Source organism: Paraburkholderia sp. Ac-20336 (assembly GCF_017105025.1).
Taxonomy (GTDB): Bacteria; Pseudomonadota; Gammaproteobacteria; order Burkholderiales; family Burkholderiaceae; genus Paraburkholderia.
On the sequence record NZ_JAAGPS010000052.1, the window covers coordinates 1 to 46,279 of the forward strand.

At 64.6% G+C, this 46,279-nt stretch carries 41 protein-coding genes and 1 pseudogene; 24 read left to right on the top strand and 18 right to left on the bottom strand.

Going from position 1 to position 46,279, the window contains the following annotated elements; translation table 11 throughout:
* The 3 genes and pseudogenes from GXB81_RS16430 to GXB81_RS16440 form a co-directional block, all read right to left on the bottom strand.
* Positions 1-1,560 (bottom strand): xanthine dehydrogenase family protein molybdopterin-binding subunit (locus GXB81_RS16430; RefSeq protein WP_205989781.1); only part of this gene is annotated, 1,560 nt, incomplete at its 3' end.
* Positions 1,557-2,558: a xanthine dehydrogenase family protein subunit M gene (locus tag GXB81_RS16435; RefSeq protein WP_205989782.1), complete on the bottom strand. Its 1,002-nt coding sequence runs from the start codon at positions 2,556-2,558 to the stop codon at positions 1,557-1,559. The genes GXB81_RS16430 and GXB81_RS16435, both read right to left, overlap by 4 nt.
* 11 nt (positions 2,559-2,569) lie before the next feature.
* Positions 2,570-3,217 (bottom strand): annotated as a pseudogene (locus GXB81_RS16440) (2Fe-2S iron-sulfur cluster-binding protein); the annotation flags it as partial.
* 464 nt (positions 3,218-3,681) lie between these two features.
* Between GXB81_RS16440 and GXB81_RS16445 the strand changes: the two are divergent.
* Positions 3,682-5,094 carry a DUF2252 domain-containing protein gene (locus GXB81_RS16445; RefSeq protein ID WP_167283674.1) on the top strand — a complete coding sequence of 471 codons (1,413 nt, stop codon included), beginning with the start codon at positions 3,682-3,684 and terminating at the stop codon, positions 5,092-5,094.
* 188 nt (positions 5,095-5,282) lie between these two features.
* Here GXB81_RS16445 and GXB81_RS16450 read toward each other — a convergent pair whose 3' ends face one another.
* A complete protein-coding gene (locus tag GXB81_RS16450) occupies positions 5,283-6,140 on the bottom strand; it encodes a polysaccharide deacetylase family protein (protein ID WP_167039670.1) in 858 nt (285 codons plus the stop codon).
* 478 nt (positions 6,141-6,618) lie between these two features.
* Between GXB81_RS16450 and GXB81_RS16455 the strand changes: the two genes are divergently transcribed.
* From GXB81_RS16455 to GXB81_RS16485, 7 genes are all read left to right on the top strand, one after another.
* Positions 6,619-7,383: an SDR family oxidoreductase gene (locus tag GXB81_RS16455; RefSeq protein ID WP_167039672.1), complete on the top strand. Its 765-nt coding sequence runs from the start codon at positions 6,619-6,621 to the stop codon at positions 7,381-7,383.
* A 151-nt stretch (positions 7,384-7,534) separates the two neighbouring features.
* Positions 7,535-7,918 (top strand): oxidoreductase-like domain-containing protein, encoded by a 384-nt coding sequence (locus GXB81_RS16460; protein ID WP_167039674.1) that lies wholly within the window; start codon positions 7,535-7,537, stop codon positions 7,916-7,918.
* A gap of 29 nt (positions 7,919-7,947) precedes the next feature.
* The gene (locus GXB81_RS16465) at positions 7,948-8,817 is read left to right on the top strand and encodes an NAD-dependent protein deacetylase (protein ID WP_205989784.1); all 870 of its coding nucleotides are present in this window, start codon (positions 7,948-7,950) and stop codon (positions 8,815-8,817) included.
* 50 nt (positions 8,818-8,867) lie between these two features.
* Positions 8,868-9,485, top strand: coding sequence for a pyridoxamine 5'-phosphate oxidase family protein (locus tag GXB81_RS16470; RefSeq protein ID WP_167039678.1), 618 nt, complete (start codon positions 8,868-8,870; stop codon positions 9,483-9,485).
* An 83-nt stretch (positions 9,486-9,568) separates the two neighbouring features.
* The gene (locus GXB81_RS16475) at positions 9,569-10,201 is read left to right on the top strand and encodes a DUF938 domain-containing protein (RefSeq protein ID WP_167039680.1); all 633 of its coding nucleotides are present in this window, start codon (positions 9,569-9,571) and stop codon (positions 10,199-10,201) included.
* Positions 10,202-10,342: 141 nt separating this feature from the next.
* Positions 10,343-11,752, top strand: a complete 1,410-nt coding sequence (gndA, locus tag GXB81_RS16480; protein WP_167283678.1) for an NADP-dependent phosphogluconate dehydrogenase — start codon at positions 10,343-10,345, stop codon at positions 11,750-11,752.
* A gap of 289 nt (positions 11,753-12,041) precedes the next feature.
* Positions 12,042-12,377 (top strand): DUF4148 domain-containing protein, encoded by a 336-nt coding sequence (locus GXB81_RS16485; RefSeq protein ID WP_167039684.1) that lies wholly within the window; start codon positions 12,042-12,044, stop codon positions 12,375-12,377.
* A gap of 197 nt (positions 12,378-12,574) precedes the next feature.
* Here GXB81_RS16485 and GXB81_RS16490 read toward each other — a convergent pair whose 3' ends face one another.
* Entirely contained in the window at positions 12,575-12,895 is a 321-nt protein-coding gene (locus GXB81_RS16490) for a hypothetical protein (RefSeq protein WP_167039928.1), read from the bottom strand.
* Between the two features lie 405 nt (positions 12,896-13,300).
* Here GXB81_RS16490 and GXB81_RS16495 point away from each other — a divergent pair, with 405 nt between their 5' ends.
* Both GXB81_RS16495 and ltaE read left to right on the top strand, forming a co-directional pair.
* The gene (locus GXB81_RS16495; RefSeq protein ID WP_205989785.1) at positions 13,301-14,062 is read left to right on the top strand and encodes a peptidoglycan DD-metalloendopeptidase family protein; all 762 of its coding nucleotides are present in this window, start codon (positions 13,301-13,303) and stop codon (positions 14,060-14,062) included.
* A gap of 44 nt (positions 14,063-14,106) precedes the next feature.
* Positions 14,107-15,114 carry a low-specificity L-threonine aldolase gene (gene ltaE, locus GXB81_RS16500; protein WP_205989786.1) on the top strand — a complete coding sequence of 336 codons (1,008 nt, stop codon included), beginning with the start codon at positions 14,107-14,109 and terminating at the stop codon, positions 15,112-15,114.
* Positions 15,115-15,150: 36 nt separating this feature from the next.
* Here ltaE and GXB81_RS16505 read toward each other — a convergent pair whose 3' ends face one another.
* Positions 15,151-16,614, bottom strand: coding sequence for an MFS transporter (locus GXB81_RS16505; RefSeq protein ID WP_205989802.1), 1,464 nt, complete (start codon positions 16,612-16,614; stop codon positions 15,151-15,153).
* Between the two features lie 645 nt (positions 16,615-17,259).
* Here GXB81_RS16505 and GXB81_RS16510 point away from each other — a divergent pair.
* The gene (locus tag GXB81_RS16510) at positions 17,260-19,713 is read left to right on the top strand and encodes a glycogen/starch/alpha-glucan phosphorylase (protein ID WP_205989787.1); all 2,454 of its coding nucleotides are present in this window, start codon (positions 17,260-17,262) and stop codon (positions 19,711-19,713) included.
* A 208-nt stretch (positions 19,714-19,921) separates the two neighbouring features.
* Here the strand turns inward: GXB81_RS16510 and GXB81_RS16515 are convergent, their stop codons facing one another.
* On the bottom strand, positions 19,922-20,314 hold the full coding sequence (locus tag GXB81_RS16515) for a DUF6232 family protein (protein WP_167039692.1): 393 nt from the start codon (positions 20,312-20,314) through the stop codon (positions 19,922-19,924).
* A gap of 162 nt (positions 20,315-20,476) precedes the next feature.
* Here GXB81_RS16515 and gltS point away from each other — a divergent pair, with 162 nt between their 5' ends.
* The 6 genes from gltS (at position 20,477) to GXB81_RS16545 (ending at position 28,344) form a co-directional block, all read left to right on the top strand.
* Entirely contained in the window at positions 20,477-21,679 is a 1,203-nt protein-coding gene (gene gltS / locus GXB81_RS16520; RefSeq protein WP_205989788.1) for a sodium/glutamate symporter, read from the top strand.
* 135 nt (positions 21,680-21,814) lie between these two features.
* Positions 21,815-22,675, top strand: a complete 861-nt coding sequence (locus GXB81_RS16525; RefSeq protein ID WP_205989789.1) for a class I SAM-dependent methyltransferase — start codon at positions 21,815-21,817, stop codon at positions 22,673-22,675.
* 91 nt (positions 22,676-22,766) lie between these two features.
* Positions 22,767-23,228 carry a hypothetical protein gene (locus tag GXB81_RS16530; protein ID WP_167039698.1) on the top strand — a complete coding sequence of 154 codons (462 nt, stop codon included), beginning with the start codon at positions 22,767-22,769 and terminating at the stop codon, positions 23,226-23,228.
* A gap of 268 nt (positions 23,229-23,496) precedes the next feature.
* Positions 23,497-23,688 carry a hypothetical protein gene (locus GXB81_RS16535; protein ID WP_167283683.1) on the top strand — a complete coding sequence of 64 codons (192 nt, stop codon included), beginning with the start codon at positions 23,497-23,499 and terminating at the stop codon, positions 23,686-23,688.
* Between the two features lie 454 nt (positions 23,689-24,142).
* Entirely contained in the window at positions 24,143-24,901 is a 759-nt protein-coding gene (locus tag GXB81_RS16540; protein WP_167039702.1) for a response regulator transcription factor, read from the top strand.
* A 656-nt stretch (positions 24,902-25,557) separates the two neighbouring features.
* Positions 25,558-28,344, top strand: a complete 2,787-nt coding sequence (locus tag GXB81_RS16545; protein ID WP_205989790.1) for a LuxR C-terminal-related transcriptional regulator — start codon at positions 25,558-25,560, stop codon at positions 28,342-28,344.
* A gap of 13 nt (positions 28,345-28,357) precedes the next feature.
* On the opposite strand, the gene GXB81_RS16550 is transcribed toward GXB81_RS16545, so the two are convergent.
* On the bottom strand, positions 28,358-28,801 hold the full coding sequence (locus GXB81_RS16550) for a VOC family protein (protein ID WP_167283685.1): 444 nt from the start codon (positions 28,799-28,801) through the stop codon (positions 28,358-28,360).
* A 534-nt stretch (positions 28,802-29,335) separates the two neighbouring features.
* Between GXB81_RS16550 and GXB81_RS16555 the strand changes: the two genes are divergently transcribed.
* The 5 genes from GXB81_RS16555 (at position 29,336) to GXB81_RS16575 (ending at position 33,613) form a co-directional block, all read left to right on the top strand.
* Positions 29,336-29,746, top strand: coding sequence for a DUF1801 domain-containing protein (locus tag GXB81_RS16555; protein ID WP_205989791.1), 411 nt, complete (start codon positions 29,336-29,338; stop codon positions 29,744-29,746).
* A 266-nt stretch (positions 29,747-30,012) separates the two neighbouring features.
* On the top strand, positions 30,013-31,746 hold the full coding sequence (locus tag GXB81_RS16560; protein WP_205989792.1) for an IlvD/Edd family dehydratase: 1,734 nt from the start codon (positions 30,013-30,015) through the stop codon (positions 31,744-31,746).
* A 432-nt stretch (positions 31,747-32,178) separates the two neighbouring features.
* Positions 32,179-32,655: a type VI secretion system tube protein Hcp gene (locus tag GXB81_RS16565; RefSeq protein WP_205989793.1), complete on the top strand. Its 477-nt coding sequence runs from the start codon at positions 32,179-32,181 to the stop codon at positions 32,653-32,655.
* Complete coding sequence (locus tag GXB81_RS16570; protein WP_167283688.1) at positions 32,652-33,038, top strand: DUF3592 domain-containing protein; 387 nt, start codon at positions 32,652-32,654, stop codon at positions 33,036-33,038. The genes GXB81_RS16565 and GXB81_RS16570 overlap by 4 nt, the downstream gene beginning before the upstream one ends.
* Before the next feature lie 83 nt (positions 33,039-33,121).
* A complete protein-coding gene (locus GXB81_RS16575; RefSeq protein ID WP_205989794.1) occupies positions 33,122-33,613 on the top strand; it encodes a hypothetical protein in 492 nt (163 codons plus the stop codon).
* Between the two features lie 209 nt (positions 33,614-33,822).
* On the opposite strand, the gene GXB81_RS16580 is transcribed toward GXB81_RS16575, so the two are convergent.
* The 4 genes from GXB81_RS16580 to GXB81_RS16595 all read right to left on the bottom strand — a co-directional run bounded on the left by GXB81_RS16580 (position 33,823) and on the right by GXB81_RS16595 (position 38,063).
* Complete coding sequence (locus GXB81_RS16580; protein ID WP_205989795.1) at positions 33,823-34,986, bottom strand: porin; 1,164 nt, start codon at positions 34,984-34,986, stop codon at positions 33,823-33,825.
* 243 nt (positions 34,987-35,229) lie between these two features.
* Entirely contained in the window at positions 35,230-36,345 is a 1,116-nt protein-coding gene (locus GXB81_RS16585; protein WP_167039717.1) for a succinylglutamate desuccinylase/aspartoacylase family protein, read from the bottom strand.
* A gap of 359 nt (positions 36,346-36,704) precedes the next feature.
* A complete protein-coding gene (locus tag GXB81_RS16590) occupies positions 36,705-37,487 on the bottom strand; it encodes an ABC transporter substrate-binding protein (protein WP_167039719.1) in 783 nt (260 codons plus the stop codon).
* A 339-nt stretch (positions 37,488-37,826) separates the two neighbouring features.
* Positions 37,827-38,063 (bottom strand): hypothetical protein, encoded by a 237-nt coding sequence (locus GXB81_RS16595; protein WP_205989796.1) that lies wholly within the window; start codon positions 38,061-38,063, stop codon positions 37,827-37,829.
* 123 nt (positions 38,064-38,186) lie between these two features.
* Between GXB81_RS16595 and GXB81_RS16600 the strand changes: the two genes are divergently transcribed.
* Both GXB81_RS16600 and GXB81_RS16605 read left to right on the top strand, forming a co-directional pair.
* Positions 38,187-39,305, top strand: coding sequence for an extracellular solute-binding protein (locus GXB81_RS16600; protein ID WP_205989797.1), 1,119 nt, complete (start codon positions 38,187-38,189; stop codon positions 39,303-39,305).
* Positions 39,305-41,119: a diguanylate cyclase gene (locus tag GXB81_RS16605; protein WP_205989798.1), complete on the top strand. Its 1,815-nt coding sequence runs from the start codon at positions 39,305-39,307 to the stop codon at positions 41,117-41,119. The genes GXB81_RS16600 and GXB81_RS16605 overlap by 1 nt, the downstream gene beginning before the upstream one ends.
* 81 nt (positions 41,120-41,200) lie before the next feature.
* Here the strand turns inward: GXB81_RS16605 and GXB81_RS16610 are convergent, their stop codons facing one another.
* The 6 genes from GXB81_RS16610 to GXB81_RS16635 all read right to left on the bottom strand — a co-directional run.
* Positions 41,201-42,334, bottom strand: coding sequence for an alpha-D-ribose 1-methylphosphonate 5-triphosphate diphosphatase (locus GXB81_RS16610; RefSeq protein ID WP_167039727.1), 1,134 nt, complete (start codon positions 42,332-42,334; stop codon positions 41,201-41,203).
* A gap of 64 nt (positions 42,335-42,398) precedes the next feature.
* A complete protein-coding gene (phnL, locus tag GXB81_RS16615; protein WP_205989799.1) occupies positions 42,399-43,193 on the bottom strand; it encodes a phosphonate C-P lyase system protein PhnL in 795 nt (264 codons plus the stop codon).
* A gap of 8 nt (positions 43,194-43,201) precedes the next feature.
* Positions 43,202-43,972 carry a phosphonate C-P lyase system protein PhnK gene (phnK, locus tag GXB81_RS16620; RefSeq protein ID WP_167039731.1) on the bottom strand — a complete coding sequence of 257 codons (771 nt, stop codon included), beginning with the start codon at positions 43,970-43,972 and terminating at the stop codon, positions 43,202-43,204.
* Entirely contained in the window at positions 43,969-44,916 is a 948-nt protein-coding gene (locus GXB81_RS16625; RefSeq protein WP_205989800.1) for an alpha-D-ribose 1-methylphosphonate 5-phosphate C-P-lyase PhnJ, read from the bottom strand. The genes phnK and GXB81_RS16625 overlap by 4 nt, the downstream gene beginning before the upstream one ends.
* Positions 44,913-46,103 carry a carbon-phosphorus lyase complex subunit PhnI gene (locus GXB81_RS16630; RefSeq protein ID WP_205989801.1) on the bottom strand — a complete coding sequence of 397 codons (1,191 nt, stop codon included), beginning with the start codon at positions 46,101-46,103 and terminating at the stop codon, positions 44,913-44,915. Before GXB81_RS16630 ends, GXB81_RS16625 begins: the two co-directional genes overlap by 4 nt.
* Positions 46,103-46,279, bottom strand: a 177-nt coding sequence (locus GXB81_RS16635; protein ID WP_205989803.1) for a phosphonate C-P lyase system protein PhnH, incomplete at its 5' end; no start/stop codon positions are given. The genes GXB81_RS16635 and GXB81_RS16630, both read right to left, overlap by 1 nt.

Here is a 46,279-nt window from a genome sequence, read left to right on the forward strand (position 1 = left end):
CGCGCTTGCCGCCTCGCGCACGGCCGGCGACACGCTTGCCGCCGATTGCGAGCCGCCCGAGCCCGGCGCGCGCGGCAGGGTCGAATCGCCGAGCGCGAAGTGGATGTTTTCGGGCGCGAAGCCGAGCGCATCGGCGGCGACCTGGGTCATCACGGTATAGGTGCCGGTGCCGAGGTCCTGGGTGCCCGAGGCGACCATCGCGGTGCCGTCCGGCAGAATGCGCGCGAGCGCCGCCGCCTCGCTGCGGTTGGCCGGATAGGTGGCGGTCGCCATGCCCATGCCGATCAGCGTGTTGCCGTCGCGCATCGAGCGCGGCGCGGGCGAGCGGCGCGACCAGCCGAATTTTTCCGCGCCGATCTGATAGCACTTGCGCAGCGACTTGCCCGACCACGGTTTGTTCTCCTGCGGATCGCGCTCGGCGTAGTTCCTGAGGCGCAGCGCGAGCGGGTCCATCTTGAGCGCGGCAGCGAGTTCGTCCATCGCCGATTCGAGCGCGAACGAGCCCGTGGTTTCGCCGGGCGCGCGCATGAAGGTCGGCGTGCCGAGATTGAGCGGCACGAGCCGGTGCGTCGTTACCTGATTGGGCACCGCATAGAGCATGCGCGTGACCATGCAGCAGGTCTCGGTCCAGTCCTCGATCGTCGAGGTGTTCGAGAAGCTGTCGTGGCGCATCGCGGTCAGCGTGCCGTCGCGCCGCGCCGCGATGACGAAGTGCTGCTCGGTGCGCGGGCGCGCGCCGACCGGGCCGAACATCTGCGGACGTTCGAGCACGAGCCGCACCGGCCGTCCGGTTTGCCGCGCGGCCATCGCGCACAGCGATACGTGCGACCACGACGAGCCCTTGCCGCCGAAGCCACCGCCGATGAACGGCGAGATCACGCGCACGTCGCCGGCCGGCATGCCGAACACCCTGGCGACCGCCTGCGCCGCGTTGCTCACGCCCTGGGTCGAATCGTAGAGCGTCAGTTGCGGGCCGTCCCAGCGCGCCATCGTCGCGTGCGGCTCCATCGGATTGTGATGCTCGATCGGCGTCGTATAGGTCGCCTCGATATGCACCGCGCCGCCGCGCATGCCGTCCTCGAAGCTGCCGCGCTGCGTGTCGGTCTGACGGCCTTGCGGCTTGATGGGCGCATGCGCGTTCGGCTTCGCCTGCGCGAAGTCGAGCGCCGCGGCCTCGGCCCGATAGACGATGCGCAGCTGGCGCGCGGCATCGGTCGCATGTTCGAGCGTATCGGCGACCACCACCGCGACCGGCTCGTTGCTGTAATGCACTTCGTTGTCCTGCAGGAGCGACAGACGCCGCCCGGCCGGCGGCGCGAGCGCGGGCTGACCGCCGTTCGGCAGGCGCGGGGCGTTCCGGCAGGTCATCACGAGCAGCACGCCGGGTACGGCCTCGGCATGGCTCGCATCGATCGACGCGATCGTGCCGCGCGCAATCGTGCTGGTCACGAGCACCGCATGCGCGAGTCGCGCTTCGGGGAATTCGGCCGCATAACGCGCATCGCCGGTGACCTTGAGCAGGCCGTCGACGCGATTGAGCGGCTGGCCGATCAGATTCATGCGACACCTCCCGCGTAACCGGCCGCCTCGTTGATCGCGCGCACGATCGCGCGTTGCGCGAGCTGCACCTTGAAGCCGTTGTCGCGCAGCGGCCGCGCGCCGTCGAGCGCGGCTGCGGCGGCGTTCCTGAGCGTGCTCTGCGTGAGCGGCTGGCCGGCCAGCATCCGTTCGGCCGCGCTCGCGCGCCACGGTTTAGGCGCGACACCGCCGAGCGCGATGCGCGCGGTCTCTACGCGCGCGCCGTCCATCTGCAACGCGGCGGCCACCGAGACCAGCGCGAATGCGTAACTGGCGCGGTCACGCACTTTCAGATAGTGCGAGTGCGCGCTGAAGAGCGGCGGCGGCAGATCGACGGCGGTGATCAGCTCGCCGGGCAGCAGGGTCGTATCGACGTCGGGCCGGTCGGCGGGCAGCCGATGAAAATCGGCGAACGCGATCGTGCGCTCGCCGTTCGCGCCGCTCACCCGCACGGTCGCATCGAGCGCGGCCAGCGCAACGCTCATATCGGACGGATTGACCGCGATGCATTGCGGACTCGCGCCGAGAATCGCGTGCATGCGGTTGTGTCCGCCGAGCGCCGCGCAGCCGCTGCCGGGCAGGCGCTTGTTGCACTGGGTGAAGGCCGTGTCGTAGAAATAGCCGCAGCGCGTGCGTTGCAGCAGATTGCCGCCGACCGTCGCCATATTGCGCAACTGCGCCGACGCGCCCGCGAGCAGCGCTTGCGATAGCAACGGGTAGGATTCGCGCACGAGCGCGTGATTGGCCGCATCGCTGTTGCGCACGAGCGCGCCGATGCGGATGCCGCCGCCGGGCAGCGCCGTGATCGCATCGAGCCCGTCGATATGCGTGATGTCGATGAGCCGCACGGGCCGCGCGACGCCGCCCTTCATCAGATCGAGCAGATTCGTGCCGCCGCCGATAAATACCGCGCCCGGTTGTTGCGCGGCGCGCAGCGCGCTCGCGACGTCGCCGGCGCGTTCGTAGGAGATCGCATCCATGCCGGTCTCCGTTACGCGTTGCCGTGCGCGGCGCGCACCGCGGCGACGATGTTCGCGTAGGCGCCGCAGCGGCAGAGGTTGCCGCTCATGCGCTCGCGGATCTCCGCGTCGGAAAGCGCGGCGGGACGCGTGCGCACGTCGGCGCTCGCGGCGCTCGCCGCGCCGTTGCGGAACTCGCCGAGCAGGGCCGTCGCGGAGCACAACTGCCCGGGCGTGCAGTAGCCGCACTGGAACGCGTCGTGCTCGATGAACGCGCGTTGCAGCGGACTCAACACGCCGTTGGTCGCGAGTCCTTCGACGGTCGTGATGTTTTCGCCTTCGTGCATGACCGCGAGCGTCAGACACGAGTTGATGCGGCGGCCGTCGGCGAGCACCGTGCAGGCGCCGCACTGGCCGCGGTCGCAACCTTTTTTCGTGCCCATCAGGCCGGCGTGTTCGCGCAGCGCGTCGAGCAGCGTCACGCGCGGTTCGAGTTGCAGCGAGTAGGCGCGGCCGTTGACGTTCAACGCGACCGGGCGCGGCGGCACGGCCGGATTGGCTGGCGGCGTGGCCGTGGCTGGGGCTGGTGCCTCAGTTTGCGCGCGCAGAGGCGGTGCCGCGCCGATCGTCGCGGCGGCGGCGGCCGACTGGAGAAAGCGGCGGCGTGAGGGTTGAGAGGGTTGAGAAGGTTGAGAAGGTTGCGAGGGGTGGGCGAGGGGTGGGCGAGGTGGGCGGGTTCCGGGCGTTGTTCCGGAAGGGCGGGGTCGCCCGAATCCGGGCATTCGGTGTGCGTGGACATGACGTTCCGTTGACTCCATTGAAAGGCCAATGCAGGCTGACGATGCGTCGAGATTCAACGCATCGCGTCGAAACAAACCGTGCGCAGCAAATTCGGTGCCGTTGCAGGTACAACGGTATTAAAAATTGATGGGGAGAGCAAAGCCGATCTGCGCAATTAACGCAGGTCGATATTCGCAATGAATGAGGAGGCGGGGCGCGTTGCCGCATTCGTTCGCTCGGGGCGAATCGCCGGGGCAACATTTTTACCGATGACCTGTTCCGACCCGCTATGATCGCAGGGGCAGTCGCCGCGATCTATGCAGTCCCCGTCATCGCCAGATCAGGACGCAAACGGAGAAACAGCATGAAAGCCAGCACCATTGCCGAGCGGGAAGCGCGCGGGCGCGCCGCCCGCGAGCATTCGAAACGCTCGAGCCATCGCGCGGTCGGCGAGTTGCACCGCGATCCGCTCGCGCTTCTGAAGCAGAGCAGCGCCGGCCGGATCGAAAATCTCGTGCCGCTGCGCTACGGGCGCATGGCCGCGTCGCCCTTCGCGTTCTTTCGCGGCAGCGCGATTCTGCAGGCGCACGACCTGAGCAAGGTGCCCGATACGAGCCTCAGCATGCCGATCTGCGGCGACGGCCATCTGATGAACTTCGGCGGGTTCGCGACGCCCGAGCGGCAACTGGTCTTCGATCTGAACGACTTCGACGAAGTCTCGGTCGGTCCCTTCGAATGGGACCTGAAACGCCTGACCGCGAGCTTCGTGGTGGCCGCGCGCCAGATGCGCCTGAGCCGCGGCACGGCGGAAAGCCTCGTGATGACGGCGGTCCGTTCGTACCGCGATCGCATGGCCCAGTATGCGCAGTGCGGCGCGCTCGAACTCTGGTACGACCGCGTCACCTTCGACCTGATGGCGGAAACCGCCTTGACGCCCGAGCGCCGGCGCGCGATACGGCGCGGCATGGAAAAAGCCGCGAGCCGCACGAACGAGAGCCTGCTCGAAAAAATGGCCTCGTTCGACGGCGAGCGCTGGAAGGTCCACGATGCGCCGCCCGCACTTTTTCACGTGCTCGGCGCGAATACGCTGTTCACGGCGGAAGACGCCGACACCTACCGCAAGGGCAACGTCGACAAAATGGTCGAGCACGTCTGGGCCGATTACCGCAAGACGATGTCGCACGACCGCCGCGAACTGCTCGATCACTTCACGATGCAGGACATCGTGTTCAAGGTGGTGGGCGTCGGCAGTGTCGGTACGCGCTGCCTCGCGGTGCTGCTCGTCGATCACAGGGACAAGCCCTTGTTTCTGCAATTGAAGGAAGCGCGGCCTTCGGTCATCGCGCAGTTCTACAAGGCGCCGGCCGTCAAACACGAGGGCGAGCGCGTCGTGTACGGGCAGCGCATGCTGCAGGCCGCGAGCGATATCTTCCTCGGCTGGGCGACGGGGCCGCTCGGCCGGCATTTCTATTTCCGCCAGTTGCGCGACATGAAGCTGTCCGCGAATATCGAACTGTTCGACAGCGATCTGCTCGATGGCTACGCGCGGCTGTGCGGCTGGATCATGGCGCGCGCGCATGCGAAAGCGAGCGGCCAGGCGATCGAGATCAGCTCGTATATCGGCCGCGGCGATCAGTTTGCCGAAGCGTTGACCGGTTATGCGACCGGCTACGCGGACCAGGTGGAGCGCGACTACGACGTGTTTCTCAAGGCGTGCCGCAGCGGCGAGCTTGACGCACGCACCGACGAGGATATGGCGGCGGATTTCCGCGTGTAGTGTGGGGGAAGGGTGCGTTCGGCGGCGGGTGTTCGGCGTTGGGCCTTCGGTGTTTGGCCTTCAACGTTCGACGTGAAAGGGCAGCGGGTGCGGCACGTTATGCCGCCTATCGCATGCGCCGCTTGGGTGGTGTTGCTTTAGCCGTCTTGATGGCACCGGACGCATCAATCGCATCACGCATCGGGGCATCACGCCCCGACGCGCGCTTCGCGCAGCGTCACGAAACGCAGATGCTTTTCGCGCGCCGCTTCGATCACGCTCGGCAGCACGGCGAGAATCAGCGGTTTGCCTTCGATCGTGAGCGCGGCATTGCCGTCGTGCAGCAGCAGGATGTCGCGCGCGGCGAGACCGTCGAGCAGGCGGCGCGCGACGACGTGCGGATTGCGCTCGCGCGTGTCGTAGCCGCGCCGCGTCCATGCGGCGAGGCGCAGGTCGAGCTTGCGCAGCACCGGTTCGAGAAAGATGTTGCGCAGGCCGGCGGGCGCGCGGAAGAACATCGGCCGCGCGCCGCTCACGTTTTCGAGCGTGCGCTGCGCGGCGGCGATTTCACGCGTGAGCGCGCCCGGCAGCGTCACCGAAAACGTATGTACGTGAACCTGCGAGTGATTTTCGAGCGCATGGCCGCGCGCGACGATGTCGCGTGCAATTCGCGGATGGCGCTCCACTTGCGCGCCGATGCAGAAGAACGTCGCGCGGACCCCGAACGCGTCGAGCAGATCGAGCACCTGCGGCGTGACGACGGGGTCGGGACCGTCGTCGATGGTCAAGGCAATCGCGTTCTGGTTGTGCGGGCTCGCGGGCAGGCGCGTCCAGTTCGGCCCGAGCAGCGCCGTGCGCGGCAGGAGTCCGGTGATCGTAAACATCGCATGGTTCACGAAGATCGCGGCGAGCCACCACGGCCACGCGGCCGGCGCGAGCAGCCAGCCGGCGAGCACCACGACGTGCCATGCGATCGTGCCGTTGAGCATCGCGGAATTGCCGGTACGCGGCCAGCGGCGCGGCGGCGCGGGCTCGGCGCCGTGCGACGGGTTGGGGCATTCATTCATCAAACATGCTTCCTGTGCGCCTTCGTCACGGTAAGGCTGTGAATCGTGCGCGTCGCGCAAGCGCGAACGATACCATTGTTGGCCGCGCCCGAATGCGTGTGAAGCGGTAATCGTGGCCGATGAAAGCGGGCTGAAAGTCGCATGCTTGCGTGCTGATTCGGGTAATACGGCGGGTGATGCGGCCGAGGGTGCGGCTGATGACGCCGCTCGCGATGCGGCGGTGCCGATGCGAGCGCGCAGCGGCAATTCGCCGTCACGCCCTGGGCGATTCATCGCGCTCATCCTTATTATCCTCACCCTCGATCCGGCACGGCGCGACGGCAATCGCACCACGGCAAGCCGCCGCATTTGCGATCGCCGATCCGCTGTTGTATGGTGCCGGGCGATAAGCGGCGCAGCGGACACCGGCCTTCGCCCGGCGAACCGGCCCCGGCAAGTCATGCGCCGCCACCCAACCCAGCACAACAGGAGATGCGCGATGTCGGACACGGAAAACGGAAAAGTGGCGCTGGTGACGGGCGCGGGCAGCGGCATCGGCCGCGCCTGTGCGCTCAGGCTGCTCGAGCACGGCTACAACGTCGTGCTGGCGGGGCGCCGTCAGGCTGCGCTCGACGCAGTCGCGCAGGAAGCGCAGTCGCTGCGCGGCGAGGCGCTCGCGGTGCCGTGCGACGTGACCGACGCCGACAGCGTCGCGCAGCTGTTCGACACGCTGCGCGCGCGCTTCGGCCGGCTCGACGTGCTGTTCAACAACGCGGGCCGCAACGGTTCGCCGGTCGATATCGACGAACTCGAGATCAGCGAATGGCGCTCGATCGTCGATACCAATCTGACCGGCGTGTTCCTCTGCACGCGCGCGGCATTCGGCCTGATGAAGACGCAAAACCCGCGCGGCGGCCGCATCATCAACAACGGTTCGATCTCGGCGCATGCGCCGCGGCCGAACAGCATCGGCTATACCGCGACGAAGCACGCCATCACCGGCCTGACCAAAGCCGTCTCGCTCGACGGCCGCAAGTACGACATCGTGTGCGGCCAGATCGACATCGGCAACGCGGGCACCGACATGGCCGCGCGGATGGCGCGCGGCGTGCCGCAGGCGAACGGCGAAATCGCGATCGAGCCGCTGATGGACGTGCAGCACGTCGCCGATGCGGTGCTGCATATGGCGAGCCTGCCGCTCTCGGCGAACGTGCAGTTCATGACGATCATGGCGAGCAAGATGCCGTTCGTCGGGCGAGGGTGAGGGTATCAGCGGCGGATAGGTGGCGGATAGGTGGCAGATGAGCGCGGACAGGCGGCGCGGAACCGGACGAAGCCGCGCCGCGCACAGGAGCGCGGCGCGCGCGATCAACTTATACTGAGCGCTTTCCGTCATCACGCGAAAGCCACGCGCCGTGCCCCGAGCCACCTCACGCGACGACGATCCGCCGCCGCAGCCGCCCGCGCAACCCGATCTCGAAGACTGTTGCCATAGCGGCTGCACGCAGTGTGTGTTCGATCTGTACGACGAGGCGCTCGAACGCTATGAGATCGCGTTGTCGGTGTGGCGCGAGCGCCAGGCGGACAGGCAGGACGCGCGGCTGGCTGCACGAAAGGAAGTGCGAACAGAAGCGCGTGAGGAGCCGCTAAAGGAAGCGAGAAAGAAGCCGCAAAAAAAGCCGGAGCGCGAGCCGCGACCGAATCCGCAAAGCGTGCCGCAAGCCGAATCACAAGCCGAACGGCAAGCCGGGCCCTCACGCTCGACAACCCCGCGCAGCAAACCGCGCCCGCGCCGCTGAAGCACGCACGATCTTCCACTGTCTCCGTCATGACCGAACTTCAGCTCACGCCGCCCGACCAGCAGACCGACTCGCACACGCTCGACGATCTGCATCGTTTCGTGCAGCGCCATCCGCGCCTTTTCGTGCTGACCGGCGCGGGCATCAGCACCGATTCCGGCATCCCCGGCTATCGCGACGACAACGGCGCATGGAAACGTTCGCCGCCGATCACGCTGCAGGAATTTCTCGGCACGCTCGCGATGCGTCAGCGCTACTGGGCGCGCAGCATGGTCGGCTGGCCGCTCGTCGCGCGGGCGCAGCCGAATGCCGCGCACGTCGCGCTCGCGCGGCTCGAAGCCGCGGGGCACGTGCCGACGCTCGTGACGCAGAACGTCGATGGTTTGCATCAGCGCGCGGGCAGCCGCGACGTGATCGAGCTGCATGGGGGCATCGACGGCGTGACCTGTCTCGACTGCGGCATGCAGCACGCGCGCGCCTCGATCCAGCAAACGCTCGAAGCGGACAACCCCGCGCTGCTCGACGTGACCGCCGAAGCCGCCGCCGATGGCGATGCTCACCTGGAGTGGCACGATCTCGGCGGCTTTCGCGTGCCGGCCTGTTCGAACTGCGGCGGCATGCTGAAACCATCGGTGGTGTTTTTCGGCGAGAACGTGCCGAAGACGCGTGTCGAAGCAGCCTCGCATGCGCTCGATGCGGCCGACGCGGTGCTCGTCGCCGGTTCGTCGCTGATGGTCTACTCCGGCTATCGCTTCTGCGTGTGGGCGCAGCGCCAGGGCAAGCCGATCGCGGCGATCAACCTGGGCCGCACGCGTGCCGATGCGCTGCTGTCGCTGAAGGTAGCCGCGCCGTGCGGCGACACGCTGGGCGCACTCGCCGCGCGGCTGGCGAGCGCGTGACGCATCCGGGTCCGTGCGCCGAACCACTCTCGCACTTTTCAGGAATGTCCATGCTGACGACGATCGACCAACTCGAAGCGCTCTACGGCCAGCCGGGCGAGCGCGCGCTGCGCAAGGAAATCGCGCACGTCAACGAAGACTATCGCGCGTTCATTGAGGCCGCGCCGTTCGCCGTGCTGGCGACGAGCGGCCCCGACGGCCTCGACTGCTCGCCGCGCGGCGACGCGCCGGGCTTCGTGCGGATCGTCGACGAGCGCACGCTCGCGTTGCCCGACCGGCCCGGCAACAATCGGCTCGACAGTTTGCGCAATATCATCGCGGACCCGCGGCTCGCGCTGCTGTTCGTCGTTCCGGGCATCGGCGAGAGCCTGCGCGTGAATGGCCGCGGGCGGATTTCGGCCGACGCGGCTTGGCTGGACAGTTTCGCTGTCGACGGTAAACGGCCGCGCACCGTGCTACTGATCGACGTCGACGCCGTGTACTTCCATTGCTCGAAGGCGATGGCGCGCTCGAACCTGTGGGATCCGGCGCGGCACCTCGAACGCGCGCAACTGCCGAGCGCGGGCGAGATCCTGCGGCGCATCATCGCCGCGAACGACGGCGAGCAGTTCGACGCCGCCGCTTACGACCGCGACCTGCCGGCCCGCGTGCGCGCGACGCTGTATTGATACTTGATACGAAGCCCGAAGCCCGAAGCCCGAAGCCCGAAGCCCGAAGCCTTAACCCGAACGAACCTCTCGCACGCCTCACCATGACAGACGCCCGGCAACACTCGCCATCCGCCGAACGCAACGGCGCACCGATCCTCGCCGTGCTGCGCGAGGCGCTGCCGGCCACCGGCCGCGTGCTCGAAATCGCGAGCGGCACCGGCGAGCATGCGGTTCTCTTCGCCGGCGCGCTGCCCGGACTCGACTGGCAGCCGAGCGATGCCGACCCCGAAGCGCGCGCGTCGATTGCCTCATGGAGCGCACATGCCGGGCTGCCGAACCTGCGCGCGCCGCTCGCGCTCGACGTCCATCGGCCGGACTGGGGCGTCGAGACGCTCGACGCGGTGGTTTGCATCAACATGATTCACATCGCGCCGTGGAGCGCGACGCAGGCGCTATTCGTGGGCGCGAGCCGCCGCCTCGCCGAGGGCGGCGTGCTGTATCTGTACGGTCCGTACAAACGCGGCGGCGCGCATACGGCGCCGAGCAACGAGGCGTTCGATCAGTGGCTGAAGAGCCGCAACCTCGAATGGGGCGTGCGCGACATGGCAGCGGTCGTGGCCCTGGGCGCCGCGCTGGGCCTCGCGTGCGACGAACCGATCGCGATGCCGGCGAACAACTTCAGCCTCGTGTTCAGGAAGCCGGCGGGGCGTGGCAAGGCGGACGCGGCGACCTGAACCCGCCGCCCGCGGCCCGCGTCCCGGTGCCTGCCGCCAAGCGGCCGGCGCGCATTTCTTTTATCCTTTCACCCTCGACGCCGCGCCCGGTGTTCCTGCCGCGCGGCGACACGACATTTTTTGGACTCTGGAGAATTCAACATGGGCAAACAGGCAATCGGCGTGGTAGGGCTGGCGGTCATGGGCCGCAATCTGGCGCTCAACATCGAAAGCCGCGGCCACGCGGTGTCGGTCTACAACCGTAGCCGCGAGAAAACCGACGAACTCATCGCCGAATATCCGGACCGCAAACTGGTGCCGGCTTTCACGCTGGAAGAGTTCGTCGACTCGCTCGAAAAGCCGCGCCGCATTCTGCTGATGGTCAAGGCCGGCGAGCCGACCGACGCGACCATCGCGCAACTCAAGCCGCTGCTTGACCAGGGCGACATCCTGATCGACGGCGGCAATACGCATTTCACCGACACGATCCGCCGCAACCAGGAACTCGCGAAGGCGGGCCTGCACTTCATCGGTACCGGCGTGTCGGGCGGCGAGGAAGGCGCGCTGAAAGGTCCGTCGATCATGCCGGGCGGGCAGCGCGACGCCTACGACCTGGTCGCGCCGATCCTCACCGAAATCGCCGCGAAGGCGCCGGACGGCGAGCCGTGCGTCGCCTACATGGGTCCCGACGGCGCGGGCCACTTCGTGAAGATGGTGCACAACGGCATCGAATACGGCGACATGCAGCTGATCGCCGAGAGCTATGCGGTGTTGAAGCAGGTGGTCGGCCTGTCGAACGAGGAACTCGGCAAGGTCTACACCGAGTGGAACCAGGGCGAGCTCGACAGCTACCTGATCGAGATCACCTCGAAGATCTTCGGCAAGAAGGACGACGAAACCGGCAAGGACCTCGTCGACGTGATTCTCGACCGTGCCGCGCAGAAGGGCACCGGCAAGTGGACCAGCCAGAATGCGCTCGACCTCGGCGCGCCGCTGCCGCTCATCACCGAGGCGGTGTTCGCACGCGTGCTGTCGTCGCTGAAGACGCAGCGCGTGGCCGCGAGCAAGGTGCTCGAAGGGCCGGCCGCGAAGCCGCTCGACGCCGCGAAGGAGACGTTCGTCGAATCGGTGCGCCGCGCGCTCTATTTCAGCAAGGTGATTTCGTACGCGCAGGGCTTTGCGCAATTGCGCGCGGCCTCGGAAGAGTACAAGTGGGACCTCGACTACGGCGAAATCGCGAAGATTTTCCGCGCCGGCTGCATCATCCGCGCGCGCTTCCTGCAGAAGATCACCGACGCCTATGCGAACGACAAGGCGCTCGCAAACCTGCTGCTCGACCCGTACTTCCGCGACATCGCGAAGCACTACCAGGCGGCGCTGCGCGAAGTCGTGGTGGCCGCGGTCAACGCGGGCGTGCCGGTGCCGGCGTTCGCCTCGGCAATCGCGTATTTCGACGCCTACCGCTCCGAGCGTCTGCCCGCGAACCTCGTGCAGGCGCAGCGCGATTTCTTCGGCGCGCATACGTTCGAGCGCGTCGACAAGCCGGGCAGCTTCCACGCACAGTGGGCCTGAGCGTTTCCCCGGGCGTTTGAATGATGGCCCGGCGTGCGCCTTACCGAAGGCACCGCCGGGCTTTTTTTGTTTGAATGCGTGGGTGGCTGACAAAATTATTACTAAAAACTATCGGCACATTAGGTTCTCGGCCGGCAATTTGTGCGGATTGTTGCAAAAGTCGAAATGGAGTTTCCTTGTTTTAAGGGTTTACCCTAGATCGTGACCCTCCTAAACTTGCTTCCAAGCGCTGAGGGAGAAACAGAAAACCCCCGAAGCGCATCACAAACAAGTCATTTGGAGGTTAATCATGAAGACCCTGATTTCCGCAGTTGCTATCGCCGCCGCCCTCGTTGCTCCGGTTGCTTCGTTTGCTCAAGCCAGCCAGCCGGTGACCCGCGCTCAGGTTCGCGCTGAACTGGTGCAACTCGAAAAGGCCGGCTACAGCCCGGTCGGCGACTACGCGAACTATCCGGAGAACATCCAGGCTGCGCAAGCGCGCGTCGCGGCGCAAAACGGTACGGCCGTCGTGGCCAGCACCGCGAACACGAGCGGCTACGGCGCCCCGGCTGCCGGTACCTCGCAAGCCGGACACGCAGTGACCCCGTTCCAGGTCGACCGTAACTCGGTGTACTTCGGCAACTAATTTGCCAGCCAGGCGCCGCTACGGGTTGCACTGAAGTTTGAAGTAGAGGTTGCAGCAGAAGTTTGCGGTAGAAGTAGAAGTAACGAAGCAGACGCCGTCTCGCGAAACAGTGCGAAGGCGGCGGGCAAGAAAAAACGCCATCCGGCTGGTTCGGGTGGCGTTTTGTCGTTTACGGCACATTCGCCATGCGATCCGTATCAATGCAGCGTGCGATGCCGCCGGCCGATTTCGTCGAAGAGCGCGCGGCTCGGTTCCAGCGCCAGAAGCCAGGATTCGTCGTAGCCGCTCAGATTGTCGAGCGCTTCGCGCAGTCGCTCGACTGCCAGCGCGGGAATCTCGACGCTCGCCTCGATGCCGCTCGACAGCCCCGCGATGCTCGCCAGCTGCACGAGCGCATCGGCGGCTTCGGCCACGTCGGCGGCGAAGACGAGATGCGTGTTCAGCAATTCGACGAGGCCAGGGGACGCCGCGATATCGTCGACGTTGAGTTGCACGGCCAGAAAGGTGGCTTTGTTCATCCTCGATTCCTCCCAGAAACCAGACGTTGTCGCATTGTCGCGAGGCGTGCTGCGCGCGGCTTGACTGAGTATAGGCGACGCCCTGGCGGTCTCGCCAATCGGACGAATCGGCCGGCGTGCCTTGCTGAAGAAGGCTCGCGGGCCATCAGACCTATAATAGGGCCAGCCGCGCGAGCGTTGTCGCCAGAGGCTCAGGTCCACGAGCCGCGGTTTTTTCGCGCTTTCCAACTGCTCGTCGACGCTGAAGAGCATCCGATCCGTAGCGGGAGCTTTACCGCGGCGCGTCACCGTGGCGCGCATCGGCGCGCCGGCAACGGCGGAACATGGCGGACCGCGAACGGCGGCGGCACGGCACATGCTCGGGCGTCGATTGAATCCGATTGAGAACAAGTCGAGGAAAATCACATGACAGGACAATGGCAACTGACGGGGGTTCGTCTGCTGACGGCGGCGGCGCTTGGCGCGATGGTCGCAGGCTGTACGACGATGCCGTGGGACAGCACGCCGTTCTATAGCAGCACGCCGCCCAATGCGACGAGCCTCTCCACGGTCCCGGTGCCCGCCGGCTTCTATCGCGTCAACCCGGGCGACACGCTCGCCGGCATCGCCTCGGCCTATGGCCACAGGCTACAGGATGTCGCGGCGTGGAACGGTCTCGTGGTCAATGCGCAGGTCGTGCCGGGGCAGGTGCTGCGCGTGTCTCCGCCGATGGCGTCCGGCAGCGTGGTGACGCCGCCTGTTGCCGTGACGCCGGCGGCGCCGGGCGCGCTGCCCACCGCGCCGGGCATGTCGGCCGCGCCGCAGCAGGGCGTGCTGCAATGGCCGTTGCGCGGGCCGATTCTCAAGACGTTCTCGGCGGGCAAGTCCAACGGCATCGTGATCGGCGGGCGTCCCGGCGATCCGGTCAAGGCCGCCGCGACCGGCCGGGTGGTCTACGCCGGCACCGGCATCGAGGCGTATGGCCCGCTCATCATCATCAAGCACGACGATTCGTTGATTACCGCGTACGGCCAGAACAGCCAGCTGTTCGTCAAGGAAGGCGACGCGGTCGCGCAAGGGCAGACGATCGGCCAGGTCGGTGTCGATAGCCGCGGCGTCGCGTCGATCCAGTTCGAGGTGCGCCAGAACGGCCAGCCGGTCGATCCGCTCGCGTGGTTGCCGAAGTAGGGCGGCATCGCAGGCCGCATTCAATGGACGCACAGGGACACACTATGATCGATTTGCGCAGCGATACCGTCACCCGTCCGACTCCGCCGATGCTCGCGGCGATGTCGGCGGCCGAAGTCGGCGACGACGTCTGGGGCGACGACCCCACCGTGCTGCGTCTGCAGGCGACGCTTGCCGAGCGCGCCGGCAAGGAAGCGGGCCTGTTCTTCCCGAGCGGCACGCAAAGCAACCTCGCCGCGTTGATGGCGCACTGCGGCCGCGGCGACGAATACCTCGTTGGCCAGCAGGCGCACACCTACCAATACGAAGGCGGCGGCGCGGCGGTGCTCGGCAGCATCCAGCCGCAGCCGCTCGACAATGCCGCCGACGGCTCGATCCCGCTCGAGCGGATCGCCGCCGCGATCAAGCCGATCGACGATCACTTCGCGCGCACGCGCCTGCTCGCGCTGGAGAACACGATCGGCGGCAAGGTGCTGCCGGCCGGCTACGTGACCGAGGCGACGCAGCTCGCGCGCCGGCACGGTCTGTCGACGCACCTCGACGGCGCGCGCGTATGCAACGCGGCGGTCGCGTCGGGCAAGCCGCTCGCGGCGCTGTGCGAGCCGTTCGATTCCGTGTCGATCTGCTTTTCGAAGGGGCTCGGCGCGCCGGTCGGCTCGATGCTGGTCGGCAGCCGCGCGCTGATCGATCTCGCGCACCGCTGGCGCAAGGTGCTCGGCGGCGGCATGCGCCAGTCGGGCGTGCTCGCGGCGGCCTGCCTGTACGCGCTCGAACACAACGTCGAGCGTCTCGCCGACGACCACGCCAACGCCGCGCATCTGGCCGCAGGGCTGGAAGCGATCGAACAGGTAACGCTGCAGTCGGTCGCGACGAACATGGTGTTCGCGCAGTTCCCGCAAGCGCATTGCGCGCCGCTCGAAGCGTGGCTCAAGGCGCGCGGCATCCTCACGCAGATGCTGTACGCGTCGCGCTTCGTCACGCACCGGGATGTGTCGCGCGCCGATATCGATACGTTTATCGCCGCGGTGAAGGGGTATTTCGCGGCGCGCTGATCGGCGCGCGGCTTCAAGCCCGCGCCGCCCACGGCCTTACTTCGCTTTCGCCGCCGCCTGCGCCTGCGTGCCCGCGCGATGCGATGGCGCAAGCAGCCGCAAGCCGCTTGCGAGACTCGCCGCGCCGGCAAAGAACGCGCCGGTGGCGAGCGCGAGCGTCGGCCCGTGCTGCCGTCCCGAAATTCCGAAACACAGCGCGACCAATGCCGCACCGGTGGCCTGCCCGAGCAGCCGCGCCGTCGCGACGATGCCGCTCGCGCCGCCGCTGCGCTCCGGCGGCGCGCTTGCCATCAGCGCCTTCAGATTCGGAGACTGGAAGAAGCCGAAGCCCGCGCCGCAAATCGCCATGCGGATGCCGATGTCGAGTATGTGCGGATGCGCGGGCAGGAGCGCGAGCGACGCCATTCCCGCCGACAGCACCGCAAGCCCGATCGCGCCGAGCAGCCCCGGCGGATAGTGGTCCGACAGGCCGCCCGCGAGCGGCGCGGCGAGCGCGACCACCACGGGCCATGGCGTCATCAGAAAGCCGGTTTCGACCTGGCTGCGCAGCAGCACGTCTTCGAAATAGAACGGCAGCGACACGAACGCGAGCCCTTGCGCCGCGAACGAGCACACCGCCGTGACCGCCGACAGCGCGAACACCGGTCGTCTGAACAGATCGACGGGCAGCATCGGCGCGGGATGACCCGCTTCGCGGCGAATCAGCAGCAGCCCGAACACGACGGCGAGCGCCGCCGCACTGAGCACGATCTGCAGCGAGGCGCGCTGCGCCGCCTCGCCGAGCGCGAAGATCAGCGCGGCGAACGTGACGACGTTGAGCAGCGCCGCGACCGGATCGAGCTGATGTCGGCCCTGCGCGGTATGCGGCAGCGCCGGTAGTGCAAAGCTCAGCGCGAGCACGCCGAGCGGCACGTTGACCGCGAACAGCCACGGCCACGTCGCCACGGAGAGGATCAGCGAGGCCACCGTCGGCCCGACCGCGAACGACACGCCGACGATCAGCGCATTGGTGCCGAGGCCGCGCCCGAGCCGGTGCGGCGGGTACAGATAGCGGATCAGCGCGGTGTTCACGCTCATGATCGCGCTCGCGCCGAGGCCCTGCACGATGCGCGCGGCGGCGAGCAGCGGCAGGGTCGGCGCCATCGCGCAGCCGAGCGAACTGAGCGTGAACAGCGCAATGCCGCTGATATAAATGCGCCGGTGTCCGACGATGTCGCCGAGCGCGGCGAGCGGCAGCAGCGTCGCGACCATCGCGAGCTGATAGGCGTTGATGATCCATACCGATGCCGCGGGCGCCGCGTGCAGATCGGCGGCGATCGCGGGCAAGGCGGTGTTGGCGATGGCGGTGTCGATCGTGGCGAGCGCGACGGCGAGCATGATCGCGGCCATCGCGCGGCGGTTGGCGGCGGACATCGGGCCGTCCGCCGGAAAGGTGGGCGCGGCGGCGCTGATGGGGTTGCTGAGCTTATCGGACAAGGCGCGGCTCGTCGGGTTATGCATGCCGATGCGGCGGCCGGTCGGACGACGCGGCACGGGCGGCGGGGTTGCGTGGGAATGAGGCGCGCGCGGTCCGGTTCGTCGCTGTGGCGAGGCGGTTGGCGCGGCGCAATGTCGCGATTGTTGCAGAGACGTGGAAATCGTGCAGGGACGCGGGCAGGAAGAAGGGGGAAGAGGGGTGACGATTGGCTGAGGGTCATCCATCGTCTTTATTTTAAACGCAACTAACGGTCAATCTGCTGCGGTATCTTCACATTGACGATACCTTCGCGTTGGCTTAGTCCAGTTGTATCTCGCGATCCATCCGTTTCGCATGCAAACCCGCCGATTCGACCATGCATCGAGCCGATCTGCCGATTCCGCCGGTTCGCATCCATTCACGCCGACATGCATTTACGCCGATGCATCGAGGCGTCACGCTCTGGTCACGTACCGAAAAAATAATCGAAGCGGATGGCTCGGGAAGACCTGAGGCTTTCGCCGCGCGCGCCAGGCACGGCACGTGCGGCAGAGCCCACTCGCGCGAGCCGGTGTGCGCGAGCCGTAAAATGTCCTACTCTGTTTTCTTAATCCGCCTGACAGGCACGCGCCTCCCGTCCGTCGACCGTGCGGTTCGCGTATGCCATGTCGACTTTCCCGGAGGCTTCGATGACAGCCGTCGATCTGGAATTCGACCAGCTCAACAGTACCGTCGACGCGCTACGGCGCTCAATTTCCAATCGCATGATGTACGGCGTCGGCAAGGATGCCGTCACCGCGCACCCCCATGACTGGCTGCATGCAGCCGCACTGGCCGTGCGCGACCGGCTCGTCGCGCGCTGGATGAAAACCACGCGCCTGCAATACGAGCAGGACGTGAAGCGGGTCTACTACCTGTCGATGGAGTTTCTGATCGGTAGAACCTTTACCAACGCGCTGCTCGCGCTCGGCATTCACGACCCGATGAAGGAGGCGCTCGCGAGCCTCGGCGTCGACATGGAGATGCTGACCGGGATCGAACCCGACGCGGCGCTCGGCAACGGCGGTCTCGGCCGGCTGGCCGCGTGCTTTCTCGATTCGATGGCGACGCTCGGCATTCCGGGCTTCGGCTACGGCATTCGCTACGAGTACGGCATGTTCCGCCAGCAGATCGTCAACGGCGAGCAGGTCGAGGCGCCCGATTACTGGCTGCGCGCCGGCAACCCGTGGGAATTTCCGCGTCCCGAGATCAAGTACATGGTGCATTTCGGCGGCCGTACCGTGCAGCACGGCGACCGGGTCGAGTGGATCGACACCGAGCACGTGAACGCGACCGCCTACGACACCGTGATTCCCGGCTACGCGACCGACGCGACCAACACGCTGCGACTGTGGTCCGCGCGCGCGACCGAGGAACTGGACCTCGATGCGTTCAATCGCGGCGACTATCGCAACGCGGTCGACACGAAGAACATGTCGGAGAACGTTTCGCGGCTGCTCTATCCGGACGACTCGACGCAGGCTGGCCGCGAATTGCGGCTGCGCCAGGAGTACTTTTTCGTCTCGGCGACGATGCAGGACCTGATCCGCCGCTATCAGCGCACCCACAGCACGTTCGGGCGCTTCTCCGAGAAAGTCGCGGTGCATCTGAACGACACGCACCCGGTGCTGGCGATTCCCGAGCTGATGCGTCTGCTCGTCGACGTGCATCATCTGCCGTGGGACAAGGCGTGGCAACACGTCACGCGAATCTTCTCGTACACGAATCACACGCTGATGCCCGAGGCGCTCGAAACCTGGGATGTCGAAATGTTGGCGCGGCTATTGCCGCGGCACCTCGAAATCATCTTCGAGATCAACGCGCAGTTCTTGAAGCACGTCAGCGAGCAGTCGGGCCACGATGGCGACATGATCCGCCGCATTTCGCTCGTCGACGAATACGGGCAGCGGCGCGTGCGCATGGCATATCTGGCGATCGTCGCGAGTCACAAGGTGAACGGCGTCTCGAAGCTGCATTCGCAACTGATGACGCGCAATATCTTTGCCGATTTCGCGCGCGTCTATCCGGACCGCTTCACGAACGTGACCAACGGCATCACGCCGCGCCGCTGGCTCGCGCAGGCGAGCCCGTCGATGGCCTCGCTGATCGACGCGCGCATCGGCACGCACTGGCGCAGCAATCTGTTCGAACTCGAACAGCTGCGCAATCTGCGCAAGGACGAGGAATTCATCGAGGCTTTCCGCGAGGCGAAGCGGCAGAACAAATTGCGGCTCGTGCAGCGGCTCGCGCATCACACGAAGCTGGCGTTCGATCCCGATGCGCTGTTCGATCTGCAGGTCAAGCGCATTCACGAATACAAACGGCAGTTGCTGAACGTGCTGCACGTGATCGTGCGCTACAACCGGATTCGCGAGAATCCCGAACGCGACTGGGTGCCGCGCGTCGTGCTGTTCGCGGGCAAGGCCGCGTCCGCCTACCGGATGGCGAAGACGATCATCAAGCTGATCGGCGACGTGAGCCAGAAGGTCAATCACGATCCGCTGATCGGCGATCGGCTGAAGGTCGTGTTCGTGCCGAACTACGGCGTGAGCGTGGCCGAGCTGATTATTCCGGCGGCCGATCTGTCGGAGCAGATTTCGACGGCCGGCACCGAGGCGTCGGGCACCGGCAACATGAAGCTCTCGCTCAACGGCGCGCTGACGATCGGCACGATGGACGGCGCGAACATCGAGATCTGCGACGCGGTGGGCCGCGAGAACATCTTCATCTTCGGCCATACCGCGGACGAGGTGGACCATCTGCGCGCAAGCGGCTACCGCCCCCGGCAGATTTACGAGGAGAACGAAGAACTGCGCATCGCGCTCGATCAGATTCGTTCGGGCTTCTTCTCGCCGGACGATCCGTTGCGCTTCTCCGAGATTTTCCACACGCTCGTCGATTGGGGCGATCACTACATGGTGCTGGCCGATTTCGCCGCGTTCGCGAAGGCGCAGGACGAAGTGGATGCGCGTTTTCTCGACCGGCACGCATGGGCCGAAAGCGCGATCGAGAACATTGCGGGAATGGGGCAGTTCTCGTCGGACCGCACGATTGGCGAATACGCACGCAATATCTGGCGCGTGAATCCGCTCGATATCGAGTGAGCGGCGGCGTGGTGCCGTAGCCGCCGGGTTCGGGGTGAGGATTCGCTAAACGTGTTCGATGAGCGTGTTCAATCGGCACGTTCAATCTCGGGTTCGCCAAGCGAATGAAAAGCCGTGCCGGCTCGGGGAGCCGCGCACGGCTTTTCTTACTGCCGGTCGCGCATTGACCACTGACGTTACGCTCATGTCAACGCAGGCAGACCCGGCTTTACGCCTGTGCCGCGCTCGCGGCCGTCGATTTTGCCTGTTGCACGGCCACATTCACGCGCTCGACGAATTCGCGGTCGGTGCTCATCAGTGCCTCGCGCTCGCCATTGGCCGTTTGCACGATGAGCCGATGCGTGACGTCCTGGGTCGCCCAGGTGAGCCAGCCGACCACCGCGAGCATGATCCCGCACACGAGGCCCGCCGCCGAGTGCAGGATGGCGCCGGCAATCGCGCCGATCACGCCGACGATCGAGATCGCGAGCGGCACGACCCTGTTCTTGCGTACGGTGACGACCTGCACGCCGACGATGTCGCGCAGCGGAAAGACCTGGCCGGCTGACGAGAGCGCATTGCGCGTCACGGACACGCCGCGATCGTTGAAAGGGGTTTCCATCGATTGAGAGCAAGGGTGGTGAAGGGCGCAGCGTAGCAGACTTCGACGCCCGGCAGTGACGCGATGTCATGTGCGGATGGCATCGGGCCAGGGAAAATCATACTTTGCGCGGACGGATTGACTAAGATGGCAGTTGATCGCGCTCCGGCCGGGAGGCTACTCATGACTATCGGCGTATACGCAACGCTGGTCGCGACGTCGCTCGTGCTGCTGCTCGGAGAAAAGCTCATTCAGTGGATCGGCGTGCTGCGTACCTATTCGATTCCGGCGCCGGTGGCGGGCGGGCTCGTCGTTGCCGTATGCGTGCTGTTGATCCGCGTCGCGACGCACGTCGAGGTCCGGTTCGACTCCACGTTGCAGGCGCCGCTCATGCTCGCGTTCTTTTCGACGATCGGCCTCAATGCGCACATCTCGAACCTCAAGGCGGGCGGTCCGGTACTGATCCGCTTTCTCGCGCTCGTGAGCGGGCTGTTGATCCTGCAGAACGTCATCGGGATTCTGCTGGCGTTCGCACTCGGCGTCGATCCGCTGTACGGCATTCTCGGCGGCTCGGTCACGATGTCGGGCGGCCACGGTACGGGCGCGGCGTGGAGTCAGGTCTTCAGCGAACATCATGGGCTGCAGTCGGCGACCGAAATCGCCATCGGCTGCGCGACGTTCGGGCTCGTGATGGGCGGTGTGCTCGGAGGTCCGATCGCGCGTCTGCTGATGCGCAAGATCGGTGGTGCCGATATGCGGCACATCGAGAATCACGATGACGACACGCTGGTTTTCGAAGCGCCGAAAGCCGAGCAGCCGACCACGCCCGCGGCGCTCATCACGACTCTCACGCTGATTTCCCTCTGCCTCGCGGGCGGCGAAGCGTTGGGCGACTGGCTCGCGGGAACCGTATTCGAATTGCCGACCTTTGTGTGCGTGCTGTTTGTCGGCGTGATCCTCAACAACGTGCTTTCGCTCGTGCGCGTGCGGCTCGACCAGCATGCGGTCGCGCTCGTCGGCAATGTGAGCCTTGCGCTCTTTCTCGCGATGGCGTTGATGCGGCTCGACCTGTGGGAGCTGGCCGCGCTCGCGGTGCCGGTCATCACGATTCTCGCGGCACAGACGCTGCTTATGGCTCTCTATGCGGTATTCGTGACGTTCCCGCTGATGGGCCGCAGCTATGACGCGGTCGTGCTGAGCGCGGCGCATTGCGGACTCGGGCTCGGCGCGACGCCGACCGCCATCGCGAACATGCAGGCCATCACGAACCGGTTCGGCCATTCTCATATCGCGTTCCTCGTCGTCCCGATGACGGGCGCGTTTTTCATGGACATCGTCAATGCCATCGTCATCAAGCTGTTTCTCGCGTTGCCGTTCTTTCATTGAGGCGGGCTGAGGTAATTTGATGGGGCGCCCGCGAAGCGCGATCATGCGATGCTCGATGAAAGAGCAATGCCGCCGGCTTTAGCGGCAAGCGAGGAATACGATGACTGGTTTCGCGAGGCAAGGATCAGGAGAGTCATGAACGATCAACAGGAAGTCGCGCCCGATAGCACGGCCGCGCGTGTCGCGCTGTGGCGCGCATTGCATGTGCATGCCGACGCGGTGCCGCACGTGCTCGAAGACGAGGTCGGCCTGCAACTGCTGGCACCGGATGCAAGCTGGCGTAATCGCGGGGACATGGACCCGCAATTCACGCGGCCGTTTCGCGCGTCGATCGTCGCGCGCGCGCGTTTTATCGAAGATCTGGTCATCGAGCAGATAGGGCTCGGCGTCGGTCAGTATGTGATTCTCGGTGCCGGTCTCGATAGCTTTGCCCAGCGCAGGCCGGAGGTGGCGTCGCGGCTTACGGTGTTCGAGGTCGATCCGCCCGGACCGCAAGCGTGGAAGCGGCAGCGTCTGATCGAACTGGGTTTCGGCGTGCCCGACTGGCTGCGTTTCGTTTCCGTCGATTTCGAAGCGGGCGAGAGCTGGCGGCAACGGCTCGTTGCCGCGGGGTTCGACGAGAGCAAGCCGGCTGTCGTCGTCTCGACCGGCGTCAGCATGTATCTGACGAAGGAGGCGAATGCGGCCACGCTGCGCGAAGTGGCGGCGCTCGCGCGTGGGTCGACGTTTGCGATGACGTTTCTGCTGCCGCTCGAGATGGCGAGTCCCGACGTACGCCCCGGACTCGACATGGCGGAGAAGGGGGCGCGTGCAAGCGGTACGCCTTTCATCAGCTTCTTCACACCGCAACAGATGCAGGCGATGGCGCTCGAAGCTGGATTTGGCGAGGCGCGGCATGTGTCGGCGGTTGATCTGACGCAGCGTTATTTCGCGGGCAGGACGGATGGGCTGCGGCCGCCCGAGAATGCGGAGGAGTTGCTGGTGGCGCGTACGTAGTCGTCGTTAAAGGGACGGTATGCCGCCGAATCTGCGAGCCTCTTCTCCGCACGGCTATAATCGCGCACGAATATGGCCAGGAAATTGAATCGTGAAAAAGATCGCCGCCCTTGCACTCGTTGCGTTTGCCCTCGCTGCCTGCTCGTCGGAAGAAAAGCAGGTCAAGCGCGCCCAGCAGGACATCCTTCATAGCGAACCGAACCTCGCTGCGGCGCAACGCAACGCGGTTGTCGATTGCTCGCCGGACAATTGCGATGTTGCATGGGCGCTGACGAAGCGCTATATCGAGCAGCATTCCGATACCCACATCACGCGTGCCGATGCAATCGCAATCGATACCGACGTGCCGGACGATTCGGGCAAGGTCGCCTTCTCGGCGACTCGCGCCGCAAAGAGCAGCGGCGGCGCGACGCTCTCGCTCTTCGCTCAGTGCCGGGACATGTATGGTCAGGATAGCGAGAAAGGCTCTGACTATGACGAATGCGCCGATAAGATCCTGAAGACCCAGAACGGCTATGTGGCGTTTCTCAGGGCGCACGCCAACGGGCAGTGATGTTCTGTTGAACCGGGGTGGTACTTATCGGCGTTCTCGCCGAACGTGCTTCTTTGCACTCTGCGGTGTTATCGCGCCTCGCGCCTCCAGGCAGACGCAGCGAATGATGCCTGTCGCGAATCGTGGTTTTCTGATCCCCGCTTCATGGATTGACAAAGCTTGACAGACTATTTCGCATCTCGCGGATAGAGTGCCTGCGTTCGCCGCCTGGCACGGAGTGCGTGCCAGGCGCCAATCAATCCAGATGTTTTCACGGGGACGTTCATCCATGCGACGAGAAGTGACCATCCAGCGCGGGCTGCTCGATGCAAAGGCACTTACGCGCCGGTCCGATGATGTGGACAACCAACCACCTTATCGCAAGCGCTGGCTCATGTTGCTGGCACTCGGCGCGATTCCGCTGTCATTGCTGTTCGTGTGGGGCTTCCTTCATCTGATTCTCATCCTGGTATTTCCGTAGCCGGTCATTGCTGACTCGGCTGTCGCGAATACTTCACCGTCTTTACCGCGATCCCTTCCGTTCACGTTTGTTGACGTATTGCGTTGCGATGCTCCCTATCATTCATGGATGAATCGATGGGGACAGGCTCGATCATCGTGCACACGCGCTATGCCGTTTGCATATGATTGCAGCCACCCCATCGAATACACCTCTCGCCCCCCCGAATGGGGGGCTATGTTGCCGCCTGGCACAGTCTATCTTGATTTCCCGCAGTTCACAAAACGAGGCGAACGACGGCGCCTGTTGGGGGCATCAATCCTTCCATGCGCCACACAATCGTTCAGGATGAGAGTTTCGCGCCAGTCTGACCTCGCAATTCGCGGCATTGCGGTCCGGTTCGTGTCGTCCATTCGTTCCGTTTTCCGTGGTGCCGGATTTGCTGTCCGGTTGGCCCGAAAGAGCGAGGTGATATATGAATATCCTGTTGGTGGAAGACGATCCTGCGCAAGCCGTGGCTGTCGAAAAGACCATGCAGCAGTCGAGGCACACAATAAGCAAAGCCAACTCAGGCGAGAGTGCCATACGTTATCTCATGACCCATGAAGTCGATCTCGTGGTGCTCGACTGGCAATTGGCCGGTGTAGCCGGGTTCGAGGTACTGCACTGGATACGCGACAATCTGGGGCGGGAGCCGGCGGTCCTGTTCCTCACAAGCAGGGTTCTTGAAGTCGACATCTTGCGTGCGCTCGATGCCGGAGCCGACGAGTACATCGTCAAGCCGTTCCGCGCGATCGAACTTGTTGCACGAGTCGGTGCATTGCTGCGCCGCACGAACCCCAATGAAAAGACTGAAAGTGTGATCTCGGTCGGGCCCTATGTTTTCGATCCGGCCCGCCGCAGCGTCACGCTGCATGGCAATGCGATAGAACTGACCGCGAAGGAATTCGACGTTGCGTCATTTATCTTCGCCAATGCCGGACGAGCGGTATCGAGAGACCTGCTGGTGAAACTCGCATGGGGACGTGAACTGGAGGCCACGTCCCGAACGGTCGATACCCATATCTACCGGCTGCGCCGCAAGCTGGCCCTGCATCCCCGCAACGGTGTGCGTTTGAGTACCGTCTATACGCACGGATACCGGCTCGACGAGGTGGCGGTGACCGACACGGTTGAGGCAGCCGACGCGCCTGCCCCGGCACCGGAAGCAACGGCGTGTGCGGCGAACGCATGAGCGAAGCACAGGTAGCCGCGCGATCCGCGATGTTTGCCGAACGTGATGGTGACGTTTGCGCGAACTCTGGACGCGCGGCTGCCGGCCGATGATTCTCTGCGGGACTCCCGACTTTCTCCTGTTTCAGTATTTGCGAAGGCGGACGTTGCTTCCCAAGGGCAACCGTCCGCATTCGCGGCTCTTATCCCAGACTTTGAGTTCATGTGCATGCCAAAGCAATACGCCGCTGTATTCGAAATACGCTCGATGAGAGGCAATTCAATCCGGTGCAATACCTATGAGCCACGAATGCCGGTGCTCGATGAAAAGTGGCGAGTAGCAGAAGGTCTTTAGTCGCGATCCGGGCTGTCGAGAAATCGGTTGCTCATACGTGATTCCCTCGCTCCAATTTCCCCGTTTCGTTCAGGTTCCGACGTCATTGGCGTGTGTGCGGAGGCGTCGTCATTCCGTGCATGGATATTGCACGTGCAGTACCGCACGACCAATGTCAGCGGCCATTCGAATAGTTGGCGAACCTGAGCAAACGTGCCTGTTCGTAGCGAACAGAGTCATGGCAATCCGCGTTGAACATCGGATAGGTTCAACATATACATCAAAATATCTCGTTGAGATAATGGCAACCTCCTGCAAGCGGCAATTCAGGGAGAGGAACGATCATGGAAGCATCTTCGGGCAGTACCGGTCGCGAGTGGAGCGTGTCGCTGATCCAGACCAAGATGATGGCGCCACGCCTGCCGCCCGGCTGCGTGCAACGGCTCGCCTTGCTCGGCCGGATCGATACGCGCCGGCCGAACAGCATCGTTGTCGTGACCGCGCCCGCCGGTTTCGGCAAGACGACGCTGCTGGCGGGCTGGAGCGAGGCGCTGTCGGGCAGCAAGCATCCGGTTGCGTGGCTCAGCGTCGACGGAGAGGACGACGACCCGCAGCAGTTCGGCGCGTATCTCGTCGCGGCGTTTTCGCGTGCGTCGGAAGACATCGCGTCGCAAGCGCAGCAACTCCTGAACAACGACGCGCTGACCCCTATCAGAACCGTTCTTTCCGTGCTGTTGAATGGAATCGCCGCGTGCGGCCGGAACGTTTTTCTCGTTCTCGACGACGTCGATCGCCTCACCGCAAAACCGGTTCTCGACGTGGTCTCGCGCCTGCTGCGCTATGCGCCCGATAACATGCACGTCCTGCTCGGCGCGCGGGGCGAACCCGGGTTGATGCTCGCACAGCTTCGCTCGCCGGACAAACTGATGCGCGTCAATGCCGACGATCTGCGCTTTTCCATCGACGATGCACAAGCGTTCTTCCATCGCGCGGGTACCGTGCCGCTCGATCGGGACAGCGTAGAACTGCTGAACGAGGCGACCGAAGGATGGGTCGCGGGTTTGCAGCTTGCTTCGCTCGCCTTGAGTCAGGTGGGCGATGCGACCAAGCTTGCGCGCAATCTCGCGGGGCCGAGTTCGGGAATCGACCGCTATCTGAACGATACGGTGCTCGCGCATTTGCCGCCGCCGATGCTGAAGTTTCTGCTCTGCACGTCGATTCTCGAACGGCTCGGGCCTGGCGTGTGCGATGCGATCATGGACGAGGCCGGCGAAAGCGGAGAGAAGCTCGACTGGCTCGAACGGCACAACGTATTCATTCGACCACTCGACGAAAAGCGGGACTGGTATCGCTATCACGCACTGCTGTCCGATGCGCTGCGGCAGCGTCTCATGCGCCAGATGCCGCAGGAGGTGCCCGTGCTGCATCTTCGCGCATGCCAATGGTTTGCACGCGAGCGCTTGTGGCCCGAAGCGGTCCGGCATGCTCTTGCCGCCGGCGATCTCGATCTCGCGGCTCAATGGGTCGAGAACTGTGCGAGCGATATGATCGAGCGCGGTGATCCGTACACGTTGCTGGGCTGGATCAACAGATTGCCGCCCGATGTGGTGCTGGGACGCTTGAGTTTGCGTCTCGCCAAAGTATGGGGGCTCGCGTTTTCGCTGCAGACGACGCGGGCGTCGAAGGAGATTGGCGCAGTCATCGACGAATTCGATCGCATGCGCCGCGAAGAAGGCCGCGTGATCGACGCAGTCGTACTGGAAGAAATCAACGCGGTCGGCGCATTGACTGCCGGTATTTCGGACGACAGCGAACGCGCGCTGGAACTCGGAAGCACGGTCGGGGCGTCGGGCGTAGAGGTGGCGCCGTGGATCTCGCGTTATGCGCAGTCGGCGCAATTCTTCGGGCTTCTGTATCGCGGCAGATTCGATCAGATCGCTCTCATCCGGGAGCGCATGAAGAACCGCGTGGAAACGACGGGGCCCGCGCGGCATTACTCGGTCTTGCTGCGCGACGCGATGTACGGTCTCGCCGCGCTGATCCATGGCGAGTTGCCCGAGGCGAAACGCACGTTCGAAGCCACGCTGCAACTCGCCGAACCCGCGTTGAGTCCTTTATCCGCGGGCGTGACCGGCGTGGCGAGTTGCCTTGCCAGCATCTACTACGAGTGCAACGAACTGGACAAGGCCCGCAGCGCGATTGCGGGCCGCACGAACATTGCATTGGAGACCGCGCCGCTCGGTTCGCTCGTGCGGCACACGATTTCGGCGGCACGTCTGCTGTGGCGTGACGGCGAGATGGGTTCGGCGCTGGCCGTGCTCGAAGACGGCCGCCAGGTGGCGATCAACCGGCACTGGTTGCGTCTGAAGCTCGCGTGCGACGCCGAAACGGTACGACTGCTTATCGACGACGGCAAGCTGGCGGAAGCAAGGCAGATCGCCGACGAACTAAGCACGAGCGTACCGGCGCTATGCGAAGGGCGGGGCGGGTCCGCGCTGGAGACGTGGGCGAGTTATTGCGTTCTGCAGGCACGGGTTCTGCTTGCCGAGAATCTCGCCGATAAAGCCGCTGCCATTCTCGAACGCCAGCTCGACACGCTCGTCAAAATGGGCTGGCGTGCTCTGGAAGCGCTCGTCGCGCTGCTGCTGGCGCGAGCGTGCGCGCAATGCGATGCCGCCGAAAAATCGTTCGACGCATTGAATCGCGCGCTGCGCATCGGCGTCGAGATTGGGCTCGTCAACAGTTTCGTCGACGAAGGAGCGCCGATTCGCGCGCTGTTACAGCAGTTTCGCCAGAACGCGGGCGACGCTGCAAGCACGGAGGTGGCCTATGCCGACCGATTGCTCGCCGCGTTCGATGAACTCGATAGCTCGTCGCGATCAGGTGCCGCGAGGCCGCTCAGAGTGATGACGTCGTCGTCGGAGATCCTCAGCGTGCGGGAACTGGAGATCGTCAATTGCGTGGCGCTCGGGTTGTCGAATAAGGAAATCGGACGCTCGTTGAAGCTCGCGCCCGAGACCGTCAAGTGGCACTTGAGGAATATCTTCGAAAAGCTCAACGTGAGTTCGCGCATCGAAGCGGTGCAGAGCGTTCTCGGGCTCGGGGTCGGCGAAGGGCGCGCTGCGATGTAGATGCTGCGCGCCGCTACTTGTCGAACAGCGCCGTATACCGGCGCTGCATTTCTTCGGGCGCCACCGCTTCGATCTGCGAGCCGAGCATCCATTCGTGGCCGAACGGATCGCGTACGGTTGCCGAGCGTTCGCCATAGAATTGATCGGTCGGCGGGCGAACCACGGTCGCGCCCGCTTTCACCGCCTGCTCGAAAAGCGGGTCGACGTCGTCGCAATGGATGTGCAGCAGCACGCTCGTTCTGTTCTCGGCGCTCGGTCCGAGCATGCCGTGCTCGGGGTATTCGTCCGACAGCATCACGATCGCCGGGCCGATTTTCACTTCCGCATGGCCGATCCGGCCGCCCGGTTCGGTCAGACGAAACTGTTCGACGCCGCCGAACGCCTGCGCGTAGAACTCGATGGCCTGCGCGGCGCTGCGCACGCGCAGATACGGATAGACCTCGTGAATCGTGTTCATCGTCACCTCCGGGGTTGCCGATGAACGATTATCGGCGAAATCGAGTTCGTTTTGCATACCGGGCGACGACGCAATACCTCGCGCGAATGTCAGCGCAAGAAGCGGATGGCGAGTACATTTTCCGCTTCATATCGTTCACTCCAGACGCGGCCATTCCGCTGCGTCGCTCATCGATAGCAAGGAGTCGAACAATGCCGATGCCGCTTCTCTCGCTTCATGCTCTCGCGGCGCAACGCGGTGATGGTCTGCGCCCGGAGCTTCTCGAGTTGTTCGCGCGTCATGCGAGGCCGTGCGTGGGGCTGAGTGTTTCTATCGAGTCGGAACCACACGAGACCCTAATCCAGGAAGACCCGTACGATCAGTCATTGACGGGGGACGCCTCTCTTCACGCAAAAGGACGGTAGCGATGCGACCCATTTCGACGCCACCGGGTGAGTGCCGACCCGCTCGATGCGAAGGCTGGCTGTGAGGGGCACGGGATTACAATCGTCCGATTGATACGGCATCCTACTATTCATGAGGCACGAGAATCCCATGAATCCATCGAACCCGTCCGAACGTATCGACCAGATGATCGCGGCTCTCACCGACTGGCGCGGTGAAACCTTCGCACGCATCCGTAAGACGATTCTCGCGGCGGATCGCGGCATCGTCGAGGAATGGAAGTGGATGGGCAGCCCGGTCTGGTCGCGCGACGGCATGATCGCGGTCGCCAATGCGCACAAGGGCAAGGTGAAGGTGACGTTCGCGCACGGAGCGGGACTCGCCGATCCGGACCGGCTCTTCAACGCGGGTCTCGAAGGCAATGCGCGGCGCGCGATCGACTTTCTGGAAGGCGACAAGGTCGATGAACGGGCGCTCAAGGCGCTGGTGCGCGCGGCGATCGAGTACAACCGGGCGCATCTGAAGAAGAATACGCGGGGCAAGAAGGGCGAGGATGCATAGCCCGACCGAACGCGCCGGCTAAGCAGGCCTCGGGCGATAAACGAGGCGGGGCAAGGCGGGCGGCGCACTACCGTGTCGTCATCGATCGAATACCGGAATTGATATCGATATCGCCAAAAATATAATTGGAAAGATATCAACCCGCTCCGTACACTTCACCATCCCCAGAGCCTGAGAGAGGCCTTCCGTCATCGTGCCGGTCGCGTGGCGCCGGTTCGGTCAAACCGGCCGGCGCGGTGTCCCGGCACATGCATCAAGGACAGAGCATGTCGGAAAAAAAGCGGAAATTGCGCTCAGCCGAGTGGTTCGGTACAGCTGACAAGAACGGCTTCATGTATCGAAGCTGGATGAAGAACCAGGGCATTCCCGAGCACGAATTCGACGGCCGTCCGGTGATCGGCATCTGCAATACATGGTCGGAGCTGACGCCGTGCAACGCGCATTTCCGCAAGCTTGCCGGACACGTGAAGCGCGGCGTGTACGAGGCGGGCGGTTTTCCGGTCGAATTCCCGGTGTTCTCGAATGGCGAATCGAACCTGCGGCCGACCGCAATGCTCACGCGCAATCTCGCGGCGATGGACGTGGAAGAAGCGATTCGCGGCAACCCGATCGACGCGGTCGTGCTGCTATGCGGCTGCGACAAGACCACGCCCGCGCTGCTGATGGGCGCGGCGAGTTGCGACGTGCCGGCCATCGTCGTGACGGGCGGCCCGATGCTGAACGGTAAACTCGACGGCAAGAACATCGGCTCGGGCACTGCGGTGTGGCAGTTGCACGAATCGCTGAAGGCGGGCGAGATCGACCTGCATCAATTCCTCTCGGCCGAAGCGGGCATGTCGCGCTCGGCGGGCACCTGCAACACCATGGGCACGGCCTCGACGATGGCCTGCATGGCCGAAGCGCTCGGCGTGTCATTGCCGCACAACGCGGCGATTCCCGCCGTCGACTCGCGCCGCTACGTGCTCGCACATATGTCAGGAATCCGTATCGTCGAAATGGCGCTCGAAGACCTGATGCTCTCGAAGATCCTCACACGCGAAGCGTTCATGAACGCGATCCGCACCAACGCGGCGATCGGCGGCTCGACCAATGCAGTGATTCATCTGAAGGCGATCGCCGGGCGCATCGGCATCGATCTCGAACTCGACGACTGGGTGCGCATCGGCCGCGATACGCCGACCATCGTCGATCTGATGCCGTCGGGCCGCTTTCTGATGGAAGAGTTCTATTACGCGGGCGGCCTGCCGGCGGTGCTGCGCCGGCTCGGCGAAGCGAACCTGCTGCCGCATCCGGGCGCGTTGACGGTCAACGGCAAATCGCTATGGGACAACGTGAAGGATGCGCCGAGCACCGATGACGAGGTGATCCGTCCGCTCGACAAACCGCTCGTCGCCGATGGCGGCATCCGCGTGCTGCGCGGCAATCTCGCGCCGCGCGGTGCCGTGCTCAAGCCGTCGGCGGCGACGTCCGGCTTGCTCAGGCATCGCGGACGCGCGGTCGTATTCGAGAACCTGGAGCACTACAAGGCGCGCATCGTCGACGAAACGCTCGACGTCGATGCGAACTCCGTGCTGGTGATGAAGAACTGCGGGCCGAAGGGTTATCCGGGCATGGCCGAAGTCGGCAACATGGGATTGCCGCCGAAGCTGCTGAAGCAGGGCGTGAAAGACATGGTGCGGATTTCCGATGCGCGCATGAGCGGCACCGCGTACGGCACGGTCGTGTTGCACGTGACGCCGGAAGCGGCGGCCGGCGGTCCGCTTGCGGCGGTGCAGGACGGCGACTGGATCGAACTCGATTGCGACGCAGGCACGCTGCATCTCGACATCAGCGACGCGGAACTCGCGCGCCGTCTCGCGCAGCACGTGCCGCCGCAGCCGCCCGAGGGCGGCGGGTATCGGCGTCTTTATATCGATCACGTGCTGCAGGCCGATGAGGGCTGTGACCTCGACTTTCTCGTCGGGTGCCGGGGGGCGGTAGTGCCGCGGCATTCGCATTGAGGCTTTCAACACGGGCGGCGCTCGTCTTCCTGCTGAGCAGTCGTGTGCGACGCTCCCTATCTGTGGTTCGGCCGCGTGATACGCATGAGTACCTGCAGGTATTTGCCGTTGTCGATGCCGGTTTCTCCTGGCATCCCGAATCTTTTATTCTCTTCGGAATGATCGAGTAGCTCAAATCCCACTACGAACTCCGACATTCAACGTCTCGCCGGGTGCTTTGTCCGCACACATTCGAAATAAAAGAAAGTGCAGAAATGGTGCATGACCTTTTTCGTCTGCTCTGCAAGCAGATTTAAGCGTTGTCTGACTGTATCGAGAGGAAATCCACTGTAGCGTTGAGTATTCACGATACGAATCCTGTTTGCGGTTTCGTAGTCCACGCGCTGCACGCGCGTTTACTTCAACGTTGTCTGGTCCGAAAAGGCAAGAAGGGTGGCGCAAGATATTTTTATCAAGATCGATGGGATTGCAGGAGAGTCTCGTGATGAACTGCATCTTGGGGAAATACAGGCCAGCAGTTGGCGGTGGAAAATGTCGCAGCAATCCCAGGTGATGACGGGCTCTGGTCGTGGCGTAGGCAAGGCAACAGCCAACGACCTGGAGTTCGTTCATCAAATCGACCGTGCGAGTCCGAATCTGATGCGCTACTGCCTTACCGGAAGGCATATACCCAAGGCGGTACTCAGTACGCGCAAGTCAGGCGGTATTCCGATGGATTTTCTGAAAATTGCGCTGGGCGACGTAGTCGTTACCGCGGTCGAGCCTATTGTGTTTGGTGATAGTTGTTACGAGCACGTCGCGCTGTCATTCGCCCGGGTCAAAAACGAATACACGCTTCAAAGTCCAACGGGGGGAAGCGCGGGAGCGGTTACTGCCAGTTTTGACATCAGAGAGAACCTCGAGCGGTGAAGCGCCCTAACTATTACGCACTCGCCATTGGGGTGGCTGCATCCATTGCGGCCGCGTTTTCCATTTACTCAACCATCGAATTTCGTCTGTCATCCGTCGCGACGGCGGGAACTGTCGTCAGCCTGAATTCCGGTGGGCATCACCCGCGGATAGCCTTCGATGCAAAGAATGGGCAGCACTATGAATTGCCGACCGGCACGATCAGGTCGTTCGAAGTCGGCCAGGCTGTTCTCATTCGCTACAACCCCGGGAACCCGGGCCGCTCGGCCATGATCGATAGTGCGTTCGATCTATGGGCTCCATCCGTTTTCCTGTTGATTCTCGCCGTGGGTTTTCTCGATGCGGGGTTTAGAGGCGAGGCACTTGGAAAGGGCTGGCGATAATGGTTTTGCGAGAGAGTCACTGGAGATTCAATACTAGCGCGGGCATCGGAATTGGTTTCGGCGCGTTCAAGTCAGAAAGCGGTATGTTTGCGCTCGATGCCCCGTCGGGTCAAACGTATGAGTATATTTACGGCGGTTTTGGAGTCGGCACATCCCGTGGGCTTGCGACGCTGCTTCGCATCCTGCGACTCGCACTGCCGAAGGTCCTCGTTAAAAGCGACGAATTGAGCGGATCAGGTTCGACGGCCGACTTCACCAGCAGGGGCAGACTGTATCTGACGGATTCGTTTAAAGGCAATGACTTGACGAATCCGCAAAGCCTCGAAGGCGGAACGATCTATCTGGAAGGGGCCGCCGGTTATCTGTTTGGCGGCACAGGCTCATTCATGCTTCTCGGCATCCACGCGGATCTTCTTCTCATGGCAATCGTGAAGCCGGATCTGATCGGCATGGCAATTTGCAGCGCGCCGGCAGCATTGATAGTGGGCGGGGTCAACGAAGGTCTGCAAGATGCCGTGGGATTTGCCTTCATGTGCGGAAAAATAAAATGCAACGGCTTGTATGTCGATGGATAGGCCGTACATTGCCGTGCCGCGCGATGCAGGAGTCGTTGAACCGTTGACCTATCCGCTCGATAACCGGGCACCGCCAGATTCCACGCAAACTTCCACGCAAACGCCCCCACCAAAACAAAAAACGCCTCACAGAGAGGCGTTTTCCACTACAGCATTCACCACAGCAACCCGGCAAGGAGCGCATGCGCTCCTTGCCGGCAACAAGCCGCTTAGAACTTGTGACGCAGACCGACGCGGAACGCCAGCTGGTTGTCGGCCGTACCCGACGTGCCGAAGTAGCTCGTGCTCGAACCGATCTGAGCTTGCAGATCCTGCGTGCCCTTGTGGCCCGAGGCGATCTGGTAGATGCCGAGCACGTAGACGTCCGTGCGCTTCGACAGCGCGTAGTCGCCGCTCAGGTCCACCTGGTTCCAGTGACCCACGTTCGCGCCGCTCAGGTGCATGTACGTGTAGCCCGCGCCTGCCGTGATAGCCGGCGTGATCGCGTACTTCGCGCCTGCTTCGTATGCGGCGAACGTCGTCGACTGGCCCGAGATCGGGGCGAGGCGCGTGTTCGTGTACAGGGCCCACAGCATGGCCGGTCCGATCGTGTAGCGGCCGCCGACGCCGAACGTGCGCAGATCCTGGATCTGGCCGACGCCGGTCGTCGCGAAGCTCACGTTAGCCAGCGAGGTCGAGAAAGCCGGCGAAGCCTGACCCGGATAGCGGATGTCCGTGTAAGCAGCGCCAAGGCCGAACGGGCCGTTTGCGTAGTTCGCGCCGAAGCTGTAAGCACGCGACGAACCTGCGGTCGTGCCCACAGCCGGCGTGCCGGCGAAGCCGCCTGCCGTGTTCGAGAAGCCGTACATCGCGCCGAAGGTCAGGCCCGAGAAGTTCGCGCTCGAGAACTTCACCGCGTTGTTGATACGGCTCGACGTGAGCTGGTCGACGTCGTTGATGTGGTACGCGTAGTTACCCGCGACGGTGTTGCCGCCGGTCGAGTAGTTCGAGCCGAGCACGTCGGTCGAGAACGAGTACTGGCGGCCGAACGTCAGCGAGCCGACGTTGTTTTGCGACAGACCGACGTACGCCTGGCGGCCGAACATCGCGCCGCCCTGGCCGGCCGTGCCGTTCGCGCTGCTGAAGCCGTTCTCCAACACGAACAGTGCCTTCAGGCCGTTACCGAGGTCTTCGGTACCACGCAGGCCCCAGCGGCTGCCTTGCGCAACGCCGTCGTCGAACTTCGTGAGGCTGTCGTGGCCAGTCGACGTCTTCGAATTGTTGACGTAGCTGATACCCGCATCGATCACGCCATACAGCGTGACGCTGCTTTGTGCGTGAGCGGCGCTTGCGAAGAGGGCGAAGGTAGCGGCGGTCAGGATTTTCTTGTTCAAAACATTCTCCGGTTGAAAATTGGATGATCGCGACGCGCTGCTCTGCGGCAAAGTCGCGCGATTGCCGGCAATTTAAGGGGGCGCTGAGTAGGCTATGTGACAGTGAAAAATTTTTGCCAATCTGTCGTATCGACGCGACACTTTGCTCGTGTGCGGGCCGATAAAGAGAAAAAGGGGATCGCCTGCCGTGTCGGCAGGCGATCCCCTTTTTTATCGGGAGTTGGTGCGACTAAGGCGCTGTTATCAGTTGCTCAGCAGCGAACCGCTTCTGAACGGCGTGGCACCGGCAATGCGGGCGAATTCGAGCCCGGCCGTCGCGAAGCGCGTGAGATGCCGCGCGTACAGCACGCCGGCCACGCTGTTTTTGATCGTGACGACGCGATCCGTCAGCGGATCGACGATGTCGGCGATTTCGTGGCCCGCGTCGACCCAGGTGCCGACTTCGCAGCGGTACACGAGCACGCCGCTGATCGGCGCGACGAGCGGCTCCGTGCCCGCGAGCGGCGTGGCGGCGAATTCGAGCGGCGGCAGCGGGGCCGGCTCGCCGTCGATCACGCCGCGCGAGGTCAGGTACTCGACGATCGCCTGCGCGTCGTGTTCCGCGTACTCGTACGACACCTCGCGCTGGCCGCGCAGCTCGATCGTGACCGAGACCGAACCGTTCGGAATCGGGAAGCGCTCGCCGAAGCGGCCGCGCAGATCGGACCAGCAGAAGCTGTGGATTTCATCGAACGGATTGCCGACCGAGTTCAGCGCGAGCAGCGACGCCTTCGCGTCGAGATAGCGCGCAAGCGGTTCGACTTCGGGCCACAGATCGGGGTTCGTGTAGAGGTGCATCGCGGCCTCCCAGTCGCAGTGCAGATCGAGCACGACGTCGGCGTCGTACGAGAGCTTTTGCAGCGCGAGGCGCTGCGAGGCGAGTTCGGTGGCCGGCTGCTGCGCGTCGAGCGCCTCGCGCATCGCGGCGCGGATCGCCGTGCGGTTCGCGTCGATGTCGCCGGTCAGGCGGCCTTCGATGTCCGGCAGCACGAGCGCCGCGAGATCGTGGAAATTGCGGTTGAAGTTCTGCGCGGTGCCGGTTTCGAAGCGGCCCATCAGATGGCCGAGCAGGTGCTGGTTCAGGCCGATCGGGTTCGGCACCGGCACGATCACGACTTCGCCGCGCAGCTTGCCCGCGGTTTCGAGCGCGGCCAGCTTGCGGCGCAGCGCCCACGACACCAGCATGCCGGGCAGTTCGTCGGCATGCAGCGACGACTGGATGTAGATCTTCTGTCCGCCGGCCGGGCCGTAGTGAAAACTCGTGAGGCTGCGGGCGGTGCCGAGCGACGGGGCAATCAGCGGATGGGTTTGCGTTTGCATGATTTTCGAAAGCCGCGGCTCACAGGTGCAGGCCGCGTGATGGGGTTGGTTGCAATGGAGAAAGCATGCTGCCGGGGGGACGGCCCGCGGGTGCGGGCCACGGGCGGCGGTACTGCGGGCCGCGCCACGTTTGTGCACGATCTTAGCCGATATGCCACACGATGTGGCTCGAAGAGCGCAGATGAGCGGGCGGGGCGGTGGCATGAGCGCGGTGCAACCATGGCCCAGGCGGGATAAAGGCGGCACCCAGGCAGAACCCAGGCGGAATACAGGCGCGGCACAAAACAGAACGGGCTCCGCATCGCGGAGCCCGTTCGAGAGCCAGCCGGCCGGCGCGCCGCGAGGCGCGCGTCGTGGCGTTAGCTGCCGTACACGTCGAAGTCGAAGTACTTCTGCTCGATCTTCTTGTAGGTGCCGTCCTTGATCATGTCGGCGATCGCCTTGTCGACCTTCGTCTTCAGATCGGTGTCTTCCTTGCGCATGCCGATGCCGGCGCCGGTGCCGAGAATCTTCGGATCGTCGAGGTTCTGGCCGACGAACACGAAGCCCGCGCCGCGCGGCGTCTTCAGGAAGCCCTGCTCAGCCTGCACCGCGTCCTGCAGCGCCGCGTCGAGACGGCCCGAGATCAGGTCGGCATACACCTGGTCCTGGTTCTGATACGGCACGACCTTGGTGCCCTTCGGCTCCCAGTAGGTCTTCGCGTAGGTTTCCTGGATCGTGCCCTGTTCGACGCCGACCGACTTGCCCTTCAGCGAATCGGCGGTCGGCAGCAGGCTCGAACCCTTCTTCGCGACGAGGCGCGTCGGCGTGTTGAACAGCTTGGCCGAGAACGCGACCTGCTCGGCGCGCTGCGGCGTCATCGACATCGACGACAGCACGCCGTCGAACTTCTTCGCCTTCAGTGCCGGGATCATGCCGTCGAAGTCGTTTTCGACCCACACGCACTTCGCGCCGACGCGCTTGCAGATTTCGTTGCCGAGGTCGATATCGAAGCCAACGAGCTTGCCGTCCGCGCCCTTGGACTCGAACGGGGGATAGCTGGCGTCAACGCCAAAACGGATCGTCGACCAATCTTTAGCGTGTGCGCCAATCGAGACGGTGGCAAGCAAAGCAACCGTCAAAGCCGCTAGCAGTTTTTTCACTGTTTTTACTCCTCGGTGTAGTTCAATTACGACCACCTGCGGTTGTGCCGCCGCGGTCTGCCCGGCACGACTTGCGGCCGGGCCTGGTCCAGGTTGCAAGCCGGGCTGGCCTGCAACGCGCGCCAAGCTTATCAGTTCAAAAAGATTGGGAAGCTAGTAAAACACCGGATGGCGCACGCGGCGGGGCCCGCGGACGAATCCGGCTGCCGGAGCGAGTCCAGATTGTGGGACAAAACGGCCGCGAGCGCCGCGACTTCCGCATGCGATTTGCGCATGCGATTTCAATGCCGCCGGCCATGCCATCGCCGCTCCCGAACGGGAGCCGGCGCGCTCAAGATTTCACGCAATTTGCCGATAACGCATTGTGCATAGCTGGAATCCGTTGCCGTCATCAGACTGTTTTTCGATGCAGCTTGAGCCAGGGACAAAAAACGCTGCTTTGGCGCTATCATCGATGCTCCTTGCGTTCGCCGCGGCCTTTCTCGAAGGGCTTGCCGGCGCAACGGGCGGGCCAGTCTGTTGCAAGTCGTCGTGCGCCACGCCGGCTTTCAATACCGCATGTTTGAGCTCGCTCAAAGGGCCTTCTGCTAAACGGTGTTATTCATGCACACGATGTCGACGGCGGATGAAACAGGCAGTGGCATTCGGCTTTTTCAGCGGCAAGTCGCGGGCGTTGGCGCGCCGGTCCGCGCGTTCTCGATGTGTGGCGACTTTTTTCGCGGTTTTGTCCGCACGATTATTCGCTCTGCATTAATCGCGGTATCGCCGGTTTTCCGGTCCCCCGTTTCGGCGTTGCTGATCGCCGCCCTGTGCTGCATCGGTTTGAGCGCGGCCACCTCCGCCCGCGCCGCCGACAAGGTCCTGCACGTGCTTGCGTGGCCCGGCTACGCGGACCCCGACGTCGTCAAGGCATTCGAGGCGCGCTATAACGCGAAGGTCGAAGTCACGCTGGTCGATTCCGACGAGGCGCTGTGGTCGCAGATGCACGGCAAGGATGCCGGGCAATTCGACGTGCTCGCGGCCAACACCGCCGAAATCCACCGCTATACGCAGGCGAATCTGCTCGCGCCGCTCGACCTCGCGAGTCTGCCGAACACGCGCAGGCAGTTGCCGCGCTTCCGGGCGCTCGGTTCGATCGAGGGGCTCACGTCGGCGGGCAAGGTGTACGCGATTCCGTTCACCTATTCGTCGATGGGACTCATCTACGACCGCAAGCAGGTTCCGGTCGCGCCGCATTCGATGCTCGAACTATGGAACCCGCGTTATCGCGGCAAGGTGCTCGACTTCAACAGCGCGCAGCACAACTTCTCGTTCACCGCGCTCGCGCTCGGCTATCCCGATCCGTTCCAGCTCGATCGCAAGCAGATGCGCACGGTCGCGCGCAAGCTCGTCGAACTGCGCCGCAATCTGCTCACGTATTACACGCTGCCCGAAGAGGCGACCGCGTACTTCATCGAGCACAAGGCCGCGCTGATGTTCGGCAACTACGGCACGCAGCAGGTCGAGCTGCTGCGCCGCGCGGGCGCCGACGTCGGCTATGTGATTCCCGACGAAGGCGCGCTCGCGTGGCTCGATTGCTGGTCGATGACGCGTGCGGCGAGCGACCGCCCGCTCGCGCTCGCGTGGATCAACTACATGCTCGAGCCCGACGTGAGCGCGTTGCTCACGCGGCGCCAGGGACTCGCGAACACGCTGAGCGAACCCGCGGAAACGAGTCCGAACGCGCATATCGTCTGGATCGGCCCGGTCGAGAATATCCAGCAGCGCGAGGCACTGTGGACGCGAATCGAATCGGGCGATCGCTCGGAGCGCTTCTGATGCTACGGCGCGGCCTGACCTTCAAGCTGTCCGTGCTGCTCGCGTGCATCGGCGTGCTGGCGTCGGGCGCGACCGGTTACTACGCGTATCACGCGAACCGCACGATGCTCGTCAACGAAGCGGAGCGCAGCCTGCTGACCTCGACGGAACTGCTCGGCCAGCGCATCGCGTTCTCGATCGACGACACCGCGTCCGACGCGCTCGTGCTCGCGACCATGCCTTCGTCGGCGAACGTCGCCGAAACCGACGACGGCGTGGGCGCGAACGCGCCGCGCGAGCGGCTCGCGCAGGTGTATTCGAGCTTCATGCTGCATCACCCGGAGTATCTGCAGGTGCGGCTGATTGCGCGCCGGCATCATGGGCTCGAACTGATCCGCTTCGATCGCGACAGCGACGGTCTCGTGCGCGTCGACGGCGAGGACCTGCAGGAGAAAGGTCAGTTTCCCTATGTGTTCGAGACGCTCGCGTTTGCGCCGGGGCGCATCTATACGTCGCCGATCGTCGTCAATCACGAATACGGCACGCACGCGGCGCAGGGCAAGCCGACGTTGCGGATCGGCACGCCGGTCGCGGACGCGAATGGAACCGTGGTGGGCGTCGTCGTGATCGACATCGATCTCGCCATCATGCTCAGGCGTTTGCAAAGCGATCTGCCGAGCGACTATCAGGTCTATCTCGCGAACGAATGGGGCGACTTCCTGGTGCATCCGGACCCGTCGAAAACCTTTGGCTTCGATCGTGGCCGGCGCGTGCTGATGCAGGACAGCTTCCCCGTGACGAAGCCGCTGTTCGCGCAGACGCAGGGCGAAGTGCTCGCGAACGGTCTCATGCGGCCGCGCCAGGCGGCGGGCCAGGTGCTCGCGTTCGTGCGCCGACGGTTCGGCGACTCGGAAGGCAACCGCTTCATCGTGCTCGGTCTCGCCAAGCCACTGGAAGACGTGCTGGCCGGCGCGAATCAGCTCGGCACGCGGATCATCCGCATGGTGCTGGTGTTCAGCGCATTGTCCGTATTACTGGCTATTCTGTCCGCGCGCGCGGTGACCAAGCCTTTGCATCTGCTCGCGCAGGCGGCGACGCACCTGTTCGCCGAGCACGCGATGAATCCGCTGCCGCTCAAGCGCACCGACGAAATCGGCGTGCTTGCGCGCTGCTTCGACCATTTGCGCCGCGAAATCCGCGCGCAGATGGATGCGTTGCACAGCAAGCAGAGCGAGCTTGCGCATCTCGCGACGCACGACGTGCTGACCGGTTTGCCGAACCGCATGCTATTCATGCAGAAGCTCGAAAGCGCGCTCGAGGCGGCGAAGCAGCAAGGCGCGGGGCTGGCCGTGCTGTTCGTCGATCTCGACCGCTTCAAGCCGATCAACGACCAGTTCGGCCACTCGGTCGGCGACAAGGTGCTGGCTGCGGTGGCGGGGCGGCTCAAGGGCGTGCTGTGTGCCGACGATGTCGTCGCGCGTCTGGGCGGCGACGAATTCATCGTGCTGATCGAGGGGCAGCGCGCGGCGGACGTCACGACCGAGATCGCCGCGCGCATCATGGACGCGCTGAACGAAACGCTCGTGATCGACGGCCACGGCATGACGGTCGGCGCGAGTATCGGCATCAGCGAATTTCCGCACGACAGCGGCAATGCCGAGGAACTGCTGCTGAATGCCGACGCGGCGATGTACGCGGCGAAATCGGGCGGACGTTGCGCGTACCTGCGTTACCGGGACCTGCTTGACGCGCAGGCCGGGACGGCCGCGAAGAATGGCCCCGCGCCGGCGCGGACGGACGAGAATGCCGCGGAGGATCCGGCGGAAGCACAGTAAAAAGCGCAGTAGAACGCGCGATCGGGCGCGCGGCGGAGCCGGTGGTTCGAGGCGCTTTCGATCCCGATCGTGCGGATTGCCTCACACGATCCGCACGCCGCCCCGGTAGGTCGCACGCGGCACCGGCAACTTGTTGAGCATCGTCACGCGCACGAAGTCCGCGCGCAGGCCCGGCTCGATCGCGCCGCGGTCGGTGAGGCAGGCGGCGCGCGCCGGCTCGGCGGAGACCGTCTGCATGGCGCGCGGCAGTGTCCAGTCCGCCTTGTCGACGAGTTCGAACACGGCGCTCAGCAGGCTCGACGGCACGTAATCGGACGAGAGAATGTCGAGCAGGTCCGCGCGTGCAAGCTCGAGCGCCGACACGTTGCCCGAATGCGAGCCGCCGCGCACGATGTTCGGCGCGCCCATGATCGTCGCGATGCCATGCTCGCGCGCGGCTTGCGCGGCAATGCGCGTGGTCGGGAATTCGGCGAGCACGATGCCCTCGGCCTTGGCCTGTTCGACGTGCTCGATCAGCGTGTCGTCGTGGCTCGCGACCGGAATGCCGAGCGTTTTGCAACGCGTGACGAGTTCGTGGCGATGCGTATCCGCATAACGCTCCTGTTCGACTTCCAGTTCGGCGAGCGCGGTCGCGACGCGCTCGTCGCTCATCTTGCCGTTGCGCTCCTGGTAGCGGCGCCATTGCTCGCGGTCGTGCCATTGCCGCTGGCCCGGCGTGTGATCCATCACCGAGGCGAGCCGCAGCAGCGGATGGGCGCACAACGAATCGAAAATGTCGATGACGTCGGCGGTCGCGATCTCGCAGCGCAGATGCAGAAAGTGTTCGGCGCGCAGCAGCCGGTGCGCGGCGAGCCGCAGCAGCGAGTCGGCGCATTTAGTCTGCAGATCGCGGCCGCGCACGCCGACGTTAAAGCGCGAGCCGATCGCGAGCGCGTCGAACACGGTCGTGATGCCGGCGGCCGCGACCTGTGCGTCGTGAATCACGAAGGCGGCGTCGGTATTCCACTCGACACCCGGCCGCGGCACGAGATGCTTCTCCAGATTGTCGGTATGCAGCTCGATCAGACCGGGCAGCAGATAGTCGCCGTCCCAGTCCTCGGCCTCGCGCGCCGAACTCGAGCCGCGCTCGACGTCGCGAATCATGCCGTCTTCGACGCGCACCACGCCGGTGAATACTTCGTCTCGCGTCACGACGCGAGCGTTCCTGATCAACATCGACTTGCTCCGTAGTCAGTCGGGCCTGAAGGGGTAGTACCTGGCAGTCTGCCACTGCTTCCTGTCATGCGATCTCAAGTACGGCGTGGCGCCGCGGCGGCTGTAGTTCCAGGCGGCGCGTCGCGACCTTGCTGCGCGTCTCTTCGTCATGAAAGATACCGACGATCGCCGCGCCGCGCTCGCGTGCCTCGACGATCAGATCGGCCACCACGTCGCGGTTTTCCGCATCGAGCGAGGCGGTCGGCTCGTCGAGCAGCAATAGCGGATGCTCCGCGATCAGGCCGCGCGCAATGTTCACGCGCTGCTGTTCGCCGCCCGAAAAGGTGGCGGGCGCCAGCGTCCAGAGCCGCTCGGGCACGTTCAGCCGCGCGAGCAGGCGGGCGGCGCGCGCGCGGGCTTCGTCTTCGGCGACGCCGCGCGACACCAGCGGCTCGGCGACGAGCGCGAGCGTCGGCACACGCGGAATCACGCGCAGGAACTGGCTCACGTAGCCGACCACGCCGCGGCGCAGACGCAGCACGTCGCGCGGTTCGGCGCCGACGATCGACACGGGCCGGCCCTGATCGGTCATGTCGCGAATCTCGATCGAGCCGGTGCTCGCGAGATAGTTGCCGTACAGACAACGCAGCAGCGTGCTCTTGCCCGCGCCCGAGGGCCCGACCAGCACCACGCATTCGCCGCGTTCGACGTCGAGCGACACGTCCGCGAGCGCTTCGATCTGCACGCCGCCCTGGCCGTGCAGCGTAAAGGTCTTGCCGATACTGGCCGCGCGCAGCATCAGCGCGGGGCGGGCGGCGAAAGCCGGGGCGCTGCTGCGCGCTGCGCTGCCTGCTTGCAGGTCTGCTTCAATGGATTGCATCGTGAGCCTCAAACCGGCAGAACCGAGGAAACCAGCGTTTGCGTATACGGATGCTGCGGATCGTCGAGCACCTGATCGGTCAGGCCCGCCTCGACGACTTCACCCGCCTGCATCACCATCAGCCGATGCGCGAGCAGACGCGCCACGCCGATATCGTGCGTGACGATCAGCACCGACAGATGCAGCGTCGACGTCAACGTGCGCAGCAGATCGAGCAGACGCGCCTGCACGGACACGTCGAGCCCAGCCGTCGGTTCGTCCATGAAGACGAGGCGCGGACCGGTGACGAGATTGCGCGCGATCTGCAAACGCTGCTGCATGCCGCCCGAAAACGCGGCGGGGAATTCGTCGATGCGCGTCGCGTCGAGTTCGACACGCTCCATCCACTGCGTCGCGGCGCGGCGAATCTCGCCGTAGTGGCGCGCGCCGACCGCCATCAGCGGCTCGCCGATATTCGCGCCGGCCGACACGCCGCTGCGCAGGCCATCGCGCGGATTCTGCTGCACGAAGCCCCACTCGGTGCGCATCAGCAACCGGCGGCGCGGCTCGGAGAGCGCGCGCAGATCGAGCGTGTCGCCATGCGTCGCGGTGTAGTGAAGCGAGCCGCTATCGGCCTCGGTTTTCAGCGCCAGCGTGTTGAGTAGCGTGGTCTTGCCCGAGCCCGATTCGCCGACGATGCACAGCACCTCGCCCGGATAGAGATCGAAGCTCACGTTGCGGCAACCGTTGCGGCCGCCATATTGTTTGGTCAGCGCGCGGGCGCTCAGAAGCGGCGTCATGCGGATTCTCCCTGGCGCGCGGTGGGCAGCAGCGGGGCCGGCGATTCGATATCGCCGTCGCCGCGCCGCTCGTGACAGTAATCGCTATCGGAGCAGACGAACATGCGCGTGCCCGCATCGTCGACGATCATCTCGTCGAGAAAGCTCTCCTTCGATCCGCACAGCGCGCAGGCATGCTGCCACTTCTGCACCTCGAACGGATGATCGTCGAAGTCGAGGCTGCGCACCGGCGTATAGGGCGGAATCGCATGAATGCGCCGTTCGCGGCCCGCGCCGAACAGTTGCAGCGCGGGGTTCATATGCATCTTCGGATTGTCGAACTTCGGAATCGGCGAGGGCGAGGTCAGATAGCGATGATTGACGATCACCGGATAGTCGTAGGTCGTCGCGATGCTGCCGTGATGCACGATGTCTTCATAGAGCTTCACGCTGATGAGGCCGTAATCGGCCAGCGCATGCAGCTTCTTGCATTCGGCGACGCGCGGTTCGAGCCGGTACAGCGGCTCGGGCATCGGCACCTGGTAGACCAGAATCTGCTTCTCGGTCAGCGGCGTTTCGGGAATCCGGTGACGGGTCTGGACGATCGTCGCCTCGGCCGTGCGGCGCGTGGTCGCGACGCCGGTCGTGCGGGCGAAGAAGCGGCGGATGTTGACCGCGTTGGTGGTTTCGTCGGAGCCCTGATCGATGACCTTCAGCGTGTCTGCCTTGCCGATGATCGCGGCCGTCACCTGAATGCCGCCCGTGCCCCAGCCGAACGGCAGTGGCATTTCACGCGAGGCGAACGGCACCTGGTAGCCCGGTACCGCGACGGCCTTGAGCAGCGCGCGGCGCAGCATGCGCTTGGTCTGCTCGTCGAGATACGCGAAGTTGTAGCCGTGCGCGGCGCTGTCGTGCGAGGTGCCCGTGGTGGCGGTGTTCGAAAGAGCGGTATCCGGTGCGTTCATGCTGCTTGCTCCCTGTCGGTGGCGGGGGGGACCCCGGTTGCCGCGTCGTGGTTTGACGCGTTTTCGCCCAGAGCGCGATGTTGCGCGCGCAGCTTGCGCACCAGTTCCAGTTCGGACTGGAAGTCGACGTAATGCGGCAGCTTCAGATGCTGCACGAAGCCCGACGCTTCCACGTTATCGCTATGCGAGAGCATGAACTCGATGTCCTGCGTCGGCGAGGCGAGCGTTTCGCCGAGTTCCTCGGCACGCAGCGCGCGATCGACGAGTGCCATCGCCATCGCCTTGCGCTCCGAGTGACCGAACGCGAGGCCATAGCCCTGCGTGAACGCGGGCGGCACCGAGCTGCTGCCCGCGAACTGGTTGATCATCTGGCATTCGGTGATGTCGAGGTCGCCGATCTCGACCGCCGCGCCGAGTTCGTCGAGCTCCATTTCGACCGCGATCGTGCCGAAGCGGATCTCGCCCGCGAACGGATGCGAGTGCGCGTAGCCGCGCTGCGTCGCATAACCCATCGCGAGCAGAAAGCCTTCGTCGCCGCGCGCGAGATTCTGCAGACGCGTCGCGCGGCTCGCCGGAAACGCGAGCGGCTCGCGCGACAGATCGCCGGGTTCCGCGCCGTCGGGCGACGGACGTTCCTGCTCGATCAGCCCTTCCTTGTCGAGCAGCGCGACGACGCGCGGCATGGGCTCGCCGGCCGGCTGCTGCGTCGATGCTTTGTCCGAACCCGATGCGCCGCCGTGCGCCATGTCGTCTGCGTCATGCTTGCCTTCGTCATGACCCTCGGCGAGCAATGCGAAATCGAGCAGGCGCTGCGTGTAATCGTAAGTCGCGCCGAGCAACTGGCCGCCCGGCACGTCCTTGAAGGTCGCCGAAATGCGGCGCTCGACCTGCATCGCTTCGGTATCGATCGCACGCGTATAGCCGAAACGCGGCAACGTGGTGCGATAGGCGCGCAGCAGGAAGATCGCTTCGACGAGATCGCCGGCGGCCTGCTTGATCGCGAGCGCCGCGAGTTCTTCGTCGTAGACCGAGCCTTCGGTCATCACGCGCGCGACCGCGAGACGCAACTGCTCGCGAATCTGCGCGACGCTGAGTTCGGCGACGCGCGTATCGCCGCGGCGCGCCTTGTCGAGCCTGCGCCACGATGCTTCGATCGCGCGTTCTCCACCCTTGACGGCAACGTACATCAGTTCACCTTCGCTTCAGTTGTGCGCGGCAGGCCGACGAGGCGCGTGCCGCAAACCAGATAACAGTCGATGCCGCACGGAAAGAGCGGGGCGAGCGCCGCGCGTTCGCGCCAGAACCGCGCGGGCAGGCCGGCCGGCGCAATCGTCGCGGTCTCGCGAATGCCGGGGCCGCGCAG

Excerpts from the sequence above, each read along its gene's own strand:
- GXB81_RS16535 (WP_167283683.1), top strand. The coding sequence starts at position 23,497 with ATGCGACGAGAAGTGACCATCCAGCGCGGGCTGCTCGATGCAAAGGCA.
- GXB81_RS16510 (WP_205989787.1), top strand. The coding sequence starts at position 17,260 with ATGACAGCCGTCGATCTGGAATTCGACCAGCTCAACAGTACCGTCGAC.
- GXB81_RS16485 (WP_167039684.1), top strand. The coding sequence starts at position 12,042 with ATGAAGACCCTGATTTCCGCAGTTGCTATCGCCGCCGCCCTCGTTGCT.
- GXB81_RS16610 (WP_167039727.1), bottom strand. The coding sequence starts at position 42,334 with ATGTTGATCAGGAACGCTCGCGTCGTGACGCGAGACGAAGTATTCACC.
- GXB81_RS16515 (WP_167039692.1), bottom strand. The coding sequence starts at position 20,314 with ATGGAAACCCCTTTCAACGATCGCGGCGTGTCCGTGACGCGCAATGCG.
- GXB81_RS16475 (WP_167039680.1), top strand. The coding sequence starts at position 9,569 with ATGACAGACGCCCGGCAACACTCGCCATCCGCCGAACGCAACGGCGCA.
- gltS (WP_205989788.1), top strand. The coding sequence starts at position 20,477 with ATGACTATCGGCGTATACGCAACGCTGGTCGCGACGTCGCTCGTGCTG.
- GXB81_RS16555 (WP_205989791.1), top strand. The coding sequence starts at position 29,336 with ATGAATCCATCGAACCCGTCCGAACGTATCGACCAGATGATCGCGGCT.
- GXB81_RS16625 (WP_205989800.1), bottom strand. The coding sequence starts at position 44,916 with ATGAACGCACCGGATACCGCTCTTTCGAACACCGCCACCACGGGCACC.
- GXB81_RS16605 (WP_205989798.1), top strand. The coding sequence starts at position 39,305 with ATGCTACGGCGCGGCCTGACCTTCAAGCTGTCCGTGCTGCTCGCGTGC.
- phnL (WP_205989799.1), bottom strand. The coding sequence starts at position 43,193 with ATGCAATCCATTGAAGCAGACCTGCAAGCAGGCAGCGCAGCGCGCAGC.
- gndA (WP_167283678.1), top strand. The coding sequence starts at position 10,343 with ATGGGCAAACAGGCAATCGGCGTGGTAGGGCTGGCGGTCATGGGCCGC.
- phnK (WP_167039731.1), bottom strand. The coding sequence starts at position 43,972 with ATGACGCCGCTTCTGAGCGCCCGCGCGCTGACCAAACAATATGGCGGC.
- GXB81_RS16540 (WP_167039702.1), top strand. The coding sequence starts at position 24,143 with ATGAATATCCTGTTGGTGGAAGACGATCCTGCGCAAGCCGTGGCTGTC.
- GXB81_RS16455 (WP_167039672.1), top strand. The coding sequence starts at position 6,619 with ATGTCGGACACGGAAAACGGAAAAGTGGCGCTGGTGACGGGCGCGGGC.
- GXB81_RS16450 (WP_167039670.1), bottom strand. The coding sequence starts at position 6,140 with ATGAATGAATGCCCCAACCCGTCGCACGGCGCCGAGCCCGCGCCGCCG.
- GXB81_RS16630 (WP_205989801.1), bottom strand. The coding sequence starts at position 46,103 with ATGTACGTTGCCGTCAAGGGTGGAGAACGCGCGATCGAAGCATCGTGG.
- GXB81_RS16525 (WP_205989789.1), top strand. The coding sequence starts at position 21,815 with ATGAACGATCAACAGGAAGTCGCGCCCGATAGCACGGCCGCGCGTGTC.
- GXB81_RS16575 (WP_205989794.1), top strand. The coding sequence starts at position 33,122 with ATGTTTGCGCTCGATGCCCCGTCGGGTCAAACGTATGAGTATATTTAC.
- GXB81_RS16560 (WP_205989792.1), top strand. The coding sequence starts at position 30,013 with ATGTCGGAAAAAAAGCGGAAATTGCGCTCAGCCGAGTGGTTCGGTACA.
- GXB81_RS16495 (WP_205989785.1), top strand. The coding sequence starts at position 13,301 with ATGACAGGACAATGGCAACTGACGGGGGTTCGTCTGCTGACGGCGGCG.
- ltaE (WP_205989786.1), top strand. The coding sequence starts at position 14,107 with ATGATCGATTTGCGCAGCGATACCGTCACCCGTCCGACTCCGCCGATG.
- GXB81_RS16545 (WP_205989790.1), top strand. The coding sequence starts at position 25,558 with ATGGAAGCATCTTCGGGCAGTACCGGTCGCGAGTGGAGCGTGTCGCTG.
- GXB81_RS16470 (WP_167039678.1), top strand. The coding sequence starts at position 8,868 with ATGCTGACGACGATCGACCAACTCGAAGCGCTCTACGGCCAGCCGGGC.
- GXB81_RS16465 (WP_205989784.1), top strand. The coding sequence starts at position 7,948 with ATGACCGAACTTCAGCTCACGCCGCCCGACCAGCAGACCGACTCGCAC.
- GXB81_RS16600 (WP_205989797.1), top strand. The coding sequence starts at position 38,187 with ATGTGTGGCGACTTTTTTCGCGGTTTTGTCCGCACGATTATTCGCTCT.
- GXB81_RS16435 (WP_205989782.1), bottom strand. The coding sequence starts at position 2,558 with ATGGATGCGATCTCCTACGAACGCGCCGGCGACGTCGCGAGCGCGCTG.
- GXB81_RS16490 (WP_167039928.1), bottom strand. The coding sequence starts at position 12,895 with ATGAACAAAGCCACCTTTCTGGCCGTGCAACTCAACGTCGACGATATC.
- GXB81_RS16550 (WP_167283685.1), bottom strand. The coding sequence starts at position 28,801 with ATGAACACGATTCACGAGGTCTATCCGTATCTGCGCGTGCGCAGCGCC.
- GXB81_RS16585 (WP_167039717.1), bottom strand. The coding sequence starts at position 36,345 with ATGCAAACGCAAACCCATCCGCTGATTGCCCCGTCGCTCGGCACCGCC.
- GXB81_RS16505 (WP_205989802.1), bottom strand. The coding sequence starts at position 16,614 with ATGCATAACCCGACGAGCCGCGCCTTGTCCGATAAGCTCAGCAACCCC.
- GXB81_RS16445 (WP_167283674.1), top strand. The coding sequence starts at position 3,682 with ATGAAAGCCAGCACCATTGCCGAGCGGGAAGCGCGCGGGCGCGCCGCC.